Origin of the sequence: Tistrella sp. (assembly GCF_002684955.1) — a bacterium.
GTDB classification, from domain to species: Bacteria; Pseudomonadota; Alphaproteobacteria; order Tistrellales; family Tistrellaceae; genus Tistrella; species Tistrella mobilis.
The window spans coordinates 113,496-169,660 of the sequence record NZ_NYWI01000036.1; the positions used below are offsets into that span (position 1 = coordinate 113,496).

49 protein-coding genes and 1 riboswitch (2 of these 50 cut by a window edge) are annotated in these 56,165 nt (G+C 68.9%); of the genes, 27 read left to right on the plus strand and 22 right to left on the minus strand.

Annotation, left to right across the window (positions count from 1 at the left end; genetic code table 11):
• Positions 1–148 carry the 5' portion of an ABC transporter substrate-binding protein gene (locus CMO28_RS12975; protein ID WP_296714076.1) on the minus strand. Its footprint begins 1,082 nt before the window's first position, so only the first 148 of its 1,230 coding nucleotides appear in the window; it begins with the start codon at positions 146–148; the stop codon falls past the left edge of the window.
• Between the two features lie 189 nt (positions 149–337).
• Between CMO28_RS12975 and CMO28_RS12980 the strand changes: the two genes are divergently transcribed.
• Complete coding sequence (locus CMO28_RS12980; protein WP_296714078.1) at positions 338–886, plus strand: MarR family winged helix-turn-helix transcriptional regulator; 549 nt, start codon at positions 338–340, stop codon at positions 884–886.
• Positions 887–893: 7 nt separating this feature from the next.
• Here CMO28_RS12980 and CMO28_RS12985 read toward each other — a convergent pair whose 3' ends face one another.
• Both CMO28_RS12985 and panC read right to left on the minus strand, forming a co-directional pair.
• A complete protein-coding gene (locus tag CMO28_RS12985) occupies positions 894–1,595 on the minus strand; it encodes an extensin family protein (RefSeq protein WP_296714079.1) in 702 nt (233 codons plus the stop codon).
• A 52-nt stretch (positions 1,596–1,647) separates the two neighbouring features.
• Entirely contained in the window at positions 1,648–2,565 is a 918-nt protein-coding gene (gene panC / locus CMO28_RS12990; protein ID WP_296714081.1) for a pantoate--beta-alanine ligase, read from the minus strand.
• A gap of 239 nt (positions 2,566–2,804) precedes the next feature.
• On the opposite strand from panC, the gene CMO28_RS12995 reads away from it, so the two are divergent.
• Positions 2,805–4,055, plus strand: coding sequence for an MFS transporter (locus CMO28_RS12995; protein WP_296714082.1), 1,251 nt, complete (start codon positions 2,805–2,807; stop codon positions 4,053–4,055).
• A gap of 22 nt (positions 4,056–4,077) precedes the next feature.
• Here CMO28_RS12995 and CMO28_RS13000 read toward each other — a convergent pair whose 3' ends face one another.
• Positions 4,078–4,473 (minus strand): hypothetical protein, encoded by a 396-nt coding sequence (locus CMO28_RS13000; RefSeq protein ID WP_156503379.1) that lies wholly within the window; start codon positions 4,471–4,473, stop codon positions 4,078–4,080.
• Between the two features lie 65 nt (positions 4,474–4,538).
• The gene (locus CMO28_RS13005) at positions 4,539–5,090 is read right to left on the minus strand and encodes a 6,7-dimethyl-8-ribityllumazine synthase (RefSeq protein ID WP_296714084.1); all 552 of its coding nucleotides are present in this window, start codon (positions 5,088–5,090) and stop codon (positions 4,539–4,541) included.
• A 121-nt stretch (positions 5,091–5,211) separates the two neighbouring features.
• Positions 5,212–5,395: riboswitch (FMN riboswitch) on the minus strand.
• A 100-nt stretch (positions 5,396–5,495) separates the two neighbouring features.
• Between CMO28_RS13005 and CMO28_RS13010 the strand changes: the two genes are divergently transcribed.
• Positions 5,496–6,047 carry a D-glycero-alpha-D-manno-heptose-1,7-bisphosphate 7-phosphatase gene (locus CMO28_RS13010; protein WP_296714086.1) on the plus strand — a complete coding sequence of 184 codons (552 nt, stop codon included), beginning with the start codon at positions 5,496–5,498 and terminating at the stop codon, positions 6,045–6,047.
• 2 nt (positions 6,048–6,049) lie between these two features.
• On the opposite strand, the gene CMO28_RS13015 is transcribed toward CMO28_RS13010, so the two are convergent.
• Positions 6,050–6,844 carry an enoyl-CoA hydratase-related protein gene (locus CMO28_RS13015; RefSeq protein WP_296714087.1) on the minus strand — a complete coding sequence of 265 codons (795 nt, stop codon included), beginning with the start codon at positions 6,842–6,844 and terminating at the stop codon, positions 6,050–6,052.
• A gap of 397 nt (positions 6,845–7,241) precedes the next feature.
• Here CMO28_RS13015 and CMO28_RS13020 point away from each other — a divergent pair, with 397 nt between their 5' ends.
• From CMO28_RS13020 to CMO28_RS13065, 10 genes are all read left to right on the plus strand, one after another.
• The gene (locus CMO28_RS13020) at positions 7,242–8,591 is read left to right on the plus strand and encodes a B12-binding domain-containing radical SAM protein (protein WP_296714089.1); all 1,350 of its coding nucleotides are present in this window, start codon (positions 7,242–7,244) and stop codon (positions 8,589–8,591) included.
• A gap of 114 nt (positions 8,592–8,705) precedes the next feature.
• The gene (locus CMO28_RS13025; RefSeq protein WP_296714091.1) at positions 8,706–10,241 is read left to right on the plus strand and encodes a B12-binding domain-containing radical SAM protein; all 1,536 of its coding nucleotides are present in this window, start codon (positions 8,706–8,708) and stop codon (positions 10,239–10,241) included.
• Between the two features lie 20 nt (positions 10,242–10,261).
• Positions 10,262–12,058: an AMP-binding protein gene (locus tag CMO28_RS13030; RefSeq protein ID WP_296714093.1), complete on the plus strand. Its 1,797-nt coding sequence runs from the start codon at positions 10,262–10,264 to the stop codon at positions 12,056–12,058.
• Entirely contained in the window at positions 12,055–19,689 is a 7,635-nt protein-coding gene (locus tag CMO28_RS13035; protein ID WP_296714095.1) for a type I polyketide synthase, read from the plus strand. Before CMO28_RS13030 ends, CMO28_RS13035 begins: the two co-directional genes overlap by 4 nt.
• Positions 19,690–19,741: 52 nt before the next feature.
• A complete protein-coding gene (locus tag CMO28_RS13040) occupies positions 19,742–20,176 on the plus strand; it encodes a PaaI family thioesterase (protein ID WP_296714097.1) in 435 nt (144 codons plus the stop codon).
• 70 nt (positions 20,177–20,246) lie between these two features.
• Entirely contained in the window at positions 20,247–20,498 is a 252-nt protein-coding gene (locus CMO28_RS13045) for an acyl carrier protein (protein ID WP_296714098.1), read from the plus strand.
• Between the two features lie 17 nt (positions 20,499–20,515).
• A complete protein-coding gene (locus tag CMO28_RS13050) occupies positions 20,516–21,862 on the plus strand; it encodes a beta-ketoacyl-[acyl-carrier-protein] synthase family protein (RefSeq protein ID WP_296714101.1) in 1,347 nt (448 codons plus the stop codon).
• 213 nt (positions 21,863–22,075) lie between these two features.
• Positions 22,076–22,594: a phage tail protein gene (locus CMO28_RS13055; RefSeq protein WP_296714102.1), complete on the plus strand. Its 519-nt coding sequence runs from the start codon at positions 22,076–22,078 to the stop codon at positions 22,592–22,594.
• A 19-nt stretch (positions 22,595–22,613) separates the two neighbouring features.
• Positions 22,614–23,162: a phage tail protein gene (locus tag CMO28_RS13060; protein ID WP_296714104.1), complete on the plus strand. Its 549-nt coding sequence runs from the start codon at positions 22,614–22,616 to the stop codon at positions 23,160–23,162.
• A 12-nt stretch (positions 23,163–23,174) separates the two neighbouring features.
• A complete protein-coding gene (locus CMO28_RS13065; protein WP_296714106.1) occupies positions 23,175–23,708 on the plus strand; it encodes a phage tail protein in 534 nt (177 codons plus the stop codon).
• Positions 23,709–23,752: 44 nt separating this feature from the next.
• On the opposite strand, the gene CMO28_RS13070 is transcribed toward CMO28_RS13065, so the two are convergent.
• The 8 genes from CMO28_RS13070 to CMO28_RS13105 form a co-directional block, all read right to left on the minus strand.
• Positions 23,753–25,480: a nitrilase-related carbon-nitrogen hydrolase gene (locus CMO28_RS13070; RefSeq protein WP_296714107.1), complete on the minus strand. Its 1,728-nt coding sequence runs from the start codon at positions 25,478–25,480 to the stop codon at positions 23,753–23,755.
• A 58-nt stretch (positions 25,481–25,538) separates the two neighbouring features.
• Positions 25,539–26,234, minus strand: coding sequence for an urea ABC transporter ATP-binding subunit UrtE (gene urtE, locus CMO28_RS13075; protein WP_296714110.1), 696 nt, complete (start codon positions 26,232–26,234; stop codon positions 25,539–25,541).
• Complete coding sequence (gene urtD, locus CMO28_RS13080; RefSeq protein ID WP_062768894.1) at positions 26,234–26,998, minus strand: urea ABC transporter ATP-binding protein UrtD; 765 nt, start codon at positions 26,996–26,998, stop codon at positions 26,234–26,236. Before urtD ends, urtE begins: the two co-directional genes overlap by 1 nt.
• Positions 26,995–28,107 (minus strand): urea ABC transporter permease subunit UrtC, encoded by a 1,113-nt coding sequence (gene urtC / locus CMO28_RS13085; protein WP_322111347.1) that lies wholly within the window; start codon positions 28,105–28,107, stop codon positions 26,995–26,997. Before urtC ends, urtD begins: the two co-directional genes overlap by 4 nt.
• Positions 28,108–28,116: 9 nt before the next feature.
• On the minus strand, positions 28,117–29,010 hold the full coding sequence (gene urtB, locus CMO28_RS13090) for an urea ABC transporter permease subunit UrtB (protein ID WP_296714115.1): 894 nt from the start codon (positions 29,008–29,010) through the stop codon (positions 28,117–28,119).
• Between the two features lie 92 nt (positions 29,011–29,102).
• Complete coding sequence (locus tag CMO28_RS13095) at positions 29,103–30,356, minus strand: transporter substrate-binding domain-containing protein (RefSeq protein WP_296714116.1); 1,254 nt, start codon at positions 30,354–30,356, stop codon at positions 29,103–29,105.
• Positions 30,357–30,803: 447 nt separating this feature from the next.
• Positions 30,804–31,412 (minus strand): ANTAR domain-containing response regulator, encoded by a 609-nt coding sequence (locus tag CMO28_RS13100; protein ID WP_296714118.1) that lies wholly within the window; start codon positions 31,410–31,412, stop codon positions 30,804–30,806.
• Positions 31,413–31,437: 25 nt separating this feature from the next.
• Positions 31,438–32,601 carry a transporter substrate-binding domain-containing protein gene (locus CMO28_RS13105; RefSeq protein ID WP_322111343.1) on the minus strand — a complete coding sequence of 388 codons (1,164 nt, stop codon included), beginning with the start codon at positions 32,599–32,601 and terminating at the stop codon, positions 31,438–31,440.
• 271 nt (positions 32,602–32,872) lie between these two features.
• Between CMO28_RS13105 and CMO28_RS13110 the strand changes: the two genes are divergently transcribed.
• Positions 32,873–34,060, plus strand: a complete 1,188-nt coding sequence (locus CMO28_RS13110; protein WP_296714123.1) for a YbfB/YjiJ family MFS transporter — start codon at positions 32,873–32,875, stop codon at positions 34,058–34,060.
• A 10-nt stretch (positions 34,061–34,070) separates the two neighbouring features.
• On the opposite strand, the gene CMO28_RS13115 is transcribed toward CMO28_RS13110, so the two are convergent.
• Complete coding sequence (locus CMO28_RS13115) at positions 34,071–34,739, minus strand: exopolysaccharide biosynthesis protein (RefSeq protein ID WP_187297805.1); 669 nt, start codon at positions 34,737–34,739, stop codon at positions 34,071–34,073.
• Positions 34,740–35,060: 321 nt separating this feature from the next.
• Between CMO28_RS13115 and CMO28_RS13120 the strand changes: the two genes are divergently transcribed.
• The 6 genes from CMO28_RS13120 (at position 35,061) to CMO28_RS13145 (ending at position 41,270) form a co-directional block, all read left to right on the plus strand.
• A complete protein-coding gene (locus CMO28_RS13120) occupies positions 35,061–35,678 on the plus strand; it encodes a DUF1007 family protein (protein WP_296714125.1) in 618 nt (205 codons plus the stop codon).
• Positions 35,656–36,768, plus strand: coding sequence for a nickel/cobalt transporter (locus tag CMO28_RS13125; RefSeq protein WP_296714126.1), 1,113 nt, complete (start codon positions 35,656–35,658; stop codon positions 36,766–36,768). The genes CMO28_RS13120 and CMO28_RS13125 overlap by 23 nt, the downstream gene beginning before the upstream one ends.
• Positions 36,769–36,893: 125 nt before the next feature.
• A complete protein-coding gene (locus CMO28_RS13130) occupies positions 36,894–38,402 on the plus strand; it encodes a PAS domain S-box protein (protein ID WP_296714128.1) in 1,509 nt (502 codons plus the stop codon).
• Positions 38,403–38,463: 61 nt separating this feature from the next.
• Positions 38,464–39,054, plus strand: coding sequence for a histidine phosphatase family protein (locus CMO28_RS13135; protein WP_296714130.1), 591 nt, complete (start codon positions 38,464–38,466; stop codon positions 39,052–39,054).
• A 46-nt stretch (positions 39,055–39,100) separates the two neighbouring features.
• On the plus strand, positions 39,101–39,634 hold the full coding sequence (locus CMO28_RS13140; RefSeq protein ID WP_296714133.1) for a TspO/MBR family protein: 534 nt from the start codon (positions 39,101–39,103) through the stop codon (positions 39,632–39,634).
• A gap of 139 nt (positions 39,635–39,773) precedes the next feature.
• On the plus strand, positions 39,774–41,270 hold the full coding sequence (locus CMO28_RS13145) for a sensor histidine kinase (RefSeq protein ID WP_296714134.1): 1,497 nt from the start codon (positions 39,774–39,776) through the stop codon (positions 41,268–41,270).
• Here the strand turns inward: CMO28_RS13145 and CMO28_RS13150 are convergent, their stop codons facing one another.
• On the minus strand, positions 41,271–42,464 hold the full coding sequence (locus tag CMO28_RS13150) for an acyl-CoA dehydrogenase (protein WP_296714241.1): 1,194 nt from the start codon (positions 42,462–42,464) through the stop codon (positions 41,271–41,273).
• A gap of 157 nt (positions 42,465–42,621) precedes the next feature.
• Here CMO28_RS13150 and CMO28_RS13155 point away from each other — a divergent pair, with 157 nt between their 5' ends.
• A complete protein-coding gene (locus CMO28_RS13155; protein ID WP_296714136.1) occupies positions 42,622–43,290 on the plus strand; it encodes a nitroreductase family protein in 669 nt (222 codons plus the stop codon).
• A gap of 46 nt (positions 43,291–43,336) precedes the next feature.
• Here the strand turns inward: CMO28_RS13155 and CMO28_RS13160 are convergent, their stop codons facing one another.
• On the minus strand, positions 43,337–44,563 hold the full coding sequence (locus CMO28_RS13160; protein WP_296714138.1) for an ABC transporter substrate-binding protein: 1,227 nt from the start codon (positions 44,561–44,563) through the stop codon (positions 43,337–43,339).
• Between the two features lie 237 nt (positions 44,564–44,800).
• On the opposite strand from CMO28_RS13160, the gene CMO28_RS13165 reads away from it, so the two are divergent.
• Entirely contained in the window at positions 44,801–46,432 is a 1,632-nt protein-coding gene (locus CMO28_RS13165) for a class I adenylate-forming enzyme family protein (protein ID WP_296714139.1), read from the plus strand.
• A gap of 25 nt (positions 46,433–46,457) precedes the next feature.
• Here CMO28_RS13165 and CMO28_RS13170 read toward each other — a convergent pair whose 3' ends face one another.
• Positions 46,458–47,642, minus strand: coding sequence for an MFS transporter (locus tag CMO28_RS13170; protein ID WP_296714142.1), 1,185 nt, complete (start codon positions 47,640–47,642; stop codon positions 46,458–46,460).
• A 147-nt stretch (positions 47,643–47,789) separates the two neighbouring features.
• On the opposite strand from CMO28_RS13170, the gene CMO28_RS13175 reads away from it, so the two are divergent.
• Positions 47,790–48,698: a LysR family transcriptional regulator gene (locus tag CMO28_RS13175; protein WP_296714143.1), complete on the plus strand. Its 909-nt coding sequence runs from the start codon at positions 47,790–47,792 to the stop codon at positions 48,696–48,698.
• A 62-nt stretch (positions 48,699–48,760) separates the two neighbouring features.
• The gene (ybaK, locus tag CMO28_RS13180) at positions 48,761–49,252 is read left to right on the plus strand and encodes a Cys-tRNA(Pro) deacylase (RefSeq protein ID WP_296714145.1); all 492 of its coding nucleotides are present in this window, start codon (positions 48,761–48,763) and stop codon (positions 49,250–49,252) included.
• 5 nt (positions 49,253–49,257) lie between these two features.
• Here ybaK and CMO28_RS13185 read toward each other — a convergent pair whose 3' ends face one another.
• The 4 genes from CMO28_RS13185 to CMO28_RS13200 all read right to left on the minus strand — a co-directional run bounded on the left by CMO28_RS13185 (position 49,258) and on the right by CMO28_RS13200 (position 53,577).
• Positions 49,258–49,878: an alpha/beta hydrolase gene (locus tag CMO28_RS13185; protein WP_296714146.1), complete on the minus strand. Its 621-nt coding sequence runs from the start codon at positions 49,876–49,878 to the stop codon at positions 49,258–49,260.
• The gene (locus tag CMO28_RS13190; RefSeq protein WP_296714147.1) at positions 49,875–50,981 is read right to left on the minus strand and encodes an NAD(P)/FAD-dependent oxidoreductase; all 1,107 of its coding nucleotides are present in this window, start codon (positions 50,979–50,981) and stop codon (positions 49,875–49,877) included. Before CMO28_RS13190 ends, CMO28_RS13185 begins: the two co-directional genes overlap by 4 nt.
• 285 nt (positions 50,982–51,266) lie before the next feature.
• On the minus strand, positions 51,267–52,613 hold the full coding sequence (locus tag CMO28_RS13195; protein ID WP_296714149.1) for a flavin-containing monooxygenase: 1,347 nt from the start codon (positions 52,611–52,613) through the stop codon (positions 51,267–51,269).
• Positions 52,600–53,577, minus strand: a complete 978-nt coding sequence (locus CMO28_RS13200) for an NAD-dependent epimerase/dehydratase family protein (RefSeq protein WP_296714151.1) — start codon at positions 53,575–53,577, stop codon at positions 52,600–52,602. The genes CMO28_RS13195 and CMO28_RS13200 overlap by 14 nt, the downstream gene beginning before the upstream one ends.
• A gap of 140 nt (positions 53,578–53,717) precedes the next feature.
• Here CMO28_RS13200 and CMO28_RS13205 point away from each other — a divergent pair, with 140 nt between their 5' ends.
• The 3 genes in view from CMO28_RS13205 to CMO28_RS13215 are tightly spaced (at most 40 nt apart) and all read left to right on the plus strand, a layout consistent with a single transcriptional unit that may run on beyond the window.
• On the plus strand, positions 53,718–54,389 hold the full coding sequence (locus CMO28_RS13205; RefSeq protein ID WP_296714153.1) for a TetR/AcrR family transcriptional regulator: 672 nt from the start codon (positions 53,718–53,720) through the stop codon (positions 54,387–54,389).
• 40 nt (positions 54,390–54,429) lie between these two features.
• Entirely contained in the window at positions 54,430–55,593 is a 1,164-nt protein-coding gene (locus CMO28_RS13210; RefSeq protein WP_296714155.1) for an acyl-CoA dehydrogenase family protein, read from the plus strand.
• A 19-nt stretch (positions 55,594–55,612) separates the two neighbouring features.
• On the plus strand, positions 55,613–56,165 hold the 5' portion of the coding sequence (locus tag CMO28_RS13215; protein ID WP_296714157.1) for a CaiB/BaiF CoA transferase family protein. The gene runs 572 nt beyond the window's last position; the window shows 553 of its 1,125 coding nt (coding positions 1–553); it begins with the start codon at positions 55,613–55,615; the stop codon falls past the right edge of the window.

Consider the following 56,165-nt stretch of genomic DNA (forward strand, 5'->3'; position numbering starts at 1 on the left):
AATAGGGACCGGAGCGGTCGTTGAGGATGCCGATCTTCACGGCACCATCGGCGCCGGCCATGGCCGGGGCGGCGAGGGCGAGGCTGGCGGTGCCGGCGAGCAGGGCCGCGGCCATCAGGCGGGTCAGCGGGGTCTTGAGCGCGATCATCCTTGGGATCCTCCCGGGGGTCGGTGACCTCTGCGGTCTTGCCTGCCGCATCAGTCGGTTCTGGATGAGAGACTATCAGCTGATCATAGTAACACAATATTATTGTGCTATTTGGTTTGAAACATGGCTCGCTTGACCCCGGCCCCCGGCGGGACGCAGGATGTTTCAAAGCCGCCAGCCGGAGCCCCGATGTCAGACACCCCGCGAGACCCGTCCAGCCCGGAGCTGCCGAAGCGCGCGCCGCTCGGCGATCTGGCGGATGCGACCGCCGCCGCCCATCGGGTCGCGCAGCTGTTTTTCTTCGCCCATCGCGGCTTCACCGGCGATGCCGACAGCTTCCTGCGCGAGCACGGGCTTGGCCGCGCCCATTACCGGGTGATGTATTTCGCGGCCCGGTTGCCGGGGATCACGGTGGGGGAGCTGCTCGACATCCTGGGGATCACGGCGCAGGGCGTGGCCCGGGTGCTGAACCGGCTGCTCGATGACGGGCTGTTGCACCAGGAAACCGATCGCGGCGACCGGCGGCGGCGGCGGCTCTATCTCACCGAGGCGGGCATCCGGATGGAGCGGGCCGCCTTTGCCTGTCAGGAGGCGGTGATTTCGGCCGCGATCCGCGCGGCGGGGCCGCGCCATGCCGATGATTTCTCGACCATCATGATGGCGCTGGCCCGGGCCGAAGACCGGCCGCTTCTGGCGCGGGGGATGGCGGCAACCGGCGAGGGCGACGGCGACAGCTGAGCGCCGGTCAGCGGCAGATGCTCCAGCGCCCCATGTCCAGATGGAAATGGTCGCGATGGGCCGCGTTGTAGTCGGGGCCGAGCACGCCGCGAAACACCTCGCAGGCGCCGTCACGCAGCTCGCGCAGGAAGGCGCGCTTGCGGGCGTCGTCGCCCGACCAGTCGCGCGCCAGGGTGATGCGGGTTCCGTCGGCGAGCACCAGGCCGGCGATGTCGATCGCATTGGCGGTGGCATGCTGGCTGGGGGTGCTGCCGCCGCGCACCGGGCGGCAGGCATAGGTACCCAGATGTTCGACCCGCGCAACCGGGCTTGCGAAATGGCGACGGGCGGCGGGTTGCAGAATGTGGCGCTCGAAGATCGACCAGGCGACCATCAGCGGACAGCTGGCGGTAAAGCCCGACGAGAAGCGCAGATCTTCGGCACCACCGACCCGGACGGCGTTCCGGAAGCCGCAGCTTTCTGCCGTCTGCCGGTCGGGCACCGGCGTGAAGGCCAGCGACCCGGTCTCAAGCACCGTCAGGCACTGGTCGGGCGCGTCCTTCAGCCGGGCGATCTTCCAGTCGGTCAGCAGGTTCGGGGCGTCGGCGATGACCGGCGGGGCGAAGGGGTTCCAGCGATCCGGCAGCCGCACCAGCCCGGCAGCCAGAGCGAGGCCGGCACCGGCGAGGCCGAGGATCAGGACGGTCAGGATCAGGCGTGCAGGGCGCATGACCTGTCAGGTGGGGCGCCCGACAGGTCAGCCAAGCCGGGACACGGATCGGTCACGCCGTTGTCCGGGTCTCGACCGGAATGTTGTCGATCAGCCGGGTGCTGCCCAGCCGCGCCGCGACCAGCAGCCGGGCCGGCCGGCCCGGCACCGGCGCCCGGTCCAGCGGCGCCAGGGTTTCGGCATCGACCAGATCCAGATATTCGACCCGGCCATAACCGAGATCGGTGAGCCGTGCGCGGCCGCGGGTGAGGGCGCCTGCGACCGCATCACCTTCATCGGCGGCGGCGGCCAGGATGGCCGCGGCGGTTTCGTGCAGCACGCCGTTCAGTGCCTCGGCGGCCGGGCGCTCGCGGGCGTCGAGATAGACATTGCGCGACGACCGGGCGAGGCCCGATGGCTCGCGGCTGGTGGGGGCGCCCACGATCTCCACCGGGATGTCGAGATCCGTCACCATGCGCCGGATCACCTGCAATTGCTGCCAGTCCTTCTCGCCGAACACGGCCACATCCGGCCCGCAGCCGATCAGCAGCTTGGCGACCACCGTCGCCATGCCGTCGAAATGGCCGGGGCGCCAGGGGCCGCACAGCCCCTCGGTCAGCCGGTCGACATGCACGGTGGTGGCGGCATCGGGGCGGTACATGTCGCCGACCGCCGGCATCCAGGCAAGATCGACACCCCGTTCCGCCAGCCGGGCCAGATCACCGGCCTCGTCGCGCGGGTAGCGGTCGAAATCCTCTCCGGGTGCGAACTGCGTGGGGTTGACGAAGATGCTGACCACCACCCGGTCGGCCCGGGCGCGCGCGATGTCGATCAGGCTCAGATGGCCGTCATGCAGGGCGCCCATGGTGGGCACCAGGGCTATGCGTGCACCCTGGGCGCGCCAGCGCAGCACCCGGCCGCGCAGATCGGCGCGATCCCGGACGATGTCGACGGCGGGGTTCGATGCAGCGGCGAGGGAGGGCGAGGACATGGTAGCGGCGGTCTCCTCTGGCGATCATGGCCGGCGCCTCTTCTTGGGTGGAGGCGCGTGACCGGCACGCTAGCCTGTTGCGGTGCAGCACGCCAGTTGTTTTCCAGGATCGGATACTTTTCATCCATCAACAGGGAACGTGCGTCGTGTATGAGGGGCATTGCGCGGCAGGCGCAAAGCGTTCAGCATTCCTTTCATCATGGGTTGAATGTCATCCCCAGGTGATGAAGGTATCGTCCATGCCGGGGTCATCCTCCGCCGGTTCCACGCCCGCTGTCGCTGCACCGCCTGCCGGTGCCGTTCCACGCCATGCCCTGCGGCTGCTGGGGGCTGCGGTGGCGGTGATCGGGGCAGGGCAGGCCATCCAGGTCGCCATCGTGCCCGGGCTGATCGCCGCCACCGGCATCGATGCCGCCACACTCGGCCTTCTGGTGGCCCTGGGCGTGCTGCCTTTCATGGTCGGAGCACCGCTCTGGGGGCGGCTGAGCGACCGGTTCGGCCGCAGACCCGTGCTGCTGGCGGGGCTGGTCGGGGCCGCCCTGGCCCATGCCCTGTTCGCGGGCGCCGCCGATCTTCTCGCCGCAGGACGCATCAGCCATGGGACCGGCCTTGGGGTGATGATCGTCTCGCGGCTGATCTTCGGCGTGGCGGGCTCGGCCATCTATCCGGTCGGGCAGGCCTGGGCGGTGGATCTGGCGGGGCCCGAGCGGCGCCTGGCGGCAGCCGGCGCCCTGGCCGCGGGGTTGAGCGTCGGCCGCCTGGCCGGGCCGGCGGTGGCGCTGGCCCTGCTGATGGTCGGGCCGGTGGCGCCGCTCTGGGGGCTGTCGGCGATCGGTGCCGCCTCGGCCGTGCTGGTCGTGGTGGGGCTGGGCGGCGCCGCCGCGGCGGCCGGGCGTGGCGGTCCGGCCGTCGCAGCCGGGCGCCCGCCCCGGGCGACCGAGGGCATGATGCGGCCTTTTCTGGTGGTCGGCATCGGCACTTTCGCCATGGGCATGATGCAGTTCGTGTTCGGCCTGCATGCCATGGCCCGGCTCGACATGGCGGCGCCCGCGGCCTCGCAGCTGGTGGCGATCGTCATGGCGGCGGCGGCCGTGGTGATGCTGGGGGTCCAGACCCTCGTCCTGCCGCGGCTTGGGCCCCGTCCGGCGCTGGCGGCGCGCGCCTGGGCGGCCGGCCTGGTGCTGCTGCCGCTGTCGATCGCGCTCGGCTGGTGGGGCGGGGCGTGGTGGGCCTTCGTCGCGTCCGCGATGCTGACCGGCGCCGGGATGGCGGTGGTGGTGGCGATGCTCTTCGCCCGCGTCACCGCCGATCCCCGCCTGCGCGGCACCCGCGCCGGCCTGCTGAATTCAGCCCAGACCGCAGGCTATGCCGCGGGATCGGCCGTGGGCGGGCTGTACGTCGTGGGGGCGGCGCTGCCCTTCGGTCTGGCGCTGGCGGCCCTGCTGGCGGCGGTCGTGGCCGGCTGGCGCCTGCCGGCCCGTCCGGTCTGAACCCTGCTCTTCCTCCTGCCCCCTACTCACCGACGAAGCGGCAGACGAAGCCCGGCACTTCGGGGGTGAAGGCGATGGTCGCGTCGATGTCGCAGGCTGCGGCCGCGATATTGCCCGCCGCCGTCCAGTCGGGATAGGCGGCGTAGGTCCGGTCGGCCTTGGCGGCCCCGGCCGGGGCATTGGCGGCATAGGGAACATAACCGCGCAGGGGATTGCCGGCCTTGCAGGTCCGCGCCAGAAGCTTGCGGACCGCCGCGGCGAAATCGCCATCCTGCGCGGCGCCGCGCGTGGCGAGCGCGTTGGTGCGGTCCACATCCACCCAGCAGACCGGATCGGCGGCCTGACCTTCGGCCGGCAGGGCGAAGAGGGTGGTGGCGACACCTGCGGCCAGCACGATCTGGCGCAGGAGGTGTGGCATGTGGCGCATGGGATCTCCGCAATGGCTCGATGGGGCCCGCCCCGTCTCCGGGGCGGGCCGGCAGGTCAGGCGGCGTCGGCCCTGGTGGCGTCTGGCCTGGTGGCGTCTGGCCGGGTGGCATGGTCGCCCAGCCGGTCGCGCACGGCCGGGGTGGCAAGGCAGGCCTCGGCGGCCTCGTGCCCCTTGGTGGTCATATGGCCGGTGAAGAAGGCCTGATGGACATCATGCTCGTGGAAGTGGTGCGGTGTCAGCACCACCGAAAACACCGGCATGCCGGTGTCGAGCTGGACGCGCATCAGCCCCTCGATCACCGCACGGGCGACGAAGTCGTGGCGGTAGATGCCGCCGTCGACCACGAAGCCCACCGCGATGACGGCCACATGCCGGCCGGCTTCCGCGATGCGCTTGGCCTCCAGCGGGATTTCGAAGGCGCCGGGCAGGTCGATCACGTCGATGGCGTCGGCGGGAATGCCGCGTTCGGCCATGCGGGCCGCAAAGCCGTCGACGGCGCGGTCGACCAGATCGGCATGCCAGCGCGCACGCAACACGGCGAAACGCGGCGTGACCTCGCCGTCCTGGTGGATCGTGGTGGGGGTCGTCTGACTGATCTGATTCATGGCGGTCCTCATCGGGATACCGGTTTGCCAGAATCAGGGCGCACGGGGAAACGCCCCCTTGGCCGCACGGGCGGCCCGGGCACGCAAGCGCGCCGCCGCCCGTCCCGCCGGGGACGCGCCTCTCCGTTCTCTTCCATCCGGACTGTAACCGTCGGCTCCGGCATCGCACCGGATCTGCTGACCCCGCCATCGGTTCCGGCCGACCGGCCCTTGAACCTCTGGCGGGCGCTCGCGGGCTCGCAAACGGGCCTCGGGCCCGTTTGCCTACCGCCGGTGGGGACTTCCACCCCGCCCCGAGAACGTATCGCCCGCGACCCTTGCGGAAGGGCGCGGACCGCCTCACCATACGCGCGCCCTGCCGTTTGCGGCAACACCTTCCGATCACGCCGCCGGAGACGCCTCCAGATGCCGGAAATCCAGCCCCGCCGCTATGCCCTGCTCGACCGTGACGGCACCATCAATCTCGACACCGGCTATCTGGCCGATCCGGCCGGGTTCGAGCTGCTGCCCGGGGCGCTGGCGGGCCTGAAGCGGCTTGTCGCCGCCGGTTTCGGCCTGGTGGTGGTGACCAATCAGTCGGGCATCGCCCGCGGCCTGATCCGGCCCGAGGCGCTGGAGGCGATCCACGATCGGATGTGCCAGCTTCTGGCACCGCACGGCATCCGCTTCGATGCGATCGAGATCTGCCCCCACGGGCCCGACGAGGGCTGCGACTGTCGCAAGCCGTCGCCCGGCATGGTGCGGCGTGCGGCGGCACGGCTGGGGTTCGATCCGACCCGGGCGGTGGTCTTCGGTGACAAGCCGTCGGATATGGGCCTTGCCCGGGCGGTGGGGGCCATGGCCGTGCTGATCGGGGACGAGGCGGCGGCGCGGTCGTCCGATCCGGCACCCGATCTCTGGGCGCCGGATCTGGATGCGGCGGCGCGTCTGGTGATCGACGACGCGCGCCCGGCCTGACGTCAGCGGCCGATGAAGCGGGGCGCGCGCTTCTCGACGAAGGCCTGCGCCGCCTCGCGGTGGTCGGCGCTTTCCGAACAGCGGGTGTGTTGGATCGCTTCCAGATCCATCACCTCCGACAGTGTGCCGGTCTGTGCCAGGTTCATATTGCGCTTGATGGCGGCATAGGTCAGCGCCGGCCCGCGGGCAAGCGTTTCGGCGATCATGCGGGTCTCGGCCTCCAGGGCCTCGGCGTTGACCACGCGGTTGACCAGGCCCAGCTTCTCGGCCGCGGCCATGTCGAGCAGTTCGGCGGTGAAGTAAAGCTCCCGCGCCTTGGCGGGGCCGACCAATTGGGTCAGGAACCAGCTGCCACCAAAATCACCCGACAGGGCCACCTTGGCGAAGGCGGTGGTCATCACGGCGGTGCGGGCGGCGATGCGCATGTCGCAGGCCAATGCCAGCGACAGGCCGGCACCGGCCGCGGGCCCGGGCAGGGCGGCGATGGTCGGCTTGCCCATCTCGTGCAGCCAGCGCGAGGCTTCCATCACCTGGCGCAGTTCCGTCGCCCGGCGTTCGCTCGACTTCGCGGCTTCGGCCTCGGCGGTTTCCGCCATGCGCTTGACGTCGCCCCCGGCGCAGAAGGCACCGCCGGCACCCGTCAGCACCACCACCCGCACATCATCGTCGGCGGCAAGCCGGGTGAGGGCCGAGACCAGCGCGGCCAGCATCGGCCGCGACATGGCATTGCGCCGTTCCGGCCGGTTGAGCGTCAGCCAGGCGACGCCGTTTTCAATGCGTTCAAGCAGTTCAGACATGGGGTTCCTCCACCAGCCGGGCCGGCGCTGCTGGCCGGCTGGTCATGATGATTTTCAGCGATGCGCCTGCCAGAGCTTAGCCCGGCGCCGCGGGACGGGACATGCTGCGGCAACCCGCGTCCGCCATGCGGAGTATGACTGCATACACTCGGATGCCGTAACGGTGTTACTAAACCGTTCCGCGATTATTATAGAATCATGATGCGTTAGGGTGGTCGTTCGACTATCGTATATGGATAAGAAGTGCTGCAGAACGAGACGGATGGTAGCGAGGTGCCAGCTTCCAGCAGCCCCGTGAGGGAGCTGGACGTATCCCCCCGAACCGTGCTCTGACGCATGAGGCGCCCGAGATGGTTCGACCGGCCCCCGCCCGGAGATCCGCCAGGGAGGATGTTCCATGAAACGGGTACTTCTCACCACGGCGCCCAAGGAGGCGCTGGTGGAGATGAACGGTATCGGCGGCAACTGGTACGATCGCACCGATACTTACATGGCCTGGACCTGCGCCAACGACCTCGCCGACCGCCTGTCGGTGACCTGTCCCCCCACCGGTCTGAACTTCCTGAAGGCCAACGTGCCGGATGTCGAGGTTCTGGAATATCCCACCTGGGCCGAATACGAAAAGGCGCTCGGCTCCGAGAAGTGGGACATGGTGGGCATCAGCTTCTACACCTGGTCTGTGCCGGTCGCGATCCAGATGGCGAAACTCGCCCGTGAATACGGGGTGAAAGAGGTCTGGGGCGGCAATTACGGCGCGATCACGCCCGGAATCCAGCCGCATTTCGACCGGCTGATCAAGGGGCCGGGCGAATACGTGCTGCATCAGTACGTCTACGGGCGGCCGCTGGAGCACGTCACCCATCCGCCGATGATGGGCGAGTCGGGCTTCCGCGGCGTGAGTTCGAAGGTCGGCTATCTCTACAGCAAGCGCGGCTGCAACATCGGCTGCACCTTCTGTTCGACGCCGGTGTTCAATCCGAAGGAAGACGCGATCTTCATGGAGGACATGGAGTACGCGCTCGACACCTATAAGGAGAACAGCGTCGCCCATGTCATCATCTACGACGAGTCGTTCTTCCTGAAGAACGACATCGCCGAGCGGGTGGTCGACGGGCTGGCCAAGCGTGGCCTCGGCTGGATCTGCCTGACGCGTGCCGATCTGCTGCGCGGCCGGATTTCGGAACTCACCGATCGCTGCATGGATGGTGCGATCATCGGCATCGAAAGCTATCGCGACAAGAATATCGCCGACGTGCAGAAGCGCGACGACGTCTACAACGTCCGCGCCACCGTCCGCGAGCTGATCAAGAACGGCCGCCGTGCCCTCGGCACCTTCATGGTCGGCTTCCAGGACGACAGCATCGAAGACATGGAATACGACATCACCCAGCTGGCCGATGAGGGGCTGTTCGCCTGCCAGCTGACCCTGCTCACGCCCTTCCACGGCACCAAGCTGTGGAAGCAGATGGAGCATCTGGTGAACGAGCCGGACCTGTCGAAATTCGACCTCTACAACCTGGTCTGGAAGCACCCGAAGATGTCGCCGTCAGAGGCCCGCGACCTGATGGCCTGGGCCCAGCGCAAGGTGAACGACCCCGGCGTCGTGGCGCAGAAGATCAAGCAGGACATGAAGGAAAAGCTGCGCCGCGAAATGGCGGCCAAGCGCGGGCAGCTGCCGATCGGCAGCCGGCCGTCGCGGCTGGGCGGCGGCATGGCCGCCGGCGCCTTCGCGGCCCCCGAGCGCTGACCGGCGCCCGGACCACCTGTTCCGCCTGCTGCCGAAACGCCCGGTACCATCCGTCTGCCGCCCGCCCGCCGCAAGGGCGGGCGGCGACGGGGGGCCTGTCCGAGGGACCGTCCGATGAGCGCGCTCAAGATCCTGGCCATTCAGCTCGGCTTCCATCCCGACTATCCGGATGTGTCGACGCTCGCCACCACCTACAATGACGGCATCTATTACGTCGCCTCCTTCGTCGCCGATCAGCTCCCCGAGGCGCAGCTGGACATGTGCCAGATGTTCTGGGGGGAGAACCCGGCCGATTTTCCGCTGGAGAGCTACGACGTCATTCTGGTCTCGGCGCTCGCCACCCATTTCTGGTCCAACATCCCGACCCTTGAGACGATCGCCCGGCGGCGGCGCAAGGACTCGCTCATGATCATGGGCGGGCCGCATGCGGCTTTTGCCCCGCACGAGGCGCTGAAATATGCCGATGTGGCCGTGATCGGCGAGGGCGAACTGCCGACGCTGGAGTTGATCGCCCGCCGTGCCGTGGGCGGCGTCGGCGGCCCGATCGACGACATTCCGAACATCGCCTGGATCGGCGACGGCGGCCGGCTCGCCATTTCCGACGTAAAGCGGTTCGAGAAGGTCTCCACCGCCATCCGCCCGGAACTGCTGGCGCGGGCGCCGCGGCTGCACTGGGCGACGGTGTCGATGTCGCGCGGCTGCCCCTTCGACTGCTCGTTCTGCTACGCCATCCGCCTGCTGGGCCGGCGGTTCCGGACCAAGACCGTGCCCGATATCGTGGCCGAGCTGGACGGCATCCATGCCCAGACCGGCTGCACCCGGTTCTATGTCACCGATCTCAACTTCACCACCCGGCGCGATTTCTGCCAGCAGGTGGCCCAGGCGGTGCGCGACCGGCCCTATAAATTCATCTCGATGAGCCGGATCAACCATGCCGACGACATGGATCTGGTGCTGGAGATGAAGGCCTCGGGCTTCGACGAGTATTGCCTGGGCGTGGAATCCGAAGATCCGGGCGTGCTGCGCGCCTTCAACAAGAAGGTCGATGCCAGCGAGCAGACCGAGCGTCTCTGGCGCTTCGCCGAGAACGACGTCTACATCCATTCGGCGATCATCTTCGGGCTGGAAGCCCAGGATCAGGGCGCCATCCGCCGCACCGCCCGCTGGTGCGCGGATGCCCGGATCGTGCATCCGACCTTCGTGTGCCTGGCCGAATATCCCTTCCAGAACCTGCTGTTCGGCGCGCGCCAGGACATCGAGGACCACCGGATCATCATGGAGGTCCCGACCTATCAGCACTATTCCTTTGTCGGCATCTTCCCGCGCCATATGCGGCCGTCCGACCTGCAGCGGTCGATCCTGGACAGCTACGACGTGTTCTTCGAACGCGCATTCGAGGTCGAGACCCGGCCGCAGCGGCGGATGCGGCTGAAATCCTATCAGCGCAGCGTCGCCCAGAGCCGCGGCGGCATGGAACGCCATATCGGCTTCCTGGAGAAACTGGAGACGCCCTACTACACCCGCGAGGGCACGCTGAAAGAGGATCTGCTGCTGGGAGATTTCGAGGCCCGGCACGGTGCCACCCGTGACTGGCTGGCCCGGTCGGCCCGCGGGGCCGAGCCGGCCTTCGCCAAGGCTTATGCCCGCTGAGCCGCGGAGGCGTGCCCGAGATGACCATGGCGACCTCTCCTGCGGACCCGCATTTCCGCAGCTTCCATGACGCGTTGCCCGCGGCCACCACCTGGGAGGCGGTGGCCCGTGGGGCCGAGACCGCGCCCCATGGCTTCGCCCTGCGCGTGATCGAACGCGGCGGTGCCGAGGCGGTGCTGACCCGGGGCGATCTTGCGACGCTCGCCGCCGCCGGCGCCCGGGCTCTGGCGGCGGCCGGCATCGCCGCCGGCGATCGGATCGTGCTGGCGCTGCCGGCCTCGCGGCTGTTCCTGGCGCTGCATCTGGGCGCCGGTGCGATCGGTGCCCTGCCGGTGGTGGTGGCGCCGCCCGCCGTGCCGGTGCCGGATCCCGCCCGCGCCCATCTGGCCGACATTGCCCGTAGGGCGGGGGCCCGGCTGCTGATCGCCGAGGCGGAACCGGCCGGGGCGCTCGACGGCCTGGACACGCAGGCCCCCGGTCTGGCGGTTGCCGCGGCCGACCGGTTGCTGGCGGCGGGGTTGCGCGCAGCCCTGCCGGCGATGACCGCCGATCCCCGCGGCATTTCGCATCTTCAGCAGACATCGGGATCGACCGGCGCACCCAAGCTCGCGGTGGTGCATCACGACCGGCTCTCGGCCAATCTCGCCCAGATCGCGGCGGCGATCTGCCCGGGGCCCGAGGGTGTGGGCGGCGATGTTCTGGTCTCGTGGCTGCCGCTCTCCCACGATATGGGGCTGGTCGGGCTCAATTATGCGCTCCGCTGGGGCGTGCCGATGGTGCTGGCCGATACCGGCGAATTCGTCCGCAACCCGATGAACTGGCCGGCCTGGATGTCGCGGCACAAGGGCACGCTGTCGCCGGCGCCCAACAGCGCCTTTCAGATGTGCGCGCGCCTGGCCCGGCTGCGCCCGCCGCGCGGGCTGGACCTCTCGGCCTGGCGGGTGGCGCTGTGCGGGGCGGAACCGGTTCATGCCCGCACCCTGCAGGATTTCAGCGCCGCCTTCGGCAGCCACGGTTTCGCGCCCGAGACCCTGCGCCCGGTCTATGGCCTGGCCGAGGCAACGCTGGCAGTGGCGATCCCGCCGGTGGGCGGCTGTGTGACCGACCCGGTCGATGCCGACCGGCTGGCGGCCGAAGGGGTGGCCGCACCGGCCGGAGACGAGGCCGGGCGCCGGCTTCATGCCGTCACCCTTGGGCCGGCAGTGCCGGGGGCCGCGATCCGTATCACCGCGCCCGACGGCACCGAACTGCCCGAACGCCGGGTCGGCGAGATCGAGGTCGCCAGCCCCGCGACCGTCGGTGGCTATTGGCAGGATCCGGCCGAAAGCGCCCGGTTGACCCGGCCCGACGGCTGGCTGCGCACCGGCGATCTGGGCTATCTGGCCGATGGTCGGCTGCATGTCACCGGCCGGGCCAAGGATCTGCTGATCCTGGGCGGGCGCAATTTCACCCCCGCCCAGATCGAAGATGTGGCCGAAGCCGCGGCCGATGCCGCGATCACGCCCGCGGTCATTGCCGTGGGTCTTACCGACGAGACCATCGGCACCGAAACCCTGCATCTGCTGCTCGACACCCGCCTCGGCCCCGAGGAGGCGCGCCCCGCCATCGCCCAGCGCATCCGCGATGCCCTGGCGGAGGCTTTCGGCCTGACCGGCATCGGCACGCATTGGATCGCCGCCGGCCTGGTGCCGCGCACCCCCAGCGGCAAGGTTCAGCGCTTCCGCTGCCGCGAGATCGTGGCCGCGCGCCTGGCGGACCGTCAGGCCGCGGCCTCAAAAAACAAGACGACACCCGCCCCAGGGAGGATCACCGGATGAATGCGCCCAAGGATATGGCCGCCGCAGAGGCCGCCGCCGTGGTTTCCTCCGTGGCCGAGCCGGTCGCCATCATCGGCATCGGCTGCCGTCTGCCGGGCGGCGCCTCCAGCCCGGCGGCCTTCTGGTCGCTGCTCCGCAACCGGGGGGATGCCATCCGCGAGGTGCCCTCCGATCGCTGGAACGCGGCCCTGTTCCACCATCCTGATCCGGCCTCCCGTCCCGGCACCGTCGGCACACGGATGGGCGGTTTCCTGGACGGCATCGACCGCTTCGACCCGGGCTTCTTCGGCATCTCGCCGCGCGAGGCGCAGCTGATGGACCCCCAGCAGCGCCTGCTGCTCGAATCGGCCGTCGACGCCATCGACGATGCCGGGCTGAAGCTTGAAGACATCGACGGCACGGATGTCGGCGTGTTCATCGGCATCGCGGCCTATGACTATGCCGAAATCCAGCACGGCATGGCCAATCGCGAGCTGATTTCCGGCCACACCAATACCGGCCTCGCGCTTTCGATCGCCGCCAACCGCATCTCGTATCTTTTGAACCTCAAGGGGCCGAGCGTTGCGGTCGACACCGCCTGTTCCTCGTCTCTGGTGGCCCTCCACCTCGCCTGTCAGTCGCTGCGATCAGGCGAAAGCCGGGCGGCGATCGTGGGCGGGGTCAATGCGATCCTGAAGCCGGAGCCGACCATCGGCTTCAGCCGCGCCTCGATGCTGGCGCCGGATGGCCGCTGCAAGACCTTCGATGCCCGCGCCAACGGCTATACCCGCGGCGAGGGCGCCGGCATCGTCGTGCTGAAGCCGCTTTCGGCCGCGCTTGCCGACGGTGATCCGGTCTATGGCGTGATCAAGGCCACGGTCGTCAACCAGGACGGCCATACCAACGGCATGACCGTGCCGGGCGAGGATGCCCAGGCGCGCATGCTGGAGACCGCCTATGCCCGGGCCGGCATCGTGCCCGGCACGCTGCAATACATGGAAGCCCATGGCACCGGCACGCCGGTCGGCGACCCGATCGAGGCCCGCGCGCTCGGCCGCGTGCTGTCACAGGGCCGGCCGGATGGCGATCGCTGCCTGGTCGGGTCGGTGAAGACCAATATCGGCCATCTGGAGGCGGCGGCGGGCATTGCCGGGCTGATCAAGGCGACGCTCGCCATTCATCACCGGCATGTGCCATCGAACCTGAATTTCGAGAGCCCCAACCCCGAGATCGATTTCGACGGGCTGAAGCTCGAGGTCGCGAGCAGCGACCGGCCCTGGCCGGATAACGGCCATCCGCCCCGCGCGGGCGTCAATTCCTTTGGATTCGGCGGCACCAACGCCCATGCGGTGCTGGAAGCGGCACCCGCCGAAGCCGTGCGCCCGGCCCTGTCGGACGAGGGGGCGCCTGGCATCGCCCCCGATGCCGGCAGGACCGGCGCACCCGTCCTGATCCCGGTCTCGGCCCGCAGCGCCGAGGCGCTGGCCGAGGCCGCCCGCCGTCTGGCGGAGGCGCTGACCGATGGCGACCAGGCGGCTGCGCACCGGCCCCTCGCCGAGGTCGCCGCCTGGGCGGGCACCCGGCGCAGCCAGCACGATCACCGGCTGGCGGTCGTGGCGGCCGATCATGCCGAGGCGGCGGAACGGCTGCGCGATGCCGCCGCCGGCACGGCCGGCCCCGGCATCATCGCCGGCCGCGGTCGGGCCCGTTCCGCGCCCGGCAACCCGGTCTATGTCTTCTCGGGCATGGGCCCGCAATGGTGGGCGATGGGCCGCCAGCTGATCGAGCGCGAACCCCTGTTCCGGGCCGCGATCGAGGAATGCGATGCCCATCTGCGTGCGGCCGGCGCGCCCTGGTCGCTGATGGACGAGATGTGCCGCGACGAGGCGCAGAGCCTGATGGCCGAGACCTATATCTCGCAGCCGTCGAACTTCGCTCTTCAGGTCGGCCTCGCCCGGCTCTGGAGCCATTGGGGCATCCGGCCCGCGGCCATCGTCGGCCATTCGACCGGCGAGGCGGCCGCCGCCCATGTCGCCGGCCAGCTGGACCTCGCGACCGCCTGCACCGTGATCTATCACCGCTCACGCGTGCAGCAGCGGGCCAGCGGCAAGGGCCGCATGCTGGCGGCGGCCCTGACCGAGGCCGAGGCGCTGGAGCGGATCGCGCCCGTGGCCGACCGGGGGTCGATCGCGGCCATGAACGGCCCCGGCATCCTGACGCTCGCGGGCGATGCCGAACCGCTGGAGGCCATCGCGGCGGGTCTTGCCGCAGAGGGTCGGTTCAACCGTTTCCTGACCGTGGCCGTGCCCTTCCACAGCCACCACATGGATCCGCTGCGCGAGGATCTGGAAGCCTCGCTCGCCGCAATCCGTCCGGCTGCGGCGGACCTGCCGCTCTATTCCACCGTCACCGGCGATCTGGCGGAGGATCTGCCCTATGACGCCGCCTATTGGTGGCGCAATGTCCGCCAGCCGGTACGCTTCGCCGACGCGATCCGCAGCCTGATCCGCGACGGCCATCGAACCTTCCTGGAGGTGGGACCGCATCCGGTCATCTCGTCCTCGATCGACGATACCGCGGGCGAGCTGGGCGAGCGGGTCATGACGGCGCATTCGCTTCGCCGTCAGACGGAAGAGCGTGCGGTGCTGCTCGGCAATCTGGGCCAGCTTTATGCGGCCGGCCACCAGGTCGACTGGCAGGCGGTTTCGGGCGCCGGCCGGCTGCGGCCGGTCCGGCTGCCCGCCTATCCCTGGCAGGACAAGCGCTACTGGCAGGAGGCAGCGGAAAGCCTGGACGGCCGCGCCGGTATGCCGGCCCATCCCTTCATCGGCCGGCGGATTGCGGCCGGTCTGCCGCTCTACGAGATCCGCATCGATCTGGAACGGCTGCCCTATCTGGCCGACCATGCCGTCGGCGGCTCGGTTCTGTTCCCCGGCGCCGGTTTCATTGAGGCGGCGCTCGCCGCCTGGACGGTGGCCATGGGCGCCGTCCCGGCCGCGGTCGAGGATGTGCGCTTTCTGAAGGCCCTGATCCTGGGCGCCGACCGCGCGGTGAAGCTGCAGGTGGCGCTCGATCCCGCGAGCGGCGGCGCCCGGGTGCTCTCCCGGCCGCTCGGCGAGGACGAGGCGCCGTGGACGCTGCATGCCGCGATGACGCTGAAGCCCCAGGGCGCGCTGCCGGCCCAGGCGGTGGATCTGGAGGCCGCGGCCGGGCGCTGCACCGAGGCGGTGGCCGATCGTGGCTATGGCGCCTTCGCGGCGCGCGGGCTGAATTACGGCCCGGCCTTCCAGGGTATCGCGGCCCTGTCGCGGGGGCCGGCCGAGGCGCTGGCCCGGCTGGCCCTGCCGGCCGCGGCACGGGCGGGCGATGGCGCGCCGGATGCCGCCGGCGGCTATCTCTTCCATCCCTCGCTGCTGGATGCCTGTTTCCAGGCGGTGCTTGGCGCGATCGACAGCCGCAGCGCGGCCGCCGGTGCCTATCTGCCGGTGGCGGTGGAGCGGCTCAGGCTGTCGGGGCGGATCGATGACGGTGCCGAACTTCATGCCCATGCCCGGCTGCTGACGCTCAATTCCAAGCAGCTGGATGCCGATATCCGCCTGACCGATGCCGCAGGCCGGGTGCTGGCCGAGGTGCAGGGCTTCTCGTGCATGGCGCTGGATCAGGCCGAAGGCGGCCGCGGTGCCGGCCGCGAGATCGATCGCAGGCTCTTTGCCGAACATTGGGTGGAGCAGGCGGCGGGTGTGGTGGCGGCGGATCTGCCAGATCCGGCCGATCTTGTGGCCGAGACCCGGCCGATGGTGCTGCCGCTGATCCGCAAGCTCGACCGCGCCGGCTATTATGCCGAGGCGCAGCCGCTGCTCGACCGGCTGACGGCCGCCTATGCCGCCCGCGCCTTCGCCGAACTGGGCATCGATGCCGATACGCCCGATCCGGCGCGGGTCGATCCCGTCCATCATCGGCTGCTGGCGCGGCTGGCCCAGGTGGTCAGGACCGAGACGGCCACGGGTCCGCTGCCCGAACCCGAGGTGCCGGGTGCCGAGATCGACCGCCGTCATCCCGGCCTGGCACCTGAAATGGTGCTGATCCGCCGCTGCGGCGAGGCGCTGGCCCGGGTGCTGACCGGGGCGCAGGATCCGCTGGATCTGATCTTCCCCGACGGGTCGCAGGCCGATGCCGAGCGGGTCTATCACGACAGCCCGAGCTTCGGCACCTATAACCGCATTCTGGAACAGGCGGTCCGCGCCCTGGTCGACCGGCTGCCCGCCGACCGGCCGCTGCGGATCCTGGAGATCGGTGCCGGCACCGGCGCCACCGCCGCCCATCTGCTGCCGGTGCTGCCGGCCAGCCGGACCGATTATGTCTTCACCGATATCTCCACCGCCTTCACCACCAAGGCCGAGCAGAAGTTCCGCGCCTTCGATTTCGTCCGCTACCGCCTGCTCGACATCGAGAAGGAGCCGGCGGCCCAGGGCTTCGCCCCGGCGAGCTTCGACCTGGTGGTGGCGACCGACGCGCTTCATGCGACCCGGGCGATCGACACCGCAATCGCCCATGCCGCCGGCCTGCTCCGTCCGGGCGGGTTGATGGCGCTGGTTGAGCTGACCGCGCCGCCGCCCTGGTTCGATCTGGTCTTCGGCATGCTCAAGGGCTGGTGGGCCTTCGACGACGCCGGGACCCGCCCCGACCATGCCTGCATGACCCTGCCGGCCTGGGAAGCGGCGCTCATGCGCGCCGGCTGCCCGGCGGTGGCGGCGCTCGACGACCGCGAGGATGGCGGAGCCACGGTGCACAGCGTCATCCTGGCCCGGCGGTCGACCACCGAGACCGCCCTGACCGCCGGCGAGGCGCCGGTGGCCGGGACCGACGAGCTGGATGCCCTGCTCGGGCTCAGCACCATCACCCGTGCGAAGCCCGGCTGGCTGGTGCTGGCCGATGGTCGTGGCGTCGGTGCGGCCGTTGCCGCAGCACTTGAGGCGCGGGGCCATCCGGTGAGGACCGTGACGGCCGGCGAGGTCGCCGACATCCGCGGCCTGGTGGACATTCGCAGCCTGGTCGACCGGGCGCTGATGGATCTGCCCGAGGTGGGCGGCATTCTGCATCTCTGGTCGCTCGATGCCGGGCCGACCGAAGCGGCCGACATGACGGACGTGGAGGCGACGGGGGCCGCGGTGCTGATGGAGCTGGTCCAGGCAGTGACCGATCCGAGCTTCGGCAATCCGCCACGGCTGGTGCTGGCGACCGCTGGTGCCCGGCGGGTGCGGCCCGACGATCCGGCGCCCGAGGCCGCCCAGGCGCCGGCCTGGGGCTTTGCCCGGGTGCTGACCAACGAGCATCCCGAACTGGGCACGGTGATGGTCGACCTGCCGGCCGCCGCATCACCCGACATGACCGACGAGATCGAGGCGCTGGCCCGGATCTGCGCCGAGGGGGCCGGCGACGAGACCGAAATCGCGCTCCGCGGCGCGCGGACCCATGTCGCCCGCATCCGGGCCGAGACGCTCGACGGGCTCCGCCGCCGGGCGCTCGACCCCAGGCCGGCGGCGGCGGGGACCGCCTTCCGGCTCGATGCCCTCAAGACCGGCGCGCTCGACAATCTGATGCTGACCGAGGCTCGTCTGCGCGAGCCGGGGCCGGGGGAGGTCGAGATCGACGTCGCCTTCACCGGGCTCAATTTCCGCGACGTGATGAAGGTGATGGGCATCTACCCGACCGAGGGCGACGAGCCCCTGGTGCTGGGCGACGAGGTCGCCGGCACCATCCGGCGGGTGGGGCCGGGGGTGGATGATCTGGCGCCCGGCGACCGGGTGATGGCGATCGCCCCCGGCTTCGCCAGCCGCACCGTGGTCGGCCGCGGCTTCGTGGCGAAGCTGCCGGACGGGGTGCCGCTGGAGGGCGGCGCCACCATCCCGATCACCTTCGTTACGGTCTGGTATGCGCTGCATCATCTGGCCCGCGCCGAGGCCGGGGAGCGGATCCTGATCCATGCCGCCGCCGGTGGTGTCGGTCTGACCGCAATCCAGGTCGCGCAGCGGGCGGGGCTGGAGATCCATGCCACGGCCGGCTCGCCCGAGAAGCGCGATTTCGTCCGCAGCCTGGGCGTCACCCATGTCTATGACAGCCGCAGCCTCGACTTCGCCGACCAGATCATGGCGGCGACCGATGGCGAAGGCGTCGACATGGTGCTGAACTCGCTGGCCGGCGAGGCGATCCCGAAATCGCTCGGTCTGCTCAGGGCCTATGGCCGCTTCCTCGAAATCGGCAAGACCGACATCTACGGCAATTCCCGCATCGGTCTCCGGCCGTTCCGCAACAACCTCTCCTATTTCGCCATCGACCTCGACCGGGTGTTCCGCGAGCGGCCGAAGCTGGCCGCACGGCTGATGGGCGAGGTGGCAGATGCCTTCGCCGAGGGCGGGCTTCAGCCGCTGCCGCGGCGGGTCTGGCTGGTGTCCAGGGCCGAACAGGCCTTCCGCCACATGGCCCAGGCGCGCCATATCGGCAAGATCGTGCTCGCCATGGAAGACGAGGCGGCACGCATCGCCCGGCCGTTGCCGAAGCCGCTGCCGCTCAAATCCGACGGCACCTATCTGATGACCGGCGGTCTGGGTGGCTTCGGCCTCGCCGTCGCCGAATGGCTGGTGGCCAAAGGTGCAGGGACGGTGGTGCTGGCCGGCCGGTCCGGCGCCGCCACGCCCGAGGCCCAGGCCGCGGTCGACCGGCTGCGCGCCGGCGGCACCCGGGTCCGGGTGGAACGCTGCGACGTCACCGACCGGGCGGCGGTGGAGGCCATGCTCGGCCGGATCCGGGCCGAATTGCCGCCGCTCAGGGGCGTGCTGCATGCGGCCATGGTGCTGGACGACGATTTCGTGCTGAAGCTCGATCGCGATCGTCTGCACCGGGTGACGGCGCCCAAGATCGAGGGCGCGCTCAACCTGCATCTGGCGACCCGCGACGACCCGGTCGAGATGTTCGTGATGTTCTCGTCCTTCGCGGCGATGGTCGGCAATCCCGGCCAGGCCAATTACGTCGCCGCCAACCAGTATCTGGTGGCACTGGCCGAACGCCGCCGGGCGCAGGGGCTGCCGGCGCTGGCGGTCGACTGGGGGGCGATCGGGGGCGTGGGCTATGTCGCGGCCCATGATGAGATTGCCCGGCATTTCGAACGCCACGGCCTCACCCCCGTTCAGGCACCGGATGCGCTGGCTTCGCTCGAAGCCCTGCTTGGTGCGGGAGCGGTCGCCTCGGGCGTGATCGACATCGACTGGGCGGTCTGGGCCCGCTACATGCCGGAACTGGCGCGCAACCCGCGCTATGCCGACCTGCCGCTGACCGAAGGCGCCGGTGGCACCGGCGGTGGCGGCGGAGAGGGTGATCAGGTCCTGGCCCGGATCCGCGAGGCCGCGGCCGAGGATCGCCAGGCCATGGTCGAGGCGGCGCTGGCCGCACGGCTCGCCACCGTGCTCGGCACCAGTGCCGAAACGCTCGATACCGGCCAGCCGCTGGCCGAACTCGGGCTCGATTCGCTCATGGCCGTCGAACTCAGCTGCCTGATCGAGGACGATCTGGGCGTGAAGACACCTGCGATAGAATTGACCCAGAGCCCGTCGCTCTCCAAGCTGGCGGAGCGGTTGCTGCCCGCGATCGCACCCTGACCCATCCAGGGCTCCGCAGACGAGCCTTTTCCCAAGCCGGAGAGAGACGCCGATGTTCGAACCCCGCAACCCCGCTTTCGCCGAAGCCGCCCGTGCCATCTTCGGTCAGGCCGGTTTCATCACCGATCTCGGCATCGAGCCGGTGGTGGTCGAGCCGGGGCTGGTCGAAAGCCGTGTGACCATCCATCCGCGGCACATGCAGCATGACGGCGTGATCCATGCCGGCGTGCAGATGACCATCGCCGACCACACCGCAGGGGCGGCGGCCTTCACCACCATCGCCGCCGATGAATTCGTGCTGACCACCAGCTTCACCACCAGCCTGCTGAAGGCGGCGCTGGGCACGGAGCTGCGCTGCCGGGCGACGGTGCTGCAGGCGGGGCGCCGGCTGGTGGTGTGCGAATCCGAAGTCTTCGCCGTCAGGGACGACACGCCGGTGCGGGTGTCCAAGGCGGTGGTGTCGCTGGCGGTGCTGCAGCGGCGCTGAGCTGCTGCCTGCGGGCCCGCCCGAAAACTGCCGACCGGCGGAGCCGGCGGCCGGAAGGAGGAGATCCCCCATGACCGATTCGCTGTTCGACGATGTCGTGACCCGCATCGGCGAGTATCTGGAAACCGATGTGAGCCACCTCACGCCCGACTCCAAGCTCGCCACCTCGATCGACGGGCTCAACTCGCTCAAGATGTTCGAAATGATCCTCTATCTGGAGGATTGTTTCGGGGTCGAATTCGACGAGGCGGTGATGGATCGGATCGACACCCTGGGCGGGCTCGTCGACCATATCCGTGAACAGCGCGCCGCGGCGGCCTGACGGAGGCAGCCTCAGCCATGAAGCCGATGCGTTGGCCCTGGCGACGGACGGCCGCCGGAGACGACCCGCTGCCGTCCGGCGATCCTGCCCGTATCACGGCCGGGACCCGCGCCGTCGCGGTGACCGGCATCGGCTGCGTCACCGCCTTCGGCCTGGGGCGGGACGTTCTCGACGACGCCCTGGCCGCGGGGCGGGTGGCGGCAGCACCCGTCACCCGGTTCGATCCCGCCCGATTTGCCTGCCGGATCGCGGCCGAAGTGCCGGAACCCTCCCTGCGCTTTGCCCGCGATCATCTTTCGCACGAGCTGGAGCGGATGAGCCTGTTCGTCCGGCTCGCGGTCCATGCGTCCATGGCCGCACTCGGTGCGGATCCGGCCGTGACCGGCCGGCCACGCCTGCCCGAAGGCCGCGGGCTGATCGCCATGGGGGTCGCCATGGGTGGCCTGCCCCATATCGAGCAGGGGGTGCTGAAGCAGGAACGCGCGGGCCCGCGCAAGACCACGCCTTTCCTGATCCCCTCGCTGATCCCGAACATGGCGGCGAGCATGACCGCACTCAGGCTCGGCTTCGAGGGGCCGCAGGTGACGCTGGCCGGTGCCTGCGCCAGCGGCACCCAGGCGATCGGCCATGCGCTTGCCGAACTCCGGGCCGGGCGGATCGACTGGGCGCTGGCCGGCGGATCGGAAGCCGTCACCACCCCCATCACCTGGTCGGGCTTCGAGGCAATGCATGCGCTTTCGCGCGGAGGGGCTGGCGAGGGAGCGGGCGAGGGGCCGGCAGCGCGGCCGTTCGATGGTGCGCGTGACGGCATGATCTGCGGCGAGGCCGCCGCCATGCTGCTGCTGCACCGGGCCGATGCCGGTGACGGCCGGGCGGTGCTGGGCCGCATTCTGGGCTATGCCACCAATTCCGGCGCGCCGGACCTGACCCGCATTCCCGACCGCGAAGGCCTGGCCTGCATGCGCCTGGCGCTGGAGGATGCAGGCGTCGATCCGACCGATCTGGGCGCGGTGATGGCCCAGGCCTCGGGCATGATCACCGGCGATGCGATCGAGGCGGCGGCGATCGCGGAGCTGACCGGCAGCCATCGTCCGCCGGTCACCTCGGTCAAGGGCGCCACCGGCTATGTCTTCGCCGCCAACGGGCCGGTCAGCACAGTGGCGGCGCTGGGCGCCCTGTCACGCGGCCGTCTGCCGCCGGTTGCGGGGTTCCGGGCCCCGTCCGAGGACACCGCCTGTATCGACGTGGTGGCTGGCGCACCGCGGGACATCGATCCCGGCCGGCCGGGGCTGGTCAACAGCTTCGGCTTTGGTGGCATCAATGCCTCGCTGGTGGTCGCCGGATCTGACGTGATCGGCAGATGACGGCCCGGCTCTGAATATCAATTCTTGATGTGGTGCATTTTGGCGCAGAATAGATCTCATTCTTCTGCACATATGTAGTGACTTGAAAGCATGATCAGGCGATGATGGCCGGGATCCATCAACCCGGCCGTCCATCTCTGTCCGATGCCCGGGCTATGCCAACCTGCCGGGCCGGTACCGCCTGCCCGGGACATGCATGAAGGAGGAACGGGGATGGACCCGTTCATCGGAGAGATCCGCATTTTCGCCGGCGGCATACCGCCGACCGGCTGGGCCCCCTGCGAGGGCCAGCTGATGTCGATCCAGCAGCACCAGGATCTCTTTGCGCTTCTGGGCGATCGCTATGGCGGCGACGGCCGGACATATTTCGCGCTGCCGGATCTGCGTGGCCGCACGCCCGTCTGCATCACCAGTCAGCCGGTCCAGGGGGTGAGCTACAAGATCGCCCAGACGGCCGGCGTCGAGGGCGTCCTGCTCGCCGCCTCTGAAATTCCGGCGCACGACCATCCGCTGGTCGCAGTCTCGACCGCGGCCTCTTCGGTCTCACCGTCGGGGGAGGTCTTCGCCTCGACGCAGCCTGCGGTCTATGCCGCGGGTGGCGGCGATACCATTCCCCTTGCCGCCGGGTCCGTCACCTCCGTCGGTGACGCCGGTACGCATGAGAACCGCCAGCCGGGCCTTGCGCTCTTCTATTGCATCGCGACCACCGGCAACTGGCCGCAGCGCAGCTGACGCCGATCGGGAGAGCCTCATGTACAAGTATCTCGGCGAGATCCGGCTCTTCGCCGGCGACGTCGCGCCATCCGGCTGGGCATTCTGCAACGGCCAGGCCATGTCGATGACCGAATATCCCGCACTCTATACCGTGCTGACCACGAAATACGGTGGCGACGGCATCAAGACCTTCAATCTTCCGGATCTACGGGGCCGGATCCCCGTCCATATCGGCCAGGGGCCGGGTGTGGACAGTTACTACCGTCTGGGCCAGACCTTCGGGGAAGAGACGGTGCCCCTGACCACGCAGCAGATCCCGCCGCACAGCCACAGCTTCGAGGTCGCGGCGACCACGGCTGACGCTACGGCGCCCGCCGGTGCAATGCTGGCCGAAGCGCCCGCGCAGTCGGGGTTCACCGGGCTTTATACCGATACACCCCTTCAGCCCGGCACCACCGGTGCCCTGGCGCCCCAGGCGATCGGCAGCACCGGCGGCGGTCAGGCGCATCCGAACGTGATGCCGTCCACCGCGATCAACTACATCATCGCCATCACCGGCAGCATCGCCACCGCGGCGACATCCTGAGCAGGCACCACCATGGCAGATGCTTTCACCGGAGAAATCCGGGTCTACAGCTTCGACTATGCCCCGCAGGACTGGGCCTTCTGCAATGGCGGCAGGCTGCTGATCGATCAGAACAAGGCCCTGTTCTCGGTGATCAAGAGCTATTACGGCCCGGCGGACGGGACGTTTTTCTATCTTCCCAATCTGCAGGGGACCGCGCCGATGGGGGCGGGGCAGGGGACCGGCCTCACCAACCGGACGCTCGGCAGCATGACCGGCACCGTCTCGGTCACGCTGACCACGGCGCAGCTGCCGGCGCATACGCACGGCCTTCAGGTCGATACCTCGACCACGGCCACGATCCAGACCACGCCCACGGCCAATGTCTCGGTCATCGCCACGCCGGTCTCGGGCGATGTCTTCGCGCCCTATGATCAGACGGCGGCCGTGACCCTGGATGCCGGGGCGATCGGCACGACCGGCGGCGGTCAGCCGCACGAGAACCGCTCCCCCCTGCTCGCCCTGAATTTCTGCATCTGCCTCACGGGCGTTTATCCCGGCTCGTAAGGCAAGAATGCCGCCGCCGGAGAGGCCCGGCGGCGGCTCGATCTTCAGTCCTGCCGGACCAGCGGCAGGTAGTGATGGACCTGGCGCATGGCGACCAGATCCTTGCGGCGCACGACATTGGTCGGATAGGGCGAGCCCGGCAGGGTGCCGGTGTCGATGGTGGCGGTGACCAGACCCTCGCCCTCGGGGATGAAGGCCTCGCTGCGGGGGAAGGCGAAGCTGTCGGGGCCGAAGATGCCGCTCTTGCCGGCAAAGCCCCTGGCCTCGTCGATGTGGTTGGCGGCGACCAGCCAGACATTGTTTTCACCCGCCCGCACCCGGAACAGCAGCCAGTGATGCGGATCGGCGCCGGTCGGGATCGGCGGGTTCTGCGCCACCTTGCTGCCCGGATGGCCGAAGGAGATCCGCCCCGCGATGGCGGCCGGTGCTGCGATCACGTCGACCCCGCGCAGTGCCAGGACGCGGCCGGCCTCGGGGAAAGCGAGGTCATGGCCGATCAGCAGGCCGAGCCGCCCGAAGGGCAGGTCGAACACCGCCCAGTCGTCACCGGCCGTCGCCCAGCCGGCCTCGGCGGTGGTGAGGTGGATCTTGCGGTAGCGGCCGACGATGCCCTCGGGGCCGACCAGTACGGCGGTCGAATAGCGGGCCTCGCCCTCCGCCTCGATCAGGCCGGCAACGATATGGAGGCGGTGCCGGATGGCGATGCTGACCAGCCGTGCCACCTCCGGACCGTCGAGGGTGACGGCATTTGCGGGGGCGGTGCCCGTCAGCGCATATTCCGGCAGAACCAGCAGCACCGCGTCCTTGGCCGAAGCCTCGGCCGCATGCCAGGCAGCCCGCTCCAGATTGGCGGCGGTGTCGTTGCCCGGCGTGAACTGTGCGGCCGCAACCTCGAACACGCCGCCCTGGGGCAGGGCGCGGTAGCCATAGAGGCGGAAGAAGTCGAGCGGATTCCACAGGAAGGTGTTGGTCATCAGCTCGGCGTAAAGCTCGGGCCGGCGCTGGGTGAAGACCGGCTCGCCCAGAACCTTGCGCGCCCGGGCGCGGGCCAGGTCGACCGTGCCGTAGACGACGCCGTCGCCGCAGTCGAGCACCGCTTCCATGCTGCCGTCGGGCCCCAGGATGCAGCTGCCGCCCGAGAATTCGACCGTCCGCTCCAGCCCCCAGCGATTGGCCTCGATCACATAGCAGCCGTTCTCGAAGGCGCGGGTGATCCAATAGGGCGCCGGGCAGCGCTCGGCCAGCCAGTTGCTGATATGGCAGATCACATCCGCCCCGCCCAGAGCATCGAGGCGGGCGGTCTCGATGAAATGGATGTCCATGCAGACCAGCATGGCGATGCGGCCGATCGGTGTCTCGAACACCGCATGCTCGTCGCCGGCCACCGCCCATTTGGGCTCGGCGATGTAGGAGTGGCTCTTGCGGTGGCGGCCGATCACGCCGTCGGGGCCGATCAGCACCGCGGTGTTGTGATAGAGGTTCGTTTCAGGATCGACCTCGGGCATGCCGATGACGATGTAGCAGTCATAGGCGTGGGCCAGCACCGCGAAGCGGTCGGTGGTGGGGCCGGGCACCGGCTCGACGAAGGGGGCGACTTCGGCGCGGTCGTACCAGCAATAGCCGGTCGTCCCCATCTCGGGCGTCACGATCAGCTTCGCGCCGCCCTGTGCGGCCGTCTCCACCAGGGCGAGGAGGCGGGTGATGTTGCGCTCCTTCTCGTAGAGCGTCGGCTCGAACTGGACGGCGGCGACCTTGTAGGACGTCTCGGTCATGATGCGGAACTCTCTGTAACCGGAAATTCTGAGGCGGGGGAATGGCCGGGCCGGCCGGTCACACCGCCATGTGGCGGTGGACCAGCTCGTCGGTCAGCGTCTCGATCGGGCCGCCTGCGGCGATGCGGCCCTTTTCGAGCATCACGAAGCCGTGGGCGACCGCGCGGACGAAGTCGATGTTCTGCTCGACCAGGATCACGGTCAGCCCGTGCTCGCGGTTGAGCCTGGCGATCACCGCGTGGATCTCTTCCACGATCGAGGGCTGGATGCCCTCGCTCGGCTCGTCGAGCAGCAGCAGCTTGGGGTTGGCGGCCAGCGCCCGGGCGATGGCGAGCTGCTGCTGCTGCCCGCCCGAGAGCACGCCGCCGCGGCGGTCGTAATTCTCGGGCAGATAGGGAAACAGCTCGGGCACCAGTGCCGGCACCTCGATGCGGCCGTCGGTGCGGGCGAAGGCGCCCATCAGGATGTTTTCGTGGATGGTGAAGTCGGGAATGATCTCGCGGCCCTGGGGCACGTAGCCGATCCCGGCCCGCGCCCGGCGGAAGGTCGGCTCGTGGCCGATCTCGGTACCGTCGAGCCGGATGCTGCCCGACATGCGGTCGGTGAGGCCCATGATGGTCTTCATGAGCGTGGTCTTGCCGGTGCCATTGCGGCCCAGCACCGCGGTGATCCGGCCGGCGGGCGCTTCCAGCGCCACGCCCTGCAGCACATGGCTGCGGCCGTAATAGCTGTCGATCGCGGACATCTGCAGCATCAGCCGATCCCCTTCGTGCCGAGATAGGCGGCGCGCACATCCGCATTGGTCTCGATCTCGGCGACCGTGCCCTCGGCCAGAACCCGGCCCAGATGCAGCACGGTGATCCGGGTCGCGATCTCGCGGACGAAGGCCATGTCGTGCTCGACCACCAGCAGGGTGTGGCTGCCCTTGAGGTCGTTGATGATCCGCGCGGTCTTGAGCGTCTCGGCCTGGGTCATGCCCGCGGTCGGCTCGTCGAGCAGGATCACCCGCGGGCTGCGCACCACCAGCAGACCCAGCTCCAGCCACTGGGTCTGGCCGTGGCTGAGGAAACCCGCGACGGTCTCGGCCTCTTGTGCAAGGCCGGTCAGCTCCAGCACCTCGTCCACCCGCCTTCGGCCTGCCGCATCCAGGCCGAAGCCCAGATTGGCGCGGACGCTGGGGGCGCGGAAGGCGGCGACCTCCAGATTGCGGCGCACGGTCAATTCGCGGAACACGCTCGGGATCTGGAACTTGCGCCCCAGCCCGGCGCGGGCGATGCGGTGTTCGGGCCAGTTGGTGATCTCGGTGTCGTGCAGATGCACGCGGCCACGGCTCGCCCGGGTGCGGCCCGAGATCAGGTCCATCAGCGTGGTCTTGCCGGCGCCGTTGGCGCCGAGCAGCACCCTGAGTTCGCCGTCGGCCACCGTGAGGTTCACCTCGTCCACGGCCCTGAAGCCGCCGAAGGAGACGCCGAGCCCGTCGAGGGTCAGGGCGATGCCGTGTCTGGTTCCGGCTGTCATTTCCGGCCCTCCGCCTTGCGGGTCGCACCGCTCACCCGGTCGATCAGGTCATGGGCGAGGCCGCCCAGGCCGCGCGGCATGAACAGCACCACCAGGACGAAGATCAGCCCGATCACCGCTTTCCACGCCTCGACCAGGGCTTCGGTCTCGCTGGCGCCGGCCTCGATCATGTTGATGAGGATGGCGCCGATGCAGGCGCCGAGCAGGCTGGATCGGCCGCCGACCGCCGCCCAGACCACCATGGTGATCGAGAAGGCGAGGTCCATGAAGGTGGGGGAGGCGAACTCCGCCACCACGACGTAGAGCATGCCGGCAAGCCCGGCGATTCCGGCCGAGACCGCAAAGAAGAAGATCTGATAGGCCGGCACGTCGAAGCCCAGATAGCGGGCGCGGGTGGCATCGTCGCGGATCGCCTGCAGCACCAGGCCGGCGCGGGTTTCAACCAGCAGCCGGGTGGCGGCCAGCACCAGAAGCAGGGTGATCGCGACCAGATAATAGGTGGCCTGCGAATAGGGATCGAATTCGAAGCCGCCGATGGTGAGCCAGCCGAGATCGGTCAGACCGTTGAAACCGTTGGTGAAGGGCTGGGCGTCGATGACCAGCAGGCGGACCAGCAGCACCAGCGCAAGCGTGATGATCGAGACGAACACCCCGGCGATGCGCTTGCGGAACACCACCATCCCCAGCAGGAAGGCGACCGTCACCGGCAGGGCCAGCCCCATGAAGATGCCGAAGCCCTGAGAGATGAAGGGCTTCCACAGGAAGGACGAACCTGTGATGCAGCAGAGATCCGTGGGCGCGCCCGGCTCGGCATTCCAGAGCATGAAGTCGGGCACCGGCGTGTCCGAGCCCTGGGCAAGGCTGGTCGGGCTTGCGAGCTTCAGCGACATGGCGAGCATATAGGCGCCGAAGCCGAAGAACAGGCCCTGTCCGAGATTGAGGATGCCGGCATAGCCCCAGGAGAGCGAGATGGCCACACCCAGCATGCCGAAGACCAGATACTTCGCCATGCGGTTCAGCCAGAAATCGTCCAGGAAGGCCGGGGCCACCAGAACCAGGCCGGCGAAGGCCAGATAGGCGAGGAGGGTGGTGGTGGTCGAGAGACGCATCCGCATGGCTCAGCGCCCCTTGAAGGAAAACAGGCCGGCCGGCTTCACGATGATGATCAGGATCACCACCCCGAAGACGATGGCACGTGCCAGAATGTCGTTGGTGACCGCGGCCGCGACCGCGTTGATCTCGCCCAGCATGCCGGCCGAGAGCACCGAGCCCAGCAGGCTGCCGACGCCGCCCGCCACCACGACCAGGAAGCCGTCGACCACCATGGAGCTGCCCATGTCGGGGAAGACGGTCTTGAAGCCCGACATCATCACGCCTGCGACCCCGGCGAGGCCCGAGCCGAAGGCGAAGGTCAGCGCATTGACCCGGGCGACGTCGATGCCCGAGGCGGCGGCCATGCGCGGGTTGCGGATGATCGCCCGGACCTGCATACCGATGCGGGTGCGGTACATGATCGCCCAGGTGAGCAGGGTCAGCACCAGGGTGACCGCCACGATGAACACCCGGTAGGCGTTGATCGAGCTGCCGGCGATGGTGATCGTGGTCTGCAGGATCTGGGGGACGGCGACATTCTGCAGGCCGGAGCCCAGGCCCTGGATGTGGATGCCGAAGAAGCTGAGGCCGAATTCCAGACGCACCGCCTGCTGCAGCAGGATCGCGATGCCCCAGGTGGCGAGCAGGGTGTCGAGCAGCCGGCCATAGAGCCGGCGCACGACCACCCGCTCGATCGCCCAGCCGATGGCCGCAGCCGAGAGGAAGCCGAGCGGCAGGGCCGCGAACAGGCCCAGATCCAGCCAGATGCCGGAGAGCACGGCGGTATAGGCGCCGATCATCACAAGTTCGCCATGGGCCATGTTGATGACCCCCATGGCGCCGTAGGTGATGGCGAGGCCGAGTGCGACCAGCAGCAGGATCGAGCCCAGGCTGAGGCCGATGAAGAGGATGTCGAGCATGTGGGACGGACTCCACCCGTTGTCGGCCGCCGCAAAGACCCCGTAAGACAGGGGCGAAAGGCCGGAACCTTCGCGGCGGCCGGAATTGGGCGTCAGCCCTTCAGCTTGGCGCTGTCGAGGCCCTTGGCGGTGCAGAACAGGTTGTCCGCGGTCTCGCCATAGGCGGCATAGGGCAGCGGGCGGATCGGCTCGGGATAGGCGTTGACCACCTTGCTCTGGCCGTCGGCCTGCCACTGGCCGATGCGCGGGGTCAGATAGGCGTGCAGATTGTCGCCATCGATGGTGACCTTGCCGCCCGGCGCGTCGTAGCTCTGGCCGCCGATCGCGGCGCGGATGTCGTCGGCCTTGACCGACCCCGCCTTCTCGGCCGCCTGCTTCCACAGGAAGACCTGGAAATAGGCGGCTTCGAGCGAGTGGTAGGTCAGCGCCGCCGGATCCTTCACGAAGGCGCGGTAGCGCTCGATGAAGGCCTTGTTGGCGGGGGTGTCGAGCGACATGAAATAGGGGAAGGAGGTGTAGCTGCCGGCGGCGTATTCCGCGCCCATGGCCGCGATCTCGATCTCGGAGGTCACGGTCGCGCAGATCGGCACATCGGCCTGGGACATGCCCTGGTTCTTGTATTCGCGATAGAAGGCGACGATCGAGTCGCCGACCACGTTCGAGAGCACCACATCCGCGCCGGATTCCTTGATCTTGCGGACCATGGTCGCCCATTCGGAATGGCCGAGTTCCAGATACTCGTCCGCCACCCATTCGGCGCCGGCCTCTTCGATCAGCTTCTTGCTGACCTTGGCCATCTCACGCGGGTAGACGTAGTTCGAGCCGACGATGAAGAACTTCTTCTTGCCCAGCGTCTTGACGATCCAGGGAATGTAGTTGCCCAGCTGCTGGTTGGGCACCGCGCCGGTATAGACCACATTCTTCGAGCACTCGAAGCCCTCGTAATGGGTCTGGTAGAACAGCATGCCGTCGCGGCGCTCGAACAGCGGCAGCACCGCCTTGCGGCTGGCCGAGGTGTGGCAGCCGAAGACCGCGTTCACGCGGTCGCGGACCAGCAGCTTCGAGGCCTTCTCGCTGAAGGTCTTGGGGTCCGAGGCGCCGTCCTCGACGATCACCTCGACCTGACGGCCGAGCACGCCGCCCTGGGCGTTGACCTCCGAGACCGCCATCATCACGGCATCGGCCAGCATCTTCTCGACGATCGAGAGACCACCGGTCTGGGAATAGAGCGCGCCGACCGTGATCGTGTCGGCGGCAAGCGCCCGGCCGATCAGCGAGGGGGCGGCCACGGCGGCAAGTGAGGCGGCAGCGGTGGATTTCAGCAGCGAGCGTCGGGTGATGCTCATGGGGTCGGTCTCCCGATGACGGTGAGGTGAAGCCTCGGGCGTTTTCGCCCGTGATGTTTGGCGCACGCGGCGCAGGTCGGAGCCGTTCAGAAAGGGCCGGAAGACCGGGGGTGTCCGGTCGGCATCCGGGGGGAGGAAGGCCGTCGGTGGAGGGATTTCACGCCTGTCGGACAGAGCATGAGGCGCACTTCTCCCGTTCTGCGTTCAAGTAGAACGCAGTGGGTTCTGCCTCGTTTTCTGGTCGAGGGTGAGTGCCGACAGCCCTGTCGGCATGGGCATAAAAAAACCTCGCAGACCCCGGAAGGCGGGGTTGCGAGGCATCCTTGCCACGTGCCGGTCGAACATCCCCGTTCTTCCGGCGGCAGCACGGCGTGGCCTGAATTTATACCGGGTGACCCGATTTCAGAGGACGCCGACTGCTGCTCAGATCTTGAGCATGCGCGAATGTTAATCAGCTTTGCGGGGCAGGGTCAAGAGGTCCTCGGTCTTCACGATCGCGGCCGCGATCTCTTCCATCGGCACGCGGCGCGCCATGGCCTGGCGGCGGATGAACTGATGCGCCTCGTTCTCGCTCAGGCTCTTCGATGCCATCAGGATCGCCTTGGCGCGGGCGAGCGTCTGTTCGCCGACCATCTTGCGGCGCAGCTTGCGGCTCTCTTTCAGCAGCCGCTGGCGTTCCAGCCACAGGCTGCGGGCGATGGCGAGGTTGGTGAGCAGGCCGAAGGGTTTGAGCGGCTTTTCCAGCACCGCGAAGGCACCGCTCTCCAGCACGATCTGCAGCGTGCCCGGATCCTCGTAGCCGACGATGGCGATGATCGTCGGCGGCACGGGCCCCATGGATTTCAGCAGGCGCTCGATCCCGGCCCGGTACTCTACCGCGATGGTCAGCAGCACCACTTCGGCATTGGCCGGCAGTTCCGCCGGCACCGGCCAGAGCGTCGTGACCATGCAGCCGATGCGGCGGAGATGATCGACCAGGAAGGCGCCCTCCTCGTCCGGCGGATGGACCACCAGAACCTTGAGGCCGAGAAGATCACGCAGCAGGGCGACCGACACGTGGGGGCGCTCCCGTGAAGGAGGGTCAGAGGCCTGCCACCGGCAGGCCATCGGCCGCCGGGGCGTCGAGACGATATTCCAGCATGTACGGATCCGGGCGGACCCGGGTCTTCGGGTCATAGACCAGATCGAACTGACCCGCCGCCGTCACCCTGCCGACCTTGGGCCAGAGATGGGTGTGGTTGTTGTCGCGCTCGATCCGGATCCGGCCCTGCGGGGCGTCCACCTCGACCTCGTAGAGCTGGGGCAGCAGATCCTGCGCCCGGTCGCTTTCGGCCCGGGCGAGGGCGGCTGCATAGAGATGGACCTGGAAATACGCCGCTTCGGCCGCCGCCGCAATCACCGCATCGGCGCCGAAGCGGCGTCGGAAGGCCGCCACGAACCGGTGGTTGGCGGGGGTGTCGATCGCGGCGAAATAGGGCGAGACGCCGATATGGCCCTCGGCGATGCCCGGGCTCATCTGGGCGATTTCGGCCTCGCTGGTCGACTGGCTGGCGATGGGCATGGTTGCCGGGTCGAAGCCGGCGGCACGATAGGCTTCGTAGAACCGGGCGATGCCGTCGCCGACGACGGTCGAATAGATCACGTCCGGCCGCGTGCGCCGGATCTGGCCGATGACCTCGTCCATGTCGATCTCGTCCACCGCCAGCGGCACATACATCTCGTGCAGCACGGTGCCGCCGGATTGCAGATAGAGATCGGCGATGATCCGGTTGGATTCATAAGGGTAGACATAGTTCGACCCCACGATGAACAGCCGCTTGCCGTAATGGGCGGTCAGATAATTCACCAGCTGGACCGAGTTCTGGTTGGGGCAGGCGCCGGTATAGATGCAGCTGCGGGAATATTCGAAGCCCTCGTAGAGGGTGGGGTAGAACAGCAGCGCCTTGCGCGCCTCCACCACCGGCAGCACGGCCTTGCGGGTGCTGGACATGTAGCAGCCGAAGATGACCGGCACCCGTTCCACATCCAGCAGGTGTTCCGCCTGATCGCGATAGAGCCGGGGCGTCGAGGCGGGGTCCAGGACCACCGGCTCGATCTGCCGGCCCGCAATGCCGCCGGCCGCGTTGATCTCTTCGATCGCGAGCAGCGTGCCATGGCGCTGGGTGCGTTCCACCGCGGCGGTGACGCCGGTGTCGGAGAACAGCACGCCCACGCGCCAGCTATCCGGTATCGATCTCTTGCCCATGGCCCTGCACATAAAAAAAGCCCCCGGCCGGCACGAGATGCCGACGGGAGCTGCCCTGCTCACAATCACATGGCGGAGCACGCCCGCCTGTCCGAACAGGCTACGCCCAATGACGGTGCGTTGCAACATGATCGGCGGTGCCCCCGCATGGCAGCCATGCGGGGCGGACCGCATCGCGGGCTCGACAGCGGCCCCCCGGCGCCGGTCATAATCCGCCCAATGAAACGCGCGCGGCAGTGCACCGGCGCGCCTGGGTGTGGGAGGCCGGATCATGAGTGCGCGCGACCCTGCAATGCCGGACGAGGACCGGATCCCCTTGCGGGCGGCCGCGGCGGCCTTCGCCTCGGTGCTGATCGGCCTGGGGCTGGCCCGCTTCGCCTATACGCCGATGATCCCGGCCCTGGTCGAGGGCGGCTGGTATGACGGCGCGGCAGCGGCCAGCCTGGGGGCGGTCAATCTGGGCGGTTATCTGGCCGGGGCCCTGGCTGCGGCACCTCTGGCGCGCCGCATTCCGGTGGCGACGCTGATCCGGATTGCGATTGCGCTCACCGTCATCTCGTTCGCCGCCTCTGCGGTGCATCTGGGCTATGGCTGGCTGGCGGTCTGGCGCGCGACCGGCGGCATCACCGGCGCCATTCTGATGATCGTCGCGGTGCCGGCGGCGCTGTCGGCGACACCGATCCGGCGGCGCGGCCGGGTGGCCGGGCTGGTCTTCACCGGTGTGGGCCTGGGCGTGGTGGTTTCGGGCCAGCTGGTGCCGATCGCAGCCGGTTTCGGCGTGGTCGAGGCCTGGGCCATGCTCACCGTCTTCGCCCTGGTGCTGGGCGTTGTCGGCTGGAACGGCTGGCCGCGCGAGGCATCGGGGCCGGCGGTCGGGGGCGGCCATCTTGGCGTGCCGCCGGCCGCCACCGGTGCGGCGCTGGCGCTGATCGGCCTTGCCTATGCGCTCGATGCCTTCGGCTTCGTGCCCCATACCCTGTTCTGGGCAGATTACGTCGCCCGCACCCTGGGCCTCGGCCTTGCGGCCGCCGGCGCGTCCTGGAGTCTGTTCGGCCTGGGCGCCGCTTTCGGGCCGATCACCGTCGGGCTGGTCGCCGAGCGGATCGGCTTCGGGCGCACTCTTGTCGGTGGCCTCATGCTTAAGGGTACCGCCATCGGCCTCGCCGCCTTCACCACCGCCCCCTGGGCATTGGCGGCGAGTGCCGCGGTGGTCGGGCTGCTGACGCCGGGCATGGGGACGATGGTCGCCGGGCGGATCACCGAGATCGCGAGCCCGCATCGCCAGCGCCAGGCCTGGGCGGCGATGACCGTGAGCTTCGCGGTGGCGCAGAGCCTTTCGGGCTTTGCGATGACGGAATGGTACGCGGTGTCCGGCGAGCACCGGCCGCTGTTCATCGCGGGCGCCGTGGCGCTGTTCCTGGGGGCGATCGCGGCGGCGCTGACGCTGCGCCGACGCTGAGCCCTGCGGCTCAGGTCAGGAAGTGCACCAGGGCGTAGACCAGCGCCTTGAACAGGGCGACCACGACGGCGGCAGCCAGGGCGCAGCTGAGCAGGCCCAGCACATAGCCGATCAGCACCGTCAGCCCGTCGCGCTCGATGAGGCCGAGGGCGATCACCGAGATTGCGATCGCCGGCGGGTTGTTGCCGAAGGGGATGGGCAGCACCAGCACGATCGACAGGATCACCATGATCACGCCGAGCAGCCGTTCGGCCTTGCCCTCGATCACCCAGGCGCAGCGCGGCTTCAGCAGGCGCTCCACCTTTTCGAGCCAGGGCAGGGCCTTGTTGAAGACCATCATGAAGTCGGTCTTGCGGAACGACCGGCGGGCCAGGAACGCGGGCAGCCAGGGGCTGCGCTGGCCGAGCATCAGGCCGATGGCGAAGGGAACGATCGGCGCGCCCAGCACGGCCGAGAGGCCGGGAATGCCCAGCGGCAGACAGTTGGGCAGGGCGAAGAGCAGGATGAGGGCGGCGAAGGCGCGATCGCCCATCACCGTGGTCAGATCGTGCAGGCTGATACGCTCACCGGGCCAGTCCCGGATCAGCCGCTTCAGAACGTCCGACGTCCGTTCAGGACGAGGCGGATGCCCGCCGCTGGAGGCGGCATCCTCGTGGAGCGTCATCATCCCATCCGTCACGCGGCTCGTTCCGTTCCTGTATGGCCCGCTTCCGGCCCGGAAGCTGTTGCCTGCGGCCGCCATTCTGTCGGGCGGTCCTCCCCCCGGATCGTCCGTCGGGCGATCCACGGGTCAAGCATGCGGCCTGCATATTAACCAATGCTTTCGGACGGAGGGAGGCGCAGAATTTCATAAAATTTGCATGTCGGCCTCTCGTCATCCGGAAAGACGATGTCCATGTGACACGCTCGTGCCGCCCGGCATGCCGTGGCCGGTTGCAAGCAGGCGGGCAGCGGCGGTACCGTCGGTCTGCCCATCCCGAAACCGAGGCTCGGACCGCCCATGATCCGGACGCGTTTCCGCACCGCTCTATTCATCGCTGCGGTCGCGGCCGCGCTTGTGCCCCTGCTTCGGCCGTCTGCGGCCCGCGCACACCCGCATGTCTGGGTCACGGCCGAGGCGACGCCCGAGACGGTCGACGACAAGGTGACGGCGATCCAGCTGAGCTGGACCTTCGACCCGATGCTGAGCGCGGTTCTGATCCAGGATTTCGACGGGAATGCCGACGGCCGCTACGATGCTGCCGAACAGGCGGCCCTGACGGCCGAACTGCTGAAGAACATGTCGGACTACGGCTATTTCACCCATGTCCAGGTCGACGCTTCTTTCGTCGAGCTGGCCGGGGTCGACGGCATGGCCGCCGCGATCGGCGACAAGGTCGTGACCATGACGTTCCGCGCCCGCCTGAAAGAGCCGGTCGACCCGCGAAAACACCGCATCACCCTCGGGGTCTATGATCCGGAATACTACATCGCCTTCGACCTGCCGGCCGGGTCGCTGCACCTCAACGCGCCGCCGCTCGACCTCTGCCGCCCGGTCGCGCGTGAGGACACGCTCAACCCCATCTATTTCGGCTATGTGAACCCCGAGGTGATCGATGTCGTCTGCCCTGCGCGCTGACCGGATGCGGAGGATCCGGGCGGCGGTGCTCGCCTGTGTCGCGACCCTGCTGCCGGCCTTCCTGCCGACTCTGGCCCTGGCCTCCAGCTATCTGGGGCGCGGCGGCGGGGCGCCCCCGCCGCCGGCACCGGTGACCGAGGCGGCGGTCGGGGCCGGCATTCTGGGCCCGGTGCTGATGCAGATCATCACCTGGCAGGGCGAACTCAATGCGCTGATCTCGGGCCGGCTGGGCGAGGCGGTGCGCGAGGGCACCATCCTGCCCGCCCTGACCGTGATCGGCCTCGCCTTCGTCTACGGTCTGCTGCACGCGGCCGGCCCCGGTCATGGCAAGGTGGCGGTGGCGGGCTATCTGGCCGGCCGGCCGGCCGATGCACGAACCAGCATGGTGATGGGCGTCGCCATCAGCCTGATGCAGGGGGCGGTGGCCATTCTGGTGATCGGCGGCCTTGCCCTGATTCTGGGGCGGCAGGGGCTGGGGCGGATGACCGATCCGCTGGCGCTGGAACTGGCGAGCTATGCCCTGATCGCGACGATGGGCGGCTGGATGATCGTGAACCTGCTGCGCGGTCGCGCCGCCTGCGGCCATGATCACGGGCACCACGATCATGGGCACCACGACCATGATGATCACGCCCATCACGACCATGGCCATCACGACCATGGGCACGACCAGTCTTCCGGGTGCCATGCCTGCGGCCACGATCATCATCATGATCACCACGATCACGGCCACCACGCCCCACCGGCCCGGCGTCACCCCGATGCCTTCTGGGGCATGATTGTCGCGGCCGGCATCCGCCCCTGTTCCGGAGCGATTCTGCTGCTGCTGTTTTCGATGAGCCAGGGCGCCTTCCTGCTGGGGGTCACGGGCGTCGTGGCGATGAGCCTGGGCTCGGCCATCACCGTCGTGCTGATCGGTCTGGGCGTGGTCGGGGTCCGGCGGTCGCTGGTGGCGTTGGCTGCCGGCGGCGGGTCGCGCACCGCCCGTCTGCTGGATCGTGGCCTGGGCTTTCTGGCGCCGGGCATGATCATGGTCTTCGGTCTGTTGATGGCCTGGGCGACCTGGATCCGCATCTCTGCGGGCATCTGAAAGCCGATACCAGCAGGGGATGCATACTGCAGCTATTTAGTCGCCTCATGGTCGACAAGTGCAGATGATTAGCCTAGTCTGAATGCGTCCGGCGTTTTCGCCACCATGGTGGGACATGCCTGCGCATGAAGACGGACCCGACACTGCCAGAAGATCCGGGCCTGTTTGCCGATATTGTCGATGCCACCCATGATGCGATCGTGGTCATCGACGAACGCGGGATCATCAGACTCGTCAATCGGGCGACGGAGTTGATCTTCGGTTATGCATCGGACGAGCTGGTCGGCAGCAATGTCAGCCTGCTGATGCGGTCAGAGGAAGCCGAGGCCCATGACGGCTATCTGGCCGCTGCCGACAGCGATCTGCGCCGCCGGATCGTCGGCCGCGGCCGCCAGCTGCTCGGCCGGCGGCGTGACGGATCCCTGGTGCCGATCGATCTGGTGGTCAGCATGCTGCCGCGGCCGGGCGGGACCCGGTTCTATATCGGCACAATCCGCGACCTCTCGGACCGGAAACTTGCCGAGGAAAGCCTGCGTCTCGGTTTCGAGAGCAGCGGCGTGGGCCAGGCGATGATGTCCCCCGACGGCCGCCTGCTTCGGGTGAACGGTGCGCTGGCCAGGAGTCTCGGGTATGAACAGGGCCGGCTGATCGGCGGCGATGTCCGCGCGATCCTGCATCCCGATGATGTCGACGCCGCGCATGAATGGCTTGCAGCCATGCGCGAGGGCGGGCGATTGCGGGACGGCATGCGGCTCTGCCGTCATGCCGACGGGCGCAAGGTCTGGTTCCGGGTTGCGGGTGCGGTCATCCGGGACGGCAAGGGCCACCACGCGCATTGCATCGTTCAGTTCGCCGACGTGACGCCCCTGGTCGAAGCCGAGCACCGGCTGACCATGGCACTGGCCGCGGCCGAGACCGCGAGTGCGGCCAAGACGGCCTTCCTTGCCCATATGAACCACGAGCTGCGCACGCCGCTGAATGCGGTGATCGGTTTCGCCGAACTGCTGATCGCAGGCCTCCATGGCGTGTTGCCGCCCCGGCAGCGCGACTATGTGGAGGGCATCCATCAGGCGGGCTGCCGGCTGCTCGCGATCGTGGACGACATCCTCGACCTCACCCGGCTGGACGATCCGTCGATGCTGGAGACCCAGGACGTCGATGTGAGCGGGGTGGTGCGCAAGGGCCTGGAACGGGCGGCCGTGGCCGAGGGGCGGGCGGATGTGGTCGTCACCGTCACCATCGATCAGGGCGTGACCCTGTCGGGCGATTCCGCGGCGACGGTCCGGATCATCGCCAATCTCGCCTCCAATGCGATCAAGTTCTCAGGCCCCGGTGGGCGGGTCGCCATCGAAGCCAGCCGCTATGACGGCGATGCCGGTCATGGGGTGATCATCCGGGTTCGGGACGAAGGGCCCGGCATGCCGGCGGGGCTCGCCGCGGATGTTGGCCGGCCGTTCGAGACCGGCGGCGGGGTTCTGTCGCGCAATCATGGCGGCGCCGGGCTGGGCCTCGCCATCGTGCGCCGGCTGGTGATGCTGATGGGGGGCATGATCTCGGTCGATACCAGCGCCGGCAGCGGCACCACCGTCGTCGTCGATCTGCCGGACCGGCAGCGGGTGGGGCAGGTCGCCTGATCCATGGCCGGCCGGCATGCGTAAGACGACAGGCGTCATACCCCTTGCCGGAGGCTTCCCCATGCATGCGCCTGGCGTCTTCCGTCTGTGTTCCCTGGCCTCGCTGGCCCTGATCCTGGTCGCGGCCGTTTTGCGTCCGGCTCAGGCAGAGGAGACGGGCCGCGTGGTCGAGCTTCTGGATCTTCCCCGCCATGCCGCGCTGATGCGCCATGCCACGGCCCCGGGCACCGGCGACCCCGACCATTTCCGCCTGGACGATTGCACCACCCAGCGCAACCTGTCCGAGGCGGGGCGTGCCGAGGCGCGCGAGACCGGCCGTCTGCTTCGGGCAGCGGGGTTGGCCGATGCCCTCGTGCTCACCAGCCGCTGGTGCCGGGCGACCGACACCGCCCGCGAACTGGATCTGGGCGAGGTGGATCCGTTTCCGCCGCTCGACAGTTTTTTCCGCGACCGCAGTCGCGAAGATGCGGCGCGGCGCGATATCCTGGCCCGGATCGCCGAGCGCAAGGCCGGCGATCCGCCGCTGATCATGGTCAGCCACCAGGTCAACATCACCGCCGTCACCGGCATCTTCCCGGCATCGGGAGAGATCGTCGTGGTCGAAGTGCTGCCGGACGGAACCGCCGCGGTGCGGGCGCGGCTCTCCCCTTGACCGCCCGGCCGGCGTCTCCCCCCTCGGAACCATCAGGATGCTACCCATGACCTCCCCTTCTGCCGGCCTCCCCCGCACCGCCCGTCCGCCCGTCTTCTCAGGGCGGTCGCTGCTGGTGCTGCTGGGGTTCCTCGCGCTCTCTGCCGTGGTCTCGGGGCTTGGCGGTGCGGTCACCACACCCGAAATCGACGGCTGGTACCGCACCCTTCCCAAGCCCGGTTTCACCCCGCCCGACTGGGTTTTCGCGCCGGTCTGGACCACGCTCTATATCCTGATGGCGGTGGCGGCCTGGCGGGTCTGGCGCAAGGCCGGCATAGCCGGGGCACGGGGGGCGCTTGGTCTGCATCTCGTGCAACTGGCGCTCAACCTCGCCTGGTCGGTACTGTTCTTCGGCCTGCACCAGGTCGGGCTGGCGCTGGTCGACATCCTGGTGCTGCTGGTGGCCGTCACGGCGACCGCGATCGCCTTCGGCCGTCATGATCGTGTGGCGGGGCTGCTTATGCTGCCCTATCTCGCCTGGGGGGCCTTTGCCACCGCACTCAATGCCTCGATCTGGCTCAATCTCAGCCCCGGAATGTGACGAAGCGCACAGAAGGGCCGGGTTCGGGCTTGCATGGATCGGGCAGGTGGTCCCCGTTTCCGGTGCATAGACGCAAGGCCCGCGCCTCCGTAGATTGCGGCATCTCCGACTTGCTGCTTTGCGGAAACCTGCCCCTGCCATGCAGACCGGACCTGCCATCTCCCACGATCCGGCGCTGTTCGCGGATATCGTGGATGCCACGCATGATGCGATCGTGGTGATCGATGATCACGGCATCGTGCAGTTCGCCAACCGTGCCACCGAACTGATCTTCGGCTACAGCCCGGCCGAGCTGGTCGGGCAAAGCGTCAATCTGCTGATGCGGCCCGAAGAGGCGGCGGGCCATGACCGCCATCTGCGCACGGCCGATCCCGACATTCGCCAGCGGATCATCGGCCGGGGCCGGCAATTGACCGGCCGCCGCCGCGACGGCACGCCGGTGCCGATTGATCTGGTCGTCAGCATGCTGACCCGCAGCGACGATGTCCGGCTTTATATCGGCACGATCCGTGACCTGTCGGACCGGCGGCTGGCGGAAGAAAGCCTCAGGCTGTCTTTCGAAAGCACCGGCGTCGGTCAGGCCGTGGTCGGGCTCGACGGGCGGATGCTGCGGGTCAATCTGGCGCTGGCGCGCAGCCTGGGCCGCGAGGCGGCAGCCCTGGCCGGGGCGGATTTCCGCAGCCTGATCCATCCCGACGACCTGGCGGCCGCGGAACGCTGGCTGGCCGCCGCCCGGGTCGACGGCCGGCCGCTCGACGGCATGCGCCGCTATATTCATGCCGAAGGCCATGTCGTCTGGTTCCGGGTGGCCGGCGCCGTGATCCGCGATGCCGACGGCAATCCCGCCCATTGCATCACCCAGTTCGCCGATGTGACCCCGCTGGTCGAGGCGGAGCGTCGGCTGACCCGGGCGCTCGCCGCCGCCGAGACCGCGAGTGCGGCCAAATCCGCCTTCCTCGCCCATATGAATCACGAGCTGCGCACGCCGCTCAACGCCGTGATCGGTTTTGCCGAACTGCTGATCGAAGGGCTGCACGGGCCATTGCCGCAGCGCCAGCGCGACTATGTCACCGCCATCCATCAGGCCGGGCGGCGGCTGCTCGCTATCGTCGACGACATCCTGGATCTCACCCGCCTCGACGATCCGTCGCTGCTGGCGTCCGAGGCGGTGGATCTGGATCAGATCGTGCGCCAGGGGCTGGATCGGGCGGCAGCGGCCGAGGGCCGGCCCGATGTCACGGTCAAGGTGGCGATCGCCCCCGATGTGGCGCTTGCCGGCGATGCCACGGTGATGGTGCGGATCATCGCCAATCTGGCGTCGAACGCGATCAAGTTCGCGCGGCCCCGGGGCCAGGTCCGCATCGAGGCGATGCCGGGCACGGCCGGGGTGGTGATCCGGGTCGAGGATGACGGTCCCGGTATGCCCGATGCGCTGGCCCGCGACATCGGCCGGCCCTTCGAGACCGGCGGCGGCGTGCTGTCGCGCAACCATGGCGGGGCAGGGCTGGGCCTTGCCATCGTCCGCCGGCTGGTCACGCTGATGGGCGGCCGGATCCGGGTCGAAACCGGCCGCCTGGGCGGTGCCATGGTGATCGTCGACCTGCCGGACCGGCAGATCGACGATCGGGCAGCCTGATCAGAAGAAGGCCTGAATGCCGGTCTGGGCGCGGCCCAGGATCAGGGCATGGATGTCGTGGGTGCCCTCGTAGGTGTTTACGGTTTCCAGGTTCACCAGGTGCCGGATGACGTGGAATTCGTCCGAGATGCCGTTGCCGCCATGCATGTCGCGGGCGAGGCGGGCGATGTCGAGCGCCTTGCCGACATTGTTGCGCTTGAACAGCGAGATCGCCTCGGGCGCCGCCCGTCCCTCGTCCATCAGCCGGCCCAGGCGCAGCACGCCCTGCAGGCCCAGCGTGATCTCGGTCTGCATGTCGGCCAGCTTCTTCTGGATCAGCTGGTTGGCGGCCAGCGGCCGGCCGAACTGCTTGCGGTCGATCACATACTGCCGGGCCTGGTGCCAGCAGAACTCGGCCGCGCCCATCGCCCCCCAGGCGATGCCGTAGCGGGCCTTGTTCAGGCAGCCGAACGGGCCCTTCAGCCCCTTCACGTTCGGCAGCAGGTTTTCCTCGGGCACGAAGACGTCGTCGAGCACGATTTCGCCGGTGATCGAGGCGCGGAGCGACATCTTGCCCTGGATCTTGGGCGTCGAGAACCCGTCCATGCCCCGCTCGACCACGAAGCCGCGGATCACGTCGTCATCGGTCTTGGCCCAGACCACGGCGATATCGGCGATCGGCGAATTGGTGATCCACATCTTGGCGCCGTTCAGCCGCCAGCCGTCATCGACCTTCGTGGCCCGGGTCTTCATGCCGCCCGGATCCGAGCCGTGATCGGGCTCGGTCAGGCCGAAGCAGCCGACCATCTCGCCGGTGGCGAGTTTCGGCAGGTATTTCCGGCGCTGCTCTTCCGAGCCATAGGCATAGATCGGGTGCATGACCAGCGACGACTGCACGCTCATCGCCGAGCGGTAGCCGCTGTCGACCCGCTCCACCTCGCGGGAGATCAGGCCATAGGCGACATGCGAGACGCCCGGGCAGCCGTATTCCTCGGGCAGGGTGGGGCCCAGCAGGCCCAGCGCACCCATCTCGTTCATGATCTCGCGGTCGAAATGCTCACGCCGGGTGCCGTCGATCACCCGGGTCAGCAGCCGGTCGCGGGCGAAGTCGCGGGCTGAGCCGCGGATCATCCGCTCGTCTTCGGTCAGCTGGTCGTCGAACAGCAGCGGGTCGGACCAGTCGAAGGCGGCAGCGGCTTTGGGCGAGGTTTCCATATGGCTCATCGGTGTTCGGGCCTTGTCGCGGGTCTTGTGGAGCGTCTCCTGCCGTCGAATATAAGGAGGCGACAGGGCGGTGTGGCCGAAAAATCGGCCATGTCCGCCTTGCGGAATATATGGCTGCCACGCGGAATAAAATCAGCGGAGACGGAGCATGAGCGAAGCCCTGACCGGCGAGGATCTGGCCCCCTATGGCTGGAACGGGCATGCGCCCGAAGACTGGGCGCCCGATCTGGCGGCGATCAAGCGCGCCGCGGCGGAGCCGGAGATCCTGCCGCTGCTCTCGGCACGCTGGAGCCCGCGGGCCTTTGCCGATGTCGATCTGTCCCTCGACGATCTGGCGCCGGTCTTCGAGGCGGCGCGCTGGGCACCCTCGGCCAATAATCAGCAGCCCTGGGTGTTCGTGGCCGCCAGCCGGTCCGAGGATCCGGAAGGGTTTGAACGCCTGGCGAACTGCCTGCTGCCTGGCAACCGGCGCTGGGCACCCCGGGCGCCGGTGCTGATGCTGGCCGCGGCCCGCACGCTTCGTCCCGACGGCAAGCCGATCGGCACGGCGCTCTACGATCTGGGCCTGGCGGTCGGCATGATGACGGTGCAGGCCACCGCCGAGGGGCTGTGGCTGCACCAGATGGCCGGTTTCGATGCCGGGGTGGCCACCGGCACGCTCAGCCTGCCGGAAGACGTGCAGCCGGTGGCGATGATTGCGATCGGCCCGATCGGCGATGCCGCCGAGCTGCCCGAAGATCTGCGCGGTCGGGAGATCTCGGCGCGGGAGCGCCACCCCCGCGACGCCTTCGTCCACCGCGGCCGCTTCGGCGGCTGAGCCCGAGATTGTCGCGGCCGGCCGGGTCGGGCCGGCCGCGGATGTCTCACTTCAGGATCGGGCAGAGAGCCGGGTCCATCGGCCGGATGACATCGGCCGCCGGCACCCGGTCGAGCACCCTGTAATAGTCCCACGGACCGGTCGATCCGGCGGGGGTCTTCACCTCCACCAGGTGGTAGTCGCGCATCAGCCGGCCGTCCCTGCGGACCTCGGCATCGCTGGTGAAGAAATCATTCACCCGGATCTCGCGCATCTTCGCCGCCACCGCCCGCGGCTCGTCGGTGCCGGCGGCCTCCACCGCCTTCAGATAATGCAGCACCGCCGAATAGGTGCCGGCATGGATCTGGGACGGCATGTTGCCGCCGGTCGCGGCCTCGAAACGTTTCGCGAAGGCGCGGGTGCCGTCATCCATGTCCCAGTAGAAGCCGGTCACCACCTGCAGCCCCTGGGCGACCTCCAGCCCCAGCCCGTGGACGGTGTGCAGATAGAACACCGTCGCCGCCAGCTTCTGCCCGCCCTGGGTGAGGCCGAATTCCGAGGCCTGTTTGATGGTGTTGATGGTATCGACGCCGGCATTGGCGAGCGCCACGATTTTGGCACCCGAGGCCTGGGCCTGCAGCACATACGAGGAATAGTCGGTGGTGCCGATGGGGTGGCGCACGGCCCCCAGAACCTTGCCCCCGGCCGCTTCCACCACCGGGGTCAGTGCCCCTTCCATCGCCTTGGCGAAAGCGTAATCGGCCGAGATGTAGTACCAGCTGTCTCCGCCCTGGGCGACCACGGCCTTGCCGATCGCCTGGGCGATCGAGAAGGTGTCGTAGAGCCAGAGGAAGCCGGTCGCGGCACAATCCTGGCCATAGATCCGGTCATTGGCCGAGCCGACATGAACGACCAGCCGTCCGTCGCTTTTGGCCAGTTCCTGCACGGCCAGCGAGACCGCCGAATTGGCGATGTCGAAGATGCCGTCGACGCCGTCCTGATCATACCAGCGCCGCGCGGTGCCGGCGCCGATATCCGGCTTGTTCTGATGGTCGGCCGCGACGACCTCGATCGGCTTGCCGAGCACCGTGCCGCCGAAATCCTCGATCGCCAGCCGGGCGGCAGCGGCCGAGCCGGGGCCCGAGGTATCGGCATAGGCGCCCGACTGATCGTTCATCACCCCGATCCGCACCACCTCGCCGCTGATCTCTGCCGCTGCCGCCATGCCGGCCGTGCCGCAGATCAGGCCGGCCGCCAGCGCCGTGCCGAGCACACCCCGCTTCACCCGTTCCATCGTCGTCTCCCTCCCTCTGGTCCGGCTCGTGGCCGGGCTCGTTTGCGGGTGAGCTTAGCAGAGCTTCCGACATTAGAAAAACAAGTGTTTGGTAGTTTTGAAGCCGGGCCGCTTTCGGCCTGGACAGGCGGGAAGATGCGGGCCAGAGTCGATGGAATGAACCAAACAATGGTTTGTTTAATTGCCGCCCGCCCGGGTCAGCCCGGCGGGAAGAGCCAGACGGAGGACACGCAGGAGATGACCGTGGTGACGCAGCCGGCCCTCTCTGACCGGACGGGATCCGGGGAGAGCGAGGGTGCCCTGGACCGGCCCGACGACATCCATGTCTATCTGCCCGAGATCTGGGCGGTTCATGCCCGCCATTTCCCCCGGAAGGACGCCATCGTCTGCGGTGCAGACCGGCTCAGCTGGCGCGATTTCGACCAGGCGATGAACCGGCTGGCCAATGCCCTCCATGCCCGCGGGCTCGGCCGCGACGACAAGGTCGCGGTGCTGCTCGGCAACGAGGTCATGACCATCCCGGTGATGTTCGGCGTGGTCAAGGCGCGGGCCTGTCTGGTGCCGCTGTCGGCCATGCTGACGCCCGACCAGCTGGCCCATCTGATCACCGATTCCGGGGCGACCACCCTGATCGTCGCCCCCGGGCTGATCGACCGGATCGCGCCGGTCAGGGAGAGGCTCGACCGGGGGGCGCCGGACCGCTTCGTGGTGCTGGGCCCCGAACAGCCCGGCTGGACCGCTTACGACGCGTTTCTGGGGGAGGCGCCGGCAACCCAGCCGCCCGTGCGCTATGCCCTGGATGACCCGTTCAACATCATCTACAGCTCGGGCACCACGGGCCTGCCCAAGGGCATCGTACAGACCCACCGGGCGCGGCAGCACTGGTCGTTCTCGAACGCGATCGAGATGCGGTTCGACCAGACCTCGCGGGCGCTGACCACCACCGCACTCTATTCCAACGGCACCTGGCTGATGGTGCTGCCGGTGCTGTTCACCGGCGGCACGCTCCATATCCTGCCGCAATTCGACCCGGCGGCCTTCCTTGAGACGGTGGCGCGGGAGCGGATCACCCACACCTTCATGGTGCCGACCCAGTATATCCTGACCCTCGCCTGCCCGGCGCTGGATCGCGCAGACCTCTCCAGCCTGAAGACCATGCTCTCGGCCGGATCCCCCCTCCGGCCCGACACCAAGCAGGCGGTGCTGGCGCGGATGGGGCCGGGGCTTTACGAGCTGTACGGCCTGACCGAAGGCTTCGCGACCATGCTGAAGCCCGAATTCCATGCGACCCGGCTGAGCTCGGTCGGCACGCCGGTACTGGGTTTCGAGGTCCGGATCATCGATGATGAGGGGCGCGAGTTGCCGGCAGGCGAGGCGGGCGAGATCGCCGGTTATGGCGCCGGCATGATGGCCGGCTATCACGGCCGGCCCGAGGCGACCGCCGCCGCGATCTGGCGGGACGAGCGCGGCCGCAGCTTCATCCGCACCGGCGATATCGGCAGGCTGGACGAGGCGGGCTTCCTCTACATCCTCGACCGCAAGAAGGACATGATCGTCTCGGGCGGCTTCAACGTCTTCCCGACCGATGTCGAGACCGTGCTGGGCGGTCATCCCGATGTGCTCGACGTGACGGTGATCGGCGTGCCGCATGAAAAATGGGGCGAGGCGGCGCTGGCGCTGGTGATCCCGCGCGACGGTGCCCGGGTCACGGAGGCCGATCTCAAGGCCTGGGCGAATGACCGGCTGGCAAAGACCCAGCGCCTGGTCGGGGTGGAGTTCCGTGCGGAATTTCCGCGCAACGCGCTCGGCAAGGTGCTGAAGCGCGAGCTGCGCGCGCCCTATTGGGCGGCGGAGGGGCGGGTGATCTGATCGGCGGTCGCCTGCCTGGCCGCGGTTACGCCCGCGCTGGCCGCTGCGATATCTCGAGCGCGAGCATGGCGACCACCACGAAGGCGAGCGAGGCGGCGGGCAGCAGCAGCGGCCCCGCCCCGCCATGCACCGCCACACCCACGCCCGAGCCCAGCGACATGCCGGCATAGAGCGCGGACGCATTGAGCGCGAGGGCGAGGCCGGCGCGATCGCCGGCCAGATCGACCAGGCGCTTCTGCTGCGGGGCCATGAACGACATGGCCGTGATCGCCCAGACCGACATCAGCAGATAGAGCGGAACCAGCCCGCCCGGCACCACCAGTGCCGCGGCGAAGCCCAGACCCAGGGCGGTGAGGGTGATGCGCAGCGTGCCGACGGCGCCGAAACGGCGTTCCAGCACGGCACCCAGCGCATTGCCGATCAGCCCGCCGGCGCCGTAGATGAACATGGCGGTGGGGACCGCGGTTTCGGGCAGGACGCGGCCGCCGGCCTCGGCGACGGCGGTCATCCAGGGGGCGAGCAGGGCGTAGGTGACGAAGATGCCGGACATCTGCATCAGCGGCACCACCAGCGCCATGCCGATCCGCCGGTCGACCATCATGCGCAGCAGCACCCTCGCACCCGAGCGAGAGCCGCGCAGCCCCCCGGGCACGGTCGCGCGCACCGCCAGGGCGACCAGCACCGCAATCGCCGCGATCCCCCAGGTGACGCCGCGCCAGCCGATCGCGATCCCGGCCATGCTGCAGATCGGCACGCCGATCACCACCGCCGCGGTCATGCCGCCGAAGACGGTGGCCAGCGCCGAGGCCCGGCGATCCTCGTCGACCAGAATGGCACCGGTGGCCGAGACGGTCGGGCCGACCAGACCCGCCCCCAGCGCCATCACCGTGCGGCCGGCGACCAGCATTCCGTAGCTTTGCGCCAGCGCACAGAGCACGGCGCCCAGGCACACGCCCGCAAGCCCCATCATCACCATCCGCCGCCGGTCGCGATCGCCGAACAGGATCTGCATGGCGGGTGCGGCCAGCGCATAGGTGATGGCGAAGGCCGTGACCAGCCCGCCCACGGCCGAGGGGGGAAGGCTGAGGTCGGCGGTGAGCGGCTGGGCGAAACCGATCACCGACATGGAGGCGACACCCACGGTGAAATAGCCGCCGGCCAGGGCCAGCAGGGCAGGAAGACGGCGGGTGGCGCGGGTGTGAGGGGGCATGCGGAGGTCCTGTGCGCCCGGGGAGGCGGGGGGCGGGGCGGTTGCGATGGAATGCCGGGAGCGGAGATCGGATGGCTCCGGCCGTTGAAGCTGCCTTCGGTCCTGGCATAATTCAAATCGATGTTTTGTATAGGAAGGATAACCTGCATGGATCTGCCGCGGCATGATCTGGGCCTGCTGCTGTCGCTGGATGTGCTGCTGGCGGAACGCAGCGTCACCCGCGCCGCCCGCCGGCTGGGGATCAGCCAGCCGGCACTCTCCGCCCAGCTCGCCCGGCTGCGCGACCTGTTCGACGACCCGCTGCTGGTCCGGTCTGGCCGCACATTGGTGCCGACCAGCCGCGCCGAGGCGCTGCGCCAGCCGCTCAATCGCCTGCTCGACGAGCTTCAGTCTCTGGTTGCCGCGGAACTGCCTTTCGATCCCATGGCCGGGCCGGTCACGGTGCGGGTGATCGCCACCGACTATATTCATGCCGCGGTGACCGGCCGGCTGGTCGCGGCCTTCGAAGGCCGCGGTGACGGGCCTGTGCCTGACACCCGGGTGATCATGATGGCCCACGACCCGCAGCGCAGCCGTCAGGATCTGGAAGAGGGGCGCGCCGATCTGATGATCGCCTCGGAGCCGCTGCTGCCCCAGGGGGCGATCCGCAGCCGGCTGTTCGACGAACGCTTCGTCGTGGTGCAGCGGCGCGGCCATCCGCGCGGCACCGGCCCCTTCGACCTGGATGAATTCTGCCGCCTGCCGCATGTCCTGGTCTCCCCCGTGGGCGGCGCGCTCCGCGGGGTGACCGACGAGGCGCTGGCGGCCCTGGGGCGAACCCGACGGATCGCGGCCTCGGTGTCGAGTTTCCTGCAACTGCCGCCGCTGCTGGCCCGCAGCGATCTGATCGCGATGGCGCCCGAGCGTCTGGCCATGGCCTGCACCCGCGATCTCGACATCTTCGAGCCGCCCGTGACCGTGCCGGGGTTCACCATCCATCTGGCCTGGCATCCGCGCCGGGACCGCGATCCGAAGATCTGCTGGCTGCGCCGCGAAATCCAGGCGCTGCATCTGTGACCGCTTACGTCCGGCCGTGCTATATCTCCGCCGTCACATTCGTGCAGGAAGGCGGCCCCGTCATGGCGAAATCCGGGAAACCCACGGCATCTACCCGCGCCACCCAGGCCCTCGCCCGGGCCGGCATCGCCTTCGAGACGCTGACCTACGATTATGATCCCGATGCCGGGCGCATCGGCCTGCAGGCGGCCGAGGCGATCGGGGAGCCGCCGCGGCGGGTGCTGAAAACGCTGATGGCCGAGGTCGACGGCCGCGCGGTCTGCGTGGTGGTGCCGTCGGATCACGAGGTGAGCATGAAAAAGCTCGCCCAGGCCTTCGGGGGCAAGGCGGCGGTGATGATGCGCCCGACCGATGCCGAGCGCATCACCGGCTATCATGTCGGCGGCATCAGCCCCTTCGGTCAGAAGAAGCGGGTACCGACCGCGGTCGAGGCGGCGGCGATGGCCGAGCCTTATGTCTTCGTGAATGGCGGCCAGCGCGGGCTTCAGGCGAAGCTCGCACCGGCCGATCTGGTCCGGGCGCTGGGCGCGGTGACCGCGCCGCTGATCGCCTGATCCCGTCAGGCGGATCCGAAGCCCAGCCTGTCGGCCAGGAACCGCCCCGCCTCCATGGCGCCGGCCTGGGAGATGGTGTGGCCGAGCCCGGGCTCGAACCGCGCCTCGACATCCATCCCGGCTTCGGCCAGCCGTTCGGCGGCCAGCCGGCTCTCTTCCGCCGGCACCACCGGATCGGCCAGGCCGTGGATCAGCAGCAGCGGCGTCAGATGCGCCGGCGTCAGCGGATCGGCCGTGCCGAGCCGCCCCGAAAAGGCGACGCCCGCCGCCACTGGCCAGCGGCCGCGGGCGATGCCGTCCAGCAGCATCATCGAGCCCTGCGAGAACCCGACCAGCGCCACCCGGTCCAGCCGGTCGCGAAAGCCCTGCTCCGTCACGATCCGGTCGATCAGCGCATCGAAATCCGCCCGCGCCGCCGCAATCCTGGCCGCCCGGTCAGCGGGCGTGATCGAGCCGATCGAGAACCACTGAAAGCCGGTCGGCGCCTGATCGAAACGATGCGGCGCATCCGGCGACACGAACACCGCCCCCGGCAGCGCCCCCTGCCAGAACTGCCCGAGCGGCTCCAGATCGGCGCCATTGCTGCCGACCCCATGGAGCAGGATGACGAGGGCGGTGGCGGTCATGCCCCCGGCACGCCCTTGGTGGTGGAATATTCGAAATGCATCACCTCGCCCGGGCGGCAGATCTCGCGGGCGGCATGGGTGGCCGAGGCGGCCTCGGCGAAGCCCGAGAGGATCAGCTTCAGCTTGTGCGGGTAGCGGGCGATGTCGCCGATGGCGAAGATGCCGGGCAGGCTGGTCGACATGGTCGCCTGCTCGACCGTGATGTGGTTCTGGTCGAGCGCCAGGCCCCAGGTCAGGATCGGGCCCAGATTCATCGACAGGCCGAAGAAGGGCAGCAGCACGTCGGCCTCCAGCCGGCGGATATTGCCGTCCAGATCGGCGACCGTCACGGCATCCAGCCGGCCGGTTTCCGGATCACCCTCCAGGCCGTGGAGCTGGTAGGGCACGACCAGTTCGATCTTGCCCTGGGCCGCCAGGGCATGAAGCTTGGCCACGCTTTCCGGTGCACCGCGGAATTTCGGGCGGCGGTGGATGACCATGATCGCAGCGGCGATATCGGCAAGTTCGATCGCCCAGTCCAGCGCGCTGTCGCCACCGCCCGCGATCACCACCCGCTTGCCGCGGAAGGCTTCCTTGCGGGCGACACGATAGAAGACCGAGTGCTCCTCATAGGCCTCGATGCCGGCGAGCGGCGGCCGGTTGGGGCCGAAGGCGCCGACGCCGGCGGCGATCAGCACCGCCTTGGCCTGGATCTCGGTGCCCTTGTCGGTGCCCACGATCCAGTCGCCCGTGGCCTCGTCGCGGGAAAGGTCCGTGACCTGCTGGCCCAGATGCCAGGCCGGGTCGAAGGGGGCGGCCTGGGCCGCCAGCTGGTCGATCAGGGCCTGTGCCTCGATCTTCGGCCAGCCGGGGATGTCGTAGATCGGCTTTTCGGGATACATGGCACTGCACTGGCCGCCGACATGCGGCAGCGCGTCGATGACATGCGTCTTCAGCTTCAGCATGCCGGCCTCGAACACCGAGAACAGGCCGACGGGGCCGGCCCCGATCACGGCGATATCGGTCTCGTGCCGCCCGCCGGGCTGGGTTGCGACGATGTCGCCGGCGGCACCCGGCGCGATGCCATAGGCGGCGGGATCGAAAGTGGTCGAGGTCGCGGTCATCGGACTCCGGTTTCCGTATCAGGTCGACAATGGATGCGGACCGGCGCCAGGCGCCGCCCGTTCCCCAGATGGGGGCGATCTTGTGGCTAGTCCATCCGGCTCGGCAACCACAATACGATCCTGGCGGGCCGGATCGGCCTGCCGCTCCCGGACCACCGGGCACCGGACGGCCCGCGGGTCGAGAATTTATCACGCCCAGGTTGAATTCGGCAGCCATTCCGGACCGTGGCGCCGGTTTTTTGCCCGGGGGATCGCCAGGCGGAACGGAATCCGGCGCCAGCCGGGTCAGATCCCGGCCTGCCCCTGGGCCATGTCGCGCCTCAGCTGTCGGGCATAGGTTTTGTAGTCCACCTCCAGCGCATAGCGCGGGCTGTCGAGCCAGGTCCGGCGCTGGACGGCGTGATGCCGGGCGATTTCGCGGCGCTGATCCTCGGGCCCGGCCGGGGCCATTGCACCGGACAGCAGGCTGGCGAGCCAGCGGGCCTGGATTTCGACCAGTGGAATTGTCGGCCCGATCGGCTGCACCAGCCCGGCAAAGGCGAGGCCGGGGCAGGCGGGGGAGAGGATGCGGCGATAGAGCGCCGGCCGGCTCTCGTCGCCGAGGGCCCGTCGGGCGAGGCCGGGATCGAGGAAGGGGAAGCTGGTCCGATAGCCGGTGGCGTAGATGATCGCATCGAAGGGATCGCGGGCGCCGTTGGTGAAGACCACCCCGTCGCCGTCCAGCCGGGCGATGTCGGGGCGCACGGTGATCCGCCCATGGCCGATCGCCGGCAGCAGATCCTGGCTGAGCGTTGCATGTTCCCGCCACATCGGATGGGCCGGACGCGGCAGGCCGAAGCGCCGCTGATCGCCGACCCCCAGCCGGATCAGCCGGGCCATGATCATGCGGGTCAGCCGGGTCGGCAGATGCAGACGGCGCGAGAGGAGCGCCGACCAGCGGTCGACCGGCACACCCATCAGGTATTTGGGCATGATCCAGGCGCCGCGGCGGGTGGAGATCGAGACATGGGCGGCCCGCCGGCACAGGTCGACCGCGATGTCGACCGCCGAATTGCCGAGGCCCACCACCAGCACGCGCCGCCCTTCGAAGGGATCGTTCGTGCGGTAGTGATGGGCATGCAGCGTCGTGCCGTCGAACTGCCCCGGAAAATCAGGCAGGCGCGGATCCCAGAGATGGCCGTTGGCGACGACGACATGGCGGTAGGGGATCCTGCGGCCGTCGGACAGCGAGACCTGCCAGCGCCCGTCGCCCGCCGGCGTGACCGCGGTGACTGCGGTGCGGAAGGTGATCAGCGGGCGGATGCCGAAATGGTCGGCATAGGCCTCCAGATGGGCCAGGAACTGGGCGTGGGAAAGAAAATCGGGCAGGTGCTTCGGGATCGGGAAATCCGGATAGCCCAGATTGTCCCGGCTGGTATCGATATGCAGCGCCGCATAGGCAGAGGACATGCCGTTGTCGTTGCGATAGCGCCACATTCCGCCGATATAGGAGCCGGTTTCGTAGCAGGCGAAGGCGATGCCGCGGTCCTTGAGCGCCTTGGCGACCGCGACACCCGACGAACCGGCGCCGATGATGCAGATCTCGGGACAGCCGGTGCCGTCCCCCACGCCCCTCCGATCAGGACCCGACATGGCCGGCCCCCTCATGCCTCAGATGATCGGCGATGAGGGCGTCGAGGCTGGCATCCGGCCGGATACCCAGAGGCTCGGCCCGGGCCGAGACGAAGTGCTGCGGCCAGCCCTGGACGATGTGGGCCAGATCAGCCTCCGGCGCGAAACCGATCCCTCCGGTGGCGCCGCGGGCTTTCACGGCGGCGGCGATCTCGCCGATGGTCACGGTGAGCGCCGGCAGATTGAGGACGCGCCCGGGCGGCAGATCGTCCTCCGTCACCGCCCCCAGCCGCAGCAGTGCCCGTACCACCGCGCCCGCCGAGGCGAGCGGCACCAGGGTTTCGGGCGGCAGGGGCGAGACGACGTCGCGGCCGGCCAGCGGCTCACGGATCAGCGCCGCGATCCGGTCGGAAACCGCGGGCGTCGGTGCGCCGGGGCGGGTGACCACGATCGGCAGGCGCAGGGAGCGGCCGTCGATCCGGCCCCGGCGCGACAGATCGGCCAGCATCAACTCTGCGATCGCCTTGTGGGTGCCATAGCCGGTGGCGGGCATTGGCCTGAGGTCGTCGCTGGTCTCAGGTGGCAGGTCGCCGCCGAAAACCGCGATCGAACTGGTGAAGATGAAGCGGGGGTGGCCCGTTGCCGCTTCGGCCATCCGGCGTGGCGCCTCCACATTCACCGCCCAGGCGGCATCCGGCGCGCGTTCGGCATCCAGCGTCAGGCTGGCGGCCAGATGAAAGACGATGTCGGCGCCCCTGGCGCCAAGAGCCGCGGCTGTTGCCGGATCGGCCAGGTCGGCGGCGGTGCAGGCAACGGGCATCGCCGCCCCGGCCGGCGGTTCCGGTGCCGTCAGATCGACCAGCTCCAGCCGGCTGGCCGGCCCCTTGCCGCCATCCGTCCCCGGTAGTGGGGCTCCTGCGGCAATCACCCGGGCCAGGCGCCGGCCGAGAAAGCCGCCGGCGCCGGTGATCAACACGTTCGTCATGGACGGCGTCTCCTCCCAGGGTGCCCGAACCGGTTGATCCGGTGGGACGTTTATTAACATACTACTGAATAGGATGTTTTTGGGCAAGCAGCTGCCGCTGATCTGGCCCCTCGGGACGGCTTGGCTTAGGATGCCCGGCGATGAAGATCGTGGAGGACGGCGTGGCGCGACGCGGGCGGAAGATCGACGAAGCCGAGGCGGCGAGCCGCCGCATGGAACTGCTGGAGGCGGCGGCCAACTGCTTCATGCGCACCGGCTATCACGCCACCAGCATCGACGACGTCGCCCGGTCGATGGGCTGCACCAAGGGCTTCATCTACCACTACCACGCTACCAAGACCGATCTGTTCTTCGACGTCCACCGCGAGGGCATGCGGCGGCTGTTCGCGGCCGTGGAGCCGGCCATGGCATCTGCCGGCGATGCGCTGGCGGTGCTCCGCGCCATGCTGCTGGCCCATGCCCGGGCAATGATGGACCATCATGCCTTCGAAACCGTGGTTGCCCAGGGCGTGCAGATCCACCGGTTCGGGGCGACCACCCCCGATCAGCGCCGCACCCTTGACGAGCTGATCGCCAGCCGCGACCGCTTCGAAGCCCTGTTCAAGGCCCAGACCCTGCGCGCGGCCGAGGCGGGGCTGCTGGGGCCGGTCGCCCCCTCGATCGCGGTCAAGATGATGCTGGGCGCGCTGCAATGGTCGATCTTCTGGTATCGCCCCGAAGCCGATGCCGGAGAGGGCGCGCGCGACCGCCTGGCGGAGGAAATGGTCCGGACGATCATCGATGGCCTGCGCGCGCGGCCCGCTGCGGGGTAGACTGCCTGGATAACGAAAAAGTCCAGGGAGGTTCCGGAGGATGCAGACCGTCGGTGACGAGGCCCATCCCGAGATCCGGGCGGCGGTGCGGGCGCTCTGCGCCGGTTTCCCGCCGGAATATCATCGCAAGGTGGATGCCGGTCGCGCCTATCCCGAGGCCTTCGTCGAGGCCCTGACCCGTGCCGGCTGGATGGCGGCCCTGATCCCGGAAGAGTATGGCGGCGCCGGGCTGGGCCTCGCCGAAGCGTCGGTGATCATGGAAGAGATCAACCGTTCGGGCGGCAATTCCGGGGCCTGTCACGGCCAGATGTACAACATGACCACCCTGGTCCGGCATGGATCGGAGGACCAGCGCCGGCGCTATCTGCCGGCGATCGCGGCGGGCGAGCTCAGGCTGCAGTCGATGGGCGTCACCGAGCCCGGGGCCGGCACCGACACCACCCGCATCCGGACCACCGCGGTCCGGCGCGGCGACCGCTGGGTGATCAACGGCCAGAAGGTCTGGATCTCGCGCATTCAGCATTCCGACCTGATGATCCTGCTGGCCCGGACCACGCCGCTCGATCAGGTGGCGAAGAAATCCGAGGGGTTGTCGATCTTCATCGTCGATCTGCGCGATGCGATCGGCCGCGGGCTCAGCGTCCGGCCGATCGCCAACATGGTCAATCACGAGACCAACGAGCTGTTCTTCGACGAGCTGGAGATCCCGGCCGAAAACCTGATCGGCGAGGAAGGGCAGGGCTTCCGCTATATCCTGACCGGGCTCAATGCCGAGCGGGTGCTGATCGCGGCCGAATGCATCGGCGACGGCTACTGGTTCATCGACAAGGTTTCGGCCTATGCCTCGGAGCGGCAGGTCTTCGGCCGGCCGATCGGCCAGAACCAGGGCGTGCAGTTCCCGATCGCCGAAAGCTTCATCGAGGTCGAGGCCGCCAATCTGATGCGCTGGGAAGCCTGCCGGCTCTATGATGCCGGGCAGCCCTGTGGGGCCCAGGCGAACATGGCGAAATACCTGGCGGCCAAGGCCTCGTGGGAGGCGGCCAATGCCTGCATCCAGTTCCATGGCGGCTTCGGCTTTGCCGCCGAATACGATGTCGAGCGCAAGTTCCGCGAAACCCGGCTCTATCAGGTGGCGCCGATTTCCACCAACCTGATCCTCGCCTATGTGGCCGAGCATGTGCTCGGCCTGCCACGGTCGTTCTGACGGGGGGAGGGGGGACCTGATGGATCCGCTGGCACGGCCGCTTGAAGGCCTGACCGTGATCGCCCTGGAACAGGCGGTCTCGGCCCCGTTCTGCACCGTGCGCCTGGCCGATGCCGGGGCGCGGGTGATCAAGATCGAGCGTCCCGAGGGCGATTTCGCCCGCGGCTATGATGATGTCGTCCATGGTGAGAGCAGCTATTTCGTCTGGCTGAACCGGGGCAAGGAGAGCCTGGTGCTCGACCTCGCCCAGGCTGCGGGGCGGGTGGCCTTCCGCGAGCTTCTGGCCCGGGCCGATGTGCTGGTCCAGAACCTGAAGCCGGGCGCGCTGGCCCGGATGGGTTGTGCGGTTGCGGATCTGCGGCGCGATTTCCCGCGGCTGATCATCTGTTCGATCAGCGGCTATGGCGAGACCGGGCCGCTCGCTGACCGCAAGGCCTATGACATGCTGGTCCAGGCGGAAGCCGGATTGTGTTCCATCACTGGCGGGCCGGACGCGCCGGCGCGGGTCGGCACCTCGATCGTCGACATCGCGAGCGGAGCCACCGCCCATGCCGCGATCCTGGAGGCACTCA

What these genes read in the sequence shown, in the direction of transcription:
- CMO28_RS13055 (WP_296714102.1), top strand. Translation starts at nt 22,076, where the DNA reads ATGGACCCGTTCATCGGAGAGATCCGCATTTTCGCCGGCGGCATACCG.
- urtB (WP_296714115.1), bottom strand. Translation starts at nt 29,010, where the DNA reads ATGCTCGACATCCTCTTCATCGGCCTCAGCCTGGGCTCGATCCTGCTG.
- CMO28_RS13165 (WP_296714139.1), top strand. Translation starts at nt 44,801, where the DNA reads ATGACCGTGGTGACGCAGCCGGCCCTCTCTGACCGGACGGGATCCGGG.
- CMO28_RS13145 (WP_296714134.1), top strand. Translation starts at nt 39,774, where the DNA reads ATGCAGACCGGACCTGCCATCTCCCACGATCCGGCGCTGTTCGCGGAT.
- CMO28_RS13010 (WP_296714086.1), top strand. Translation starts at nt 5,496, where the DNA reads ATGCCGGAAATCCAGCCCCGCCGCTATGCCCTGCTCGACCGTGACGGC.
- CMO28_RS13160 (WP_296714138.1), bottom strand. Translation starts at nt 44,563, where the DNA reads ATGGAACGGGTGAAGCGGGGTGTGCTCGGCACGGCGCTGGCGGCCGGC.
- CMO28_RS13140 (WP_296714133.1), top strand. Translation starts at nt 39,101, where the DNA reads ATGACCTCCCCTTCTGCCGGCCTCCCCCGCACCGCCCGTCCGCCCGTC.
- CMO28_RS13200 (WP_296714151.1), bottom strand. Translation starts at nt 53,577, where the DNA reads ATGACGAACGTGTTGATCACCGGCGCCGGCGGCTTTCTCGGCCGGCGC.
- CMO28_RS12985 (WP_296714079.1), bottom strand. Translation starts at nt 1,595, where the DNA reads ATGCGCCCTGCACGCCTGATCCTGACCGTCCTGATCCTCGGCCTCGCC.
- CMO28_RS13030 (WP_296714093.1), top strand. Translation starts at nt 10,262, where the DNA reads ATGACCATGGCGACCTCTCCTGCGGACCCGCATTTCCGCAGCTTCCAT.
- CMO28_RS13130 (WP_296714128.1), top strand. Translation starts at nt 36,894, where the DNA reads ATGAAGACGGACCCGACACTGCCAGAAGATCCGGGCCTGTTTGCCGAT.
- CMO28_RS13040 (WP_296714097.1), top strand. Translation starts at nt 19,742, where the DNA reads ATGTTCGAACCCCGCAACCCCGCTTTCGCCGAAGCCGCCCGTGCCATC.
- CMO28_RS13020 (WP_296714089.1), top strand. Translation starts at nt 7,242, where the DNA reads ATGAAACGGGTACTTCTCACCACGGCGCCCAAGGAGGCGCTGGTGGAG.
- CMO28_RS13050 (WP_296714101.1), top strand. Translation starts at nt 20,516, where the DNA reads ATGAAGCCGATGCGTTGGCCCTGGCGACGGACGGCCGCCGGAGACGAC.
- CMO28_RS13065 (WP_296714106.1), top strand. Translation starts at nt 23,175, where the DNA reads ATGGCAGATGCTTTCACCGGAGAAATCCGGGTCTACAGCTTCGACTAT.
- CMO28_RS13060 (WP_296714104.1), top strand. Translation starts at nt 22,614, where the DNA reads ATGTACAAGTATCTCGGCGAGATCCGGCTCTTCGCCGGCGACGTCGCG.
- CMO28_RS13015 (WP_296714087.1), bottom strand. Translation starts at nt 6,844, where the DNA reads ATGTCTGAACTGCTTGAACGCATTGAAAACGGCGTCGCCTGGCTGACG.
- panC (WP_296714081.1), bottom strand. Translation starts at nt 2,565, where the DNA reads ATGTCCTCGCCCTCCCTCGCCGCTGCATCGAACCCCGCCGTCGACATC.
- CMO28_RS13170 (WP_296714142.1), bottom strand. Translation starts at nt 47,642, where the DNA reads ATGCCCCCTCACACCCGCGCCACCCGCCGTCTTCCTGCCCTGCTGGCC.
- CMO28_RS13210 (WP_296714155.1), top strand. Translation starts at nt 54,430, where the DNA reads ATGCAGACCGTCGGTGACGAGGCCCATCCCGAGATCCGGGCGGCGGTG.
- CMO28_RS13035 (WP_296714095.1), top strand. Translation starts at nt 12,055, where the DNA reads ATGAATGCGCCCAAGGATATGGCCGCCGCAGAGGCCGCCGCCGTGGTT.
- CMO28_RS13070 (WP_296714107.1), bottom strand. Translation starts at nt 25,480, where the DNA reads ATGACCGAGACGTCCTACAAGGTCGCCGCCGTCCAGTTCGAGCCGACG.
- CMO28_RS13000 (WP_156503379.1), bottom strand. Translation starts at nt 4,473, where the DNA reads ATGCCACACCTCCTGCGCCAGATCGTGCTGGCCGCAGGTGTCGCCACC.
- CMO28_RS13195 (WP_296714149.1), bottom strand. Translation starts at nt 52,613, where the DNA reads ATGTCGGGTCCTGATCGGAGGGGCGTGGGGGACGGCACCGGCTGTCCC.
- urtE (WP_296714110.1), bottom strand. Translation starts at nt 26,234, where the DNA reads ATGCTGCAGATGTCCGCGATCGACAGCTATTACGGCCGCAGCCATGTG.
- CMO28_RS13005 (WP_296714084.1), bottom strand. Translation starts at nt 5,090, where the DNA reads ATGAATCAGATCAGTCAGACGACCCCCACCACGATCCACCAGGACGGC.
- CMO28_RS13025 (WP_296714091.1), top strand. Translation starts at nt 8,706, where the DNA reads ATGAGCGCGCTCAAGATCCTGGCCATTCAGCTCGGCTTCCATCCCGAC.
- ybaK (WP_296714145.1), top strand. Translation starts at nt 48,761, where the DNA reads ATGGCGAAATCCGGGAAACCCACGGCATCTACCCGCGCCACCCAGGCC.
- urtD (WP_062768894.1), bottom strand. Translation starts at nt 26,998, where the DNA reads ATGACAGCCGGAACCAGACACGGCATCGCCCTGACCCTCGACGGGCTC.
- CMO28_RS13125 (WP_296714126.1), top strand. Translation starts at nt 35,656, where the DNA reads ATGTCGTCTGCCCTGCGCGCTGACCGGATGCGGAGGATCCGGGCGGCG.
- CMO28_RS12995 (WP_296714082.1), top strand. Translation starts at nt 2,805, where the DNA reads ATGCCGGGGTCATCCTCCGCCGGTTCCACGCCCGCTGTCGCTGCACCG.
- CMO28_RS13175 (WP_296714143.1), top strand. Translation starts at nt 47,790, where the DNA reads ATGGATCTGCCGCGGCATGATCTGGGCCTGCTGCTGTCGCTGGATGTG.
- urtC (WP_322111347.1), bottom strand. Translation starts at nt 28,107, where the DNA reads ATGCGTCTCTCGACCACCACCACCCTCCTCGCCTATCTGGCCTTCGCC.
- CMO28_RS13205 (WP_296714153.1), top strand. Translation starts at nt 53,718, where the DNA reads ATGAAGATCGTGGAGGACGGCGTGGCGCGACGCGGGCGGAAGATCGAC.
- CMO28_RS13105 (WP_322111343.1), bottom strand. Translation starts at nt 32,601, where the DNA reads ATGGGCAAGAGATCGATACCGGATAGCTGGCGCGTGGGCGTGCTGTTC.
- CMO28_RS13185 (WP_296714146.1), bottom strand. Translation starts at nt 49,878, where the DNA reads ATGACCGCCACCGCCCTCGTCATCCTGCTCCATGGGGTCGGCAGCAAT.
- CMO28_RS13045 (WP_296714098.1), top strand. Translation starts at nt 20,247, where the DNA reads ATGACCGATTCGCTGTTCGACGATGTCGTGACCCGCATCGGCGAGTAT.
- CMO28_RS13155 (WP_296714136.1), top strand. Translation starts at nt 42,622, where the DNA reads ATGAGCGAAGCCCTGACCGGCGAGGATCTGGCCCCCTATGGCTGGAAC.
- CMO28_RS12980 (WP_296714078.1), top strand. Translation starts at nt 338, where the DNA reads ATGTCAGACACCCCGCGAGACCCGTCCAGCCCGGAGCTGCCGAAGCGC.
- CMO28_RS13135 (WP_296714130.1), top strand. Translation starts at nt 38,464, where the DNA reads ATGCATGCGCCTGGCGTCTTCCGTCTGTGTTCCCTGGCCTCGCTGGCC.
- CMO28_RS13095 (WP_296714116.1), bottom strand. Translation starts at nt 30,356, where the DNA reads ATGAGCATCACCCGACGCTCGCTGCTGAAATCCACCGCTGCCGCCTCA.
- CMO28_RS13110 (WP_296714123.1), top strand. Translation starts at nt 32,873, where the DNA reads ATGAGTGCGCGCGACCCTGCAATGCCGGACGAGGACCGGATCCCCTTG.
- CMO28_RS13190 (WP_296714147.1), bottom strand. Translation starts at nt 50,981, where the DNA reads ATGACCGCGACCTCGACCACTTTCGATCCCGCCGCCTATGGCATCGCG.
- CMO28_RS13120 (WP_296714125.1), top strand. Translation starts at nt 35,061, where the DNA reads ATGATCCGGACGCGTTTCCGCACCGCTCTATTCATCGCTGCGGTCGCG.
- CMO28_RS13150 (WP_296714241.1), bottom strand. Translation starts at nt 42,464, where the DNA reads ATGGAAACCTCGCCCAAAGCCGCTGCCGCCTTCGACTGGTCCGACCCG.